This is a genomic window from Cellulomonas humilata, from assembly GCF_030814415.1.
GTDB lineage: Bacteria > Actinomycetota > Actinomycetes > Actinomycetales > Cellulomonadaceae > Cellulomonas > Cellulomonas humilata_A.
The window spans coordinates 169,950-227,024 of record NZ_JAUSVB010000004.1; the positions used below are offsets into that span (position 1 = coordinate 169,950).

Sequence of the window (57,075 nt, forward strand, 5' to 3'; positions counted from 1 at the left end):
CCGCGGTAGCCGCCGGCGTCGCGAGAACTCACGCCGCTGCCGCCGCGCGAGTCGCCGCCGCTGCTGCTCCCCCGGTAGCCGCCACCGCCGCTGCTGCGGTACCCGTCGCCTCCGCCCGTGCTGCCGCGGTAGCCCTCGCCGCCGCCGGCACCGCGGTACCCGCCGCCACTGCCCCCACGAGACTCACCGGAGCCGCCGCTGCCACCGCGGTACCCGCCCGCGCTGCCGCCACGGCTGGCACCGGACCCGCTGCTGCCCCGAGGCGCGCCGCCCCTGCCGCCGGACTGACCACCGGACTGCCCGGCGCCCCCTGACCGTCGTTCCTGCGGGCTCATCTGTTGTCTCCGATCGCCTGGTCGACGCCGTCGAAGGCATCGATGTCCGGCAGGTAGGGCGCGAGCGGGGGCATCTCGTCCAGGCTGGACAGCCCCATCCGCTCCAAGAAGTATCCCGTGGTCTGGTACAGCACCGCACCGCTGGACGGATCCGTCCCCACCTCGGCGACCAGTCCGCGGGTGGTGAGCGTGCGGACGACACCGTCGACGTTCACGCCACGGACCGCCGAGACCTGTCCGCGCGTCACCGGCTGCCGGTAGGCGATGACGGCGAGCGTCTCGAGCGCCGCCTGGGTGAGCCGGGCGGTCTGCCCCTCGAGCACGAAGCGTCCGACGACGTCCGCGTAGACCGGCGCGGAGTAGATCCGCCAACCGTCCCCCACGCGCCGCACCTCGAAGCCGCGCGGCCGGCCGCCGTTCTCCCCGCGGTACTCGGCGGCGAGCTCGTCGAGGAGCGCCTCCACCCGCGCGGTCGGCAGCGCGAGGACGGTTGCCAGACGCACGGCGGCGATGGGCTCGTCGGCGACCATGAGCACCGCCTCGAGCGCGGCCAGAGCGCCGCCGGGCAGGTCGTCGACGTCGAACGCGAGCTCGTCGGCTGTCGCCGTCTCCTCGACCACCGCGTCGTCAGGCGTCTGCTCGGTCATGCGTCCTCCTCGGCTGCCCCGTCACGGGCCAGCCCTGCGTCGAGTGTGGTGTCCAGCGTGTCGAAGTCGTCGGACACCTCGATCTCGCCCTCCTCGGATCCCGTCCAGCGCACGGTCAGCTCGCCCAGCGGCGTGACCTGGTCGAACGCGACCGCGCCCTCCCGGAACAGCTCCAGCAGCGCGAGGAAACGGGCCACGACGACGACCGTCGCGCCGGCGTCGGCCGTGAGCGCGCGGAACGACATCGCGCCCCCGTGCCGCAGGCGGTCCACCAGCACGGCCGCCTGCTCCCGGACGCTGACGGCCGGGGCGTGCAGGTGGCTGATGTCGACACCGGGCGGAGTCGCCTTCGGCTGCTCGGCCTTCGCCGCCAGCGCCGCCAGCTGCTCCGGGCCGATCTGCCAGACCAGCTCCGGCAGCAGGGCCGCCAGGTGGGGCTCGAGGGTGACCAGGCGCGGGAAGCGTCGGCCCTCCGTCGCGAACCGCTCCGCCAGGTCGGCGGCGACGAGCTTGTAGGCGCGGTACTGCAGCAGGCGCGCGAAGAGGAGGTCCCGGGCCTCGAGCAGCTCCAGGTCCTCGGCGTCCTCGACGTCCGCGGACGGCAGCAGCCGGGCGGCCTTGAGGTCGAGCAGGGTGGCGGCGATGACCAGGAACTCGCTGGCCTGCCCCAGGTCCCACTGCTTCTCGGCGCCCCGGATGTGCGCGATGAACTCGTCGGTGACCTGCGCGAGCGCGACCTCGGTGATGTCGAGCTTGTGCTTGGCGATCAGCCCGAGCAGGAGGTCGAACGGGCCGCTGAAGTTGGTGAGGTGGACCTCGAACGCCTGGGTACCGACCGGGGACGGTGCAGGCGCGTTCGCACCCGCCGGCTCCTTGGCCGGCTTCTCGGGCGGGACCGCGCGCTCGTCAGGCGGCGTCGCCACGGGCGACGAGCTCACGTGCCAGCTGACGGTAGGCCGCCGCACCCGAGTGCGTCGGGGCGTAGGTGGTGATCGGCTCTGCGGCCACGGTGGCGTCGGGGAACTTCACGGTCCGGCTGATGACGGTGTGCAGGAGGGTGTCCCCGAACGCCTCGCTGACGCGCGCGACGACCTCGCGGGCGTGCAGCGTGCGCGGGTCGTACATGGTGGCGAGGATGCCGTCGACCTCGAGCCGCGGGTTCAGCCGGTCGCGCACCTTCTCGATGGTCTCCACCAGCAGCGCGACCCCGCGGAGCGCGAAGAACTCGCACTCCAGCGGGATGAGGACGCCGTGCGCGGCGGTCAGGGCGTTGACCGTGAGCAGACCCAGCGACGGCTGGCAGTCGATCATCACGACGTCGTAGTCGTCGAGGACGGGACGCAGCGTGCGGGCCAGCACCGACTCACGGGCCACCTCGCCGACCAGCTGCACCTCGGCGGCGGACAGGTCGATGTTGGCGGGCAGCAGGTCCAGGCCGGGCGTCGCGGTGTGCTGGATGAGCGAGTGGATGTCGGCGTCCCGCTCCATGAGCAGGTTGTAGACGGTCCGGTCCAGCTCGTGCGGGCTGATGCCCAGACCCACCGACGCAGCGCCCTGCGGGTCGAAGTCGACGATGAGCACCTTGCGGCCGTACTCCGCCAGCGCGGCGGCCAGGTTGATGGTCGTCGTCGTCTTGCCGACGCCACCCTTCTGGTTGCACAGCGCGATCACGCGCGCCGGGCCGTGCGACGCCAGGGGTGGGGGCTCGGGGAACACGGGCATGGGCCGCCCGACGGCATCGAGCTGCGGGTCGGTCGTCTGCTGGCTCACCACGCGGGACAACCTACCGGAGCAGGGCGCCGCATGGCCCCGCGACAGACCGAAGCACGACTGATGCTCACTGTGCTCGCGGATGGGAGGCCGCGAAGACCTCGCGGAGGGTGTCCGGGGTCACCATCGTGTAGATCTGCGTCGTGCTCACCGAGGCGTGCCCGAGCAACTCCTGGACCACCCGGACGTCGGCTCCCCCGGCGAGCAAGTGCGTGGCGAACGAGTGCCGCAGGGTGTGCGGGGAGATGTGCTCGGCCTCCGCCAGCCCGGCCCGTTCCGCGGCCACCCGCAGGACCGCCCACGCGCTCTGCCGGCTGAGCCGCGCGCCACGCGTGTTGAGGAACACCCCGGGCGACCCACCCGTCCCGCCGACGGCCAGCGCTGGCCGCGCCTGGACGAGGTAGGACTCCACGGCCTCGAGAGCGAACGCACCCAGCGGCACCACGCGCTCCTTGGTCCCCTTGCCGAACAGCCGGACGGTCGCCCGCCCCGGCGTGCGGTCCACGTCGTCGATGTCGAGACCCACCGCCTCCGAGATGCGCGCGCCCGTGCCGTAGACGAGCTCGAGGAGCGCCCGGTCGCGCAGCGGCACCGGACCGGCACCCACGCCGGCCGCGTCCAGCAGCCGTTCGACGTCCGCCACGGAGATCGCCTTCGGCAGCCGCTTCGGCTGGGCCGGGGGCTTCACCGCACGCGCGGGGTCGAGACCGGTCGCACCGTCCAGGAGCAGGAACTTGTGCCACCCGCGCACCGCCACGACGGTCCGGGCGGCCGACGAGGCGGACAGCGCCGTACGACCGTCGGATCCCGAGCGCACCGCGACGACGAAGTCCTCGACGTCCGGCTCCGCGACATCCGCCGGCGCGGCACAGCCGCGGGACTCGAGGAAGGCCGTGTACCGGGTCAGGTCACGGCGGTAGGCCAGCAGGGTGTTCGCGGACAGACCCCGCTCGACCGTGAGGTGCGCGAGATACAGCTCGAGCGCCGTCTGGAGCGCGGTCGGGTTCACGCGTCCGCCGCTCAGAACGGGAGGAACACGTCCACCGCGATCGCGACGGACAGCAGCGTGAGGTACGTGATCGACGCGTGGAACACGCTCATCGCGCGCAGCTTGCCGGCCTCGGGGTGCTCGGCGCGGCGCAGCAGCCCGATGCACGCCCAGAGGAACCAGAGCCCCAGGCCCAGGGCGACGACGCCGTACACCCAGGTCATGCCCTGGACGGGGACCAGCAGCAGCGAGCAGGCGATCATCGCGATCGTGTACGCGATCATCTCGCGGGCGACCTTGGTGTCCTTGGCCACGACCGGCAGCATCGGGACGCCCGCGGCGGCGTAGTCCCGGCGGAACTTCATCGACAGCGGCCAGTAGTGCGGCGGCGTCCAGAAGAAGATGACCCCGAAGAGCAGCACGGCGGTCCACGAGACGCCGCCCGTGACCGCGGACCAGCCGATGAGCACCGGCATGCAGCCGGCCGCGCCACCCCAGACGATGTTCTGCGGCGTGCGGCGCTTGAGGATCATCGTGTAGCCGACGACGTAGATGAGGATCGCTGCCGCGGTCAGCCACGCCGACGCCGGGTTCACCATCACGGCGAGCCAGGCCAGCGACAGCACGCCCAGCGCGAGACCGAAGATCAGCGCCGCGCGCGGGCTGACCTCGCCCGTGACGATCGGTCGCCGCTTGGTGCGGTTCATGATCTTGTCGATGTCGCGGTCGAGGTAGCAGTTCAGGACGTTGGCCGAGCCGGCCGCGGCCGCACCGCCGACGAGCGTCGCGACGACCAGACCGAAGCTGGGGAAGCCGCCCTGCGCCAGGATCATCGTCGGGAGCGTGGTGACCAGCAGCAGCTCGATCACGCGCGGCTTGGTCAGCGCGATGTACGGGCCGACCGTCCGGCGCAGCCGGGACAGCGGACCGCTCGGCGCGACGGTCACCGTCGTGTCAGGAGCACCCGGGGTCGACGCGGAAGACGCTCCGGCGTCGTCGACTGACAGGGGGCTGCTGAGGCGCACGCGCTGCGATTCCGTTCGTGTTCCGGCGGGGATGGTTCGCGCAGCCATGCTACGGCCTGCGCCTGCACGACGGCGCGACGCGGGCGCCGGATCGCCGGGCGTCCCGTGTGAGATCGGTCGCTCCGCCGGGTGCTGGTCACGCCCGGCATCCCTACCCGGGTGCGCTATAAGGTCGGTTCGCACGGTCCGACGACCGCCGTGACGGCGTGACGTCCCACCTGCCCGGCATCCGACGCGGATGTCGCGTCATGTCGAAGATCATTCCGAAGATCTCGTCCGACACGACACCCGGACCCCTGCCCGGGTGGAAATGAGGTTCGGTGAACGCGAAGGCTCCCCTGGCTGAGACGGTCGGCTGGACAGACCTCGACCTGCGGGCGGTGGACACGGTGCGTGTCCTGGCCGCCGACGCGGTCGAGAAGGTGGGCAACGGCCACCCCGGGACGGCGATCAGCCTCGCCCCCGCGGCCTACCTGCTCTACCAGAACGTGCTCCGGCACGACCCGGCGGACCCGCACTGGCTGGGCCGGGACCGGTTCGTGCTGTCTGCGGGCCACTCCAGCCTCACGCAGTACATCCAGCTCTACCTCGCCGGCTTCGGCCTGGAGCTCGAGGACCTGGAGGCTCTGCGGACCTGGGGCTCGAAGACGCCGGGCCACCCGGAGTACCGGCACACGACCGGGGTGGAGATCACCACCGGGCCGCTCGGCCAGGGCCTCGCCTCGGCCGTCGGCTTCGCGATGGCGGCGCGGCGCGAGCGGGGTCTCTTCGACCCCGAGGCCGCGCCCGGCACCAGCCCGTTCGACCACCACGTCTACGTCATCGCCTCCGACGGTGACCTGCAGGAGGGCGTGACCAGCGAGGCGTCGTCCATCGCGGGCACGCAGGAGCTGGGCAACCTCATCGTGCTGTGGGACGACAACCACATCTCGATCGAGGGCGACACCGAGATCGCGTTCACCGAGGACGTCGTCGCGCGCTACGAGGCGTACGGCTGGCACGTGCAGTTCGTCGACTGGACCGGCGGCCCGGACGGGTACCGCGAGGACGTCGACGCCCTGCACGCCGCGATCGAGGCGGCCAAGGCCGTCACCGACCGACCGTCGTTCATCGGCCTGCGCACGCTCATCGCGTGGCCCACGCCGAGCAAGACCAACGACCACTCCTCGCACGGCTCGAAGCTGGGCGGCGAGGCGATCCGCGGCCTGAAGGAGCTCCTCGGCTTCGACCCCGAGAAGACGTTCGAGGTCGCCCCCGAGGTCCTGGCCCACACGCGCGGCCTCTCGGAGCGCACCGCCGCCGCGAAGGCCGAGTGGCAGAGCGCGTTCGACGCGTGGCACACCGCGAACCCTGAGAACGCCGCGCTGCTCGACCGGCTGGTCGCCGGCGAGCTGCCCGACGCCTGGACCGAGTCGCTGCCCGTGTTCACGGCGGGCAAGTCGGTCGCGACCCGTGCAGCCTCGGGCGAGGTGCTCAGCGCGCTCGCGCCGGTGCTTCCCGAGCTGTGGGGCGGCTCGGCCGACCTCGCCGGCTCCAACAACACGACGATGAAGGGCGAGCCGTCCTTCATCCCCGCCAAGCGCTCGACGCACGAGTTCGCCGGCGACCAGTTCGGCCGCACGCTGCACTTCGGCATCCGCGAGCACGCCATGGGCGCGATCCTGTCGGGCATCCGGCTGCACGGCCTGACCCGGCCCTACGGCGGGACGTTCTTCACGTTCAGCGACTACATGCGCGGCTCGGTCCGCCTCGCCTCGCTCATGGGGGTGCCGGCCATCTACGTGTGGACGCACGACTCCATCGGCCTCGGCGAGGACGGCCCGACGCACCAGCCGATCGAGCACCTCGCCGCCGTCCGGGCGATCCCGGGCCTGACCATCGTGCGCCCGGCCGACGCCAACGAGACCGCCGCTGCGTGGGGCGCGATCCTCGAGCACACCGACGGTCCGGTCGGCCTCATCCTCACGCGCCAGAACGTCCCGACGTTCCCGCGCGGCGAGGACGGGTACGCCACGACCGACGGTGTGGCACGGGGCGCGTACGTCCTGCTCGAGGCGAGCAGCGGCACGCCCGACGTCATCCTCATCGGCACCGGGTCCGAGGTGCAGATCGCGGTGGCGGCCCGCGAGACGCTCGAGGCAGCGGGCGTCGCGACGCGCGTCGTCTCGGCGCCGTCGCTGGAGTGGTTCGCGGAGCAGGACGAGGAGTACCGCCAGTCGGTCCTTCCGTCGTCGGTGCGCGCGCGGGTGTCCGTCGAGGCGGGCATCGCCCTGTCGTGGCACAAGCTGGTCGGCGACGCCGGACGGTCGGTCTCGATCGAGCACTACGGGGCATCGGCCGACGCCGAGACGCTCTTCCGCGAGTTCGGCTTCACGCCGGAGGCCGTGGTCGCGGCCGCGCACGAGTCGATCGCGGCGGCGCGCGGCGACGCGGGTCCCGCCAGCACGCCCGCCGTACCCACCGAGAGCGGGACGGGCGACCAGCAGGTCTGAGTCTGAACGGGCGAGCCGGCCCCGGTCGTCCCGGGGCCGGCTCGCGGGAGAAGGGGATCGATCGACATGGCACCGAGCAGCACCCCTCTGGCACGGCTGGCTGACGCCGGCGTCGCGATCTGGCTCGACGACCTCTCGCGCGAACGCCTGCGCACGGGGAACCTCGCCGAGCTCGTCGAGGCGTCGGGCGTGGTCGGCGTGACGACGAACCCGTCCATCTTCGCGAGCGCGCTGGCGAAGGGCGACGCCTACGACGAGCAGCTCCGTGAGCTCGCCGCCGACGGCGCCGACGTGGACGCGGCGGTCTTCCGCATCACCACGGACGACGTCCGGCAGGCGGCCGACGTCCTGCGACCGGTCTACGACGCCACCGACGGCGTCGACGGCCGCGTGTCGATCGAGGTCGATCCCCGGCTGGCGAAGGACACCGACGGCACGATCGCGTCCGCGAAGTCGCTGTGGTCGACGGTCGACCGACCGAACGTCTTCATCAAGATCCCCGCCACCCGTGAGGGGCTCCCGGCGATCACCGCCGTCCTCGCCGAGGGCATCAGCGTCAACGTCACGCTGATCTTCTCGCTCGAACGGTACGGCGAGGTCCTCGACGCGTTCCAGAGCGGGCTCGAGCAGGCCCAGGCCAACGGGCACGACCTGGCGCCGATCGCGTCGGTCGCCTCCTTCTTCGTGTCCCGCGTCGACACCGCGATCGACCCCCGCCTCGACGCGATCGGCACGCCCGAGGCCGCGGCCCTGCGCGGAAAGGCCGCGATCGCCAACGCGCGCCTCGCCTACGGGCTCTACCAGGACGTCGTCGCCGACGACCGCTGGAAGGCGCTGTCCGCCGCGGGGGCGCACCCGCAGCGACCTCTGTGGGCGTCCACGGGCGTCAAGGACAAGGCGTACCCGGACACGCTGTACGTCGACGACCTGGTCGTGTCCGGCGTCGTCAACACCATGCCCGAGGCCACGCTGAAGGCGGTCGCAGACCACGGCGGCGACGGCAGCGACACGGTCAGCGGGACGCGGCAGGAGTCGGAGGCCGTCATCGAGGGCCTGCGGGCCGTGGGCATCGACATCGACGAGGTCACCGAGCAGCTGGAGGTCGAGGGCGTGGACAAGTTCACGGCGAGCTGGGGAGACCTCCTCGGCACGGTCTCCGACGGTCTGTCCGCTGCCGCCGAGCAGAACGCAGCGGAGGCCGTCAGATGAGCCCGAGCAAGGTGTCCGCCGGGAACAACCCCCTGCGCGACCCCCGCGACCGTCGCCTGCCGCGGATCGCCGGCCCCTGCGGTCTGGTCATCTTCGGTGTCACGGGCGACCTCGCCCGCAAGAAGCTGATGCCCGCGGTGTACGACCTCACCAACCGCGGGCTGCTCCCGCCCGGCTTCGCGCTCACCGGGTTCGCCCGGCGCGACTGGGCCCGGCAGGACTTCGAGCAGATCGTGCACGACTCGGTCAAGGAGCACGCCCGCACGCCGTTCCGCGAGGCGACGTGGCGCCAGCTCTCGGAGGGCATCCGGTTCGTGCAGGGCACGTTCGACGACGACGACGCGTTCGACCGGCTCCGCGACACCGTCGAGGAGCTGGACACCTCGCGCGGGACCGGCGGCAACCACGCGTTCTACCTCTCGGTACCGCCGAGCGCGTTCCCCGTCGTCTGCAAGCAGCTGGCGCGCTCGGGGCTGTCGCAGCCCCAGGACGGCACGTGGCGCCGGGTGGTCATCGAGAAACCGTTCGGTCACGACCTCCAGAGCGCGCGAGAGCTCAACGAGATCGTCTCGAGCGTCTTCCGGCCGGACGACATCTTCCGGATCGACCACTACCTCGGCAAGGAGACGGTCCAGAACCTCCTGGCGCTGCGCTTCGCCAACCAGCTCTACGAGCCCATCTGGAACGCCAACTACGTCGACCACGTGCAGATCACGATGGCCGAGGACATCGGCATCGGCGGACGTGCGGGGTACTACGACGGCATCGGCGCGGCCCGTGACGTCATCCAGAACCACCTGCTCCAGCTCCTCGCCCTCACGGCGATGGAGGAGCCGGCGTCGTTCGAGGCGTCCAGCCTGACGGCTGAGAAGATCAAGGTCCTGTCCGCCGTCCGCCTGCCCCGCGAGATCGGCAAGCACACCGCCCGCGGCCAGTACGCGGCCGGATGGCAGGGTGGCGAGAAGGTCGTCGGGTACCTCGAGGAGGAGGGCTTCAACCCGGAGTCCACCACCGAGACGTTCGCCGCGATCCGGGTCGACATCGACAACCGCCGCTGGGCCGGGGTGCCGTTCTACCTGCGGACGGGCAAGCGTCTCGGGCGTCGCGTCACCGAGATCGCCGTGGTGTTCAAGCGTGCGCCCCACCTGCCGTTCGAGTCGACCGCCACGGAGGAGCTGGGCAAGAACGCCCTGGTCATCCGCGTGCAGCCCGACGAGGGTGTGACGCTGCGGTTCGGCGCCAAGGTGCCGGGCACGGCCATGGAGGTCCGGGACGTGACGATGGACTTCGGCTACGGCCACGCGTTCACCGAGTCGTCGCCCGAGGCCTACGAGCGCCTCATCCTCGACGTGCTGCTCGGAGACCCGCCGCTCTTCCCCCGGCACGAGGAGGTCGAGCTGTCCTGGAAGGTGCTCGACCCGATCACGGAGTACTGGGCCGGCAAGGGCAAGCCTGAGGAGTACCGCTCCGGCACCTGGGGTCCGGAGTCCGCGGACAAGATGATGGCCCGCGACGGGCGAGTCTGGAGACGGCCATGATCATCGAGATGCCCGACACGACGACGCGGGACATCAACAAGCGCCTGCTCAAGGAGCGTGACGAGGGCGGCGCGATCGCCCTCGGACGCGTCCTCACCCTCATCATCTCGGTCGGCGACCGAGACCCCGACGAGGCGATCGACGCGGCGAACGACGCCAGCCGCGAGCACCCGTGCCGCGTCATCGTGATCGCGAACGACACCAAGGACCGCGCCTCCAACCTGGACGCGCAGATCCGGCTCGGCGGCGACGCCGGCGCCAGCGAGGTGCTGGTGCTGCGGCCGTCCGGCCAGCTCGAGCGCCACCTCGACACGCTCGTCATCCCGCTGCTGCTCCCGGACGCACCCATCGTCACGTGGTGGCCCTACGAGATCCCGGAGAACCCGGCCGAGCACCCCCTCGGGCGGATGGCCACGCGCCGGATCACCGACACGACGCAGTGCGCGCACCCGAACACGGCGCTCCGCGCCCTCGCGGCGGCGCACACCGACGGTGACACCGACCTGGCGTGGACGCGCGCGACCCTGTGGCGCGGACTCATCGCGGCGACGCTCGACCAGCCGCCGTACGAGCAGGTGCACAAGGCCGTCGTCGTCGGCGAGAGCACGCACCCGTCCGTCGACCTCATGGCCGCGTGGCTCGCGTACGCCCTGCGGTGCCCGGTCGAGATCGAGCGCATCAAGGACGCGCCCGCCATCACGCAGGTCCGGCTCGAGCGGTCGTCGGGTGACATCGTGCTCGACCGGCCCGACGGCAAGACCGCGGCCCTCCGGCAGCCCGACCAGCCCGAGCACCGGATCGCGCTGCCCATCCGTCAGCTGCGCGAGTGCCTGGCGGAAGAGCTCCGGCGACTGGACGCCGACGAGGTCTACGGCGAGGTGCTGGCGAAGGGTCTGCCGAGGATCGACGCATGACCCGCGACGTCGTCGTCCACCCCGACGCCCGGGTCCTGGCCGAGTCCGTCGCGGCACGGCTGCTCACGCACCTGGTGGACGTCCAGTCGCACCGCTCCCCCGTCCACGTCGTGCTCACCGGCGGCACCGTGGGCATCGCGTCCCTCGCGGCCGTCGCGGCGAGCCCCGTGCGGGATGCCGTCGACTGGTCCGGGGTGCACCTGTGGTGGGGGGACGAGCGGTTCCTGCCCGAGGGGGACCCGGACCGCAACGAGACCCAGGCCCGCGACGCCCTGATCGACGCGCTCGGTGACGCGCTGCCGGTCGAGAACGTGCACGCGATGCCCGCGCTGAGCGACGACGTCCCGACGCCCGAGGCGGCCGCCGACGCCTACGCTCAGACCTTCGCGGCGGCAGGCTCCCCCGCCTTCGACGTGCTGCTGCTCGGCATGGGCCCCGACGGGCACGTCGCCTCGCTCTTCCCGGGCCACGAGGCGCTGGCGGTCACCGGCCGTCCGACGGTTGGGGTGCACGGCTCCCCCAAGCCGCCGCCCGAGCGCGTCTCGCTGACCTACGACGCGATCCGCGGCGCCCGCGAGGTCTGGGTGGTCGCCGCGGGTGCGGAGAAGGCGCAGGCGGTCGCCTCCGCGCTCCGCGGCGCTCCCGTCGACACGACCCCGGCCGCCGGTGCGCTCGGCACCGAGAGGACGCTCTGGCTGGTCGACATCGCCGCGACAGAGACGCTGGGCACCCCCGCCGCGCTCTCGACCACGACTGCGGCCTTCCCGGCGGCGCCCGAGACCGCGTCCGAGCTCTGGACCCACGTCGACCACTACTTCTCGGTCCTCACGCCCGAGGACGCCGCCCTGGTAGACACCCGGCACGCGGCGACCGCCGGCGGGTTGCCGGACATCGCCGTCGCCCCCAACCAGGGCAAGCTGCTCCAGCTGCTGGCGCAGGCGACCGGTGCGCGGCGGATCCTGGAGATCGGCACGCTCGGCGGGTACAGCACGCTCTGGCTCGCCCGCGCCCTGCCCGAGGGTGGCCACCTGACGACGCTCGAGCTCGAGCCGGAGCACGCCCGTATCGCCACCGAGTCGCTCGCCCAGGCCGGTGTCGGCTCGTTCGTGGACGTGCTCGTCGGCCCGGCTGCGGACACGCTCGACAGCCTCATCGCCGAGGAGACCGAGCCGTACGACCTGGTCTTCATCGACGCCGACAAGCAGTCGATCCCCCGCTACCTCGAGCAGACGCTCGCGCTCACCCACCCGGGCGCGGTCGTCGTCGTCGACAACGTGGTCCGCGGTGGCGCCGTGATCGAGCCGGACCACGCCGACGAGCGCGTTCAGGGCGTCCGCGCCATGGTCGAGCTGCTCACGCGCCACCCCCGGTACGACGCCACGGTGGTGCAGACGGTCGGTACCAAGGGGTACGACGGCTTCGCCCTGCTGCGGGTCCTCGGCTAGAGCCCCTCGGGGTGCGCCGCGAGGGGTGACCGGTCGCCGACCAGCCACAGGTGCCCGAACGGGTCGACGAAGCCGCCCTGCCGGTGCACGCCCCACGGCATCTGGTGGTCGCGGAGCGGGTCGACGCTGCCGTCCGCGCCGGCGGTGACCGCGCGGGCGACGAAAGCGTCCGGGTCGTCGACGAAGACCTCCACGCGCACGGTCCGGCCGCCCAGCCCTGCGGGCGTGTCCCAGTTGTTGCCCTCGGGCTGACCGAGGAAGAACGGTGCTCCGGCGATGCTGAGGCCGACGACGCTCCCCAGGTCCCACAGCGTCGTGGCGCCCATCGCGTCGGCGTACCACTGGGCGGCCGCCCCGGCATCGGGCACCGCGAGCATCACCGAGAGCACCGGCGTCTCCGCCGGCGGGTCGTGCCGAGGGCTCTCGCCGCTCATGGCACGGTGTGGTCAGCCGCCGCGCTTGGCGCGCAGTGCTGCCAGTGCCTCGTCGAGGATCGCGGCGCCGTCCTCATCGGACCGCCGCTCCTTCACGTAGGCCAGGTGCGTCTTGTACGGCTCGTTCTTCGACGGCGACGGAGGGTTCTCCTGGTCCTGCCCGGCGGGGAACCCGCAGCGGGGGCAGTCCCACGTCACCGGGGCCTCGAGAGCGGCCTCCTCGGCGAAGCTCGGGCGGGTCTCGTGGCCGTTGGCGCACCAGTACGACACCCAGATCCGCGGGGCCGTGTCGCCGCGCTCGGCCTCGCCCATCGGGCCTGCGCCGACTCGCGACCCCCTGATCGCGCTCCCGCTCGCCATCGCCTACCGCCTCAGACCGTGCGCTCGATGAGACCGAGCAGGATGATGATCGCCGTCCAGACGAGGGCGGTGCCGATCGTGATGCGGTTGAGGTTCCGCTCCGCGACGCCGGAGCTTCCCGCGCTGCTCGTGATGCCACCGCCGAACATGTCCGACAGGCCACCGCCCTTGCCCTTGTGCAGCAGGACGAGCGGAACGAGCAGGAGGCTGGTCAGCACCAGCAGCACCTGGAGGGTGATCTTCAGGCCAGTCACGTCGGTGTCAGTTCCTTACTCGGCGGGCACGTCGACGGCGGTAGAGCCAGCGACGTTGCGGTGGACCGCGGTACAGGGTAGGCGACGAGTGGGGCGATAAGCCACCACCGTGCTCAGGCAGGTTCCGGCGGTGTCACCGAAACCTGCCTGAGCGCACGTCGGTGTCAGGTCAGAGACCGACTGCGTGCGACTTGTACCGCGCGATCGCGGCGAACTCCTCGGGGTCCAGGCTCGCGCCGCCGACGAGCGCACCGTCGACGTCCGGCTTGGCCATGATCGAGGCGACGTTCGACGACTTCACCGAACCGCCGTACAGCACGCGGACCGCGTCGGCCGTCTCGGCGTCGTACAGCTCGGCGATGCGGGCACGGATGGCCGCGGCCAGCTCCTGAGCGTCCTCGGGGGTCGCCGTCTCGCCGGTGCCGATGGCCCAGACGGGCTCGTACGCGACGACGATCGTGGCGACCTGCGCGGCCGTCAGACCGGCCAGCGCGCCGTCGAGCTGCGCCAGCGTGTGCGGGACGTGCTCGCCGGCCTTGCGGACGTCGAGCACCTCGCCGACGCAGAGGATCGGGGTGATACCCGCGCCGAGCGCCGACTTCACCTTGGCGTTGATCAGCTCGTCGGACTCGTTGTGGTACTCACGGCGCTCCGAGTGGCCGATCGCGACGTACGTGACGCCGAGCTTGGCCAGGAACAGCGGCGAGATCTCGCCGGTGTACGCGCCCGACGCGTGCGCCGAGACGTCCTGCGCGCCGTAGACCAGCTCGAGCTTGTCGGCGTCGACCAGCGTCTGCACGCTGCGCAGGTCCGTGAACGGGGGCAGCACGCAGACCTCGACGGCCGCGAAGTCGTGCCGCGCGTCCTTGAGCGTCCACGCGAGCTTCTGCACGGTGTGCGTGGCCTGGTGGTGGTCCAGGTTCATCTTCCAGTTGCCCGCCATCAGCGGGGTACGAGTGGTCAACGCTCAGTCCTCCAGAACCGCGATGCCGGGGAGCGTCTTGCCCTCGAGGAACTCGAGGCTCGCGCCACCACCGGTCGAGATGTGTCCGAACCCGGCCTCGTCGAAGCCGAGCGTGCGCACGGCCGCGGCGGAGTCGCCACCGCCGACGATCGTGAAGCCACCGTTCGCGCCCGCGTCGACGAGCGCCTGCGCGACGGCACGCGTGCCACCGGAGAACGCCTCGAACTCGAACACGCCCGCCGGGCCGTTCCAGACGACCGTCTTGGCGTCGACGATCTTGGACGCGAAGAGCGCGCTCGAGTCGGGACCGATGTCGAGCCCGATCGTGCCGTCGGGGATGGCGTCGGCCGGGACGACCTGCGCCGGGGAGTCGGCCTTGAACTCGGCCGCCACGACGATGTCCGTCGGCAGCACGATCTCGACGCCGGCCGCCTCGGCCTGCGCGAGGTAACCCTTCACGGTCTCGATCTGGTCCTCCTCGAGGAGCGAGTTGCCCACCGAGTAGCCCTTCGCCGCGAGGAACGTGAACAGCATGCCGCCACCGATGAGCAGGCGGTCCGCCTTGGTCAGGAGGTTGGCGATGACGCCGAGCTTGTCCGACACCTTGGAACCGCCGAGGACGACCACGTACGGCCGCGCCGGGTCGTCGGTCGCCCTGCGCAGCGACGCGACCTCCTTGAGGACGAGCTTGCCGACCGCGTGCGGGAGCACCAGCGCGACGTCGTAGACCGACGCCTGCTTGCGGTGCACGACGCCGAAGCCGTCGGACACGAACACGTCGGCCAGCTCGGCGAGCTCACCGGCCAGCTCGGCACGCTCGGCGTCGACCTTGGACGTCTCGCGGGGGTCGAACCGGATGTTCTCCAGCAGGGCGATCTCGCCGTCCTGCAGCGCGGCGACGGTGGCCTTGGCCGAGTCGCCGACGACGTCGGTCGCCAGCGCGACGGGCTGGCCCAGCACCTCGGCGAGCCGGTCGGCGACAGGCTTGAGCGAGTACTTGTCCTCCGGGGCGCCCTTGGGGCGGCCGAGGTGGGCCGTCACGACCACGCGCGCACCGGCGGCGAGCAGCGCCTGGAGCGTCGGGAGGGCCGCGCGTACGCGGCCGTCGTCCGTGATGGTGGTGCCGTCGAGCGGCACGTTGAAGTCGGAGCGGACGAGCACGCGCTTGCCGCGCAGGTCGCCGAGGTCCTCGATGGTCTTCATGCGTCTTCTTCCCGTGACTCGAGCAGGGGCTGACACGGCAGCGTCCGCGTGCGCCCGGGCCACAGGGGCCGGGGCGCACGCGGACGCATGACCGTCACTACAGGTGCAACGAGACCGTCAGAGACGCTCGCCGACGTACGTGGTGAGGGCGACGAGGCTGTTCGAGTAGCCCCACTCGTTGTCGTACCAGGCGATGATCTTGACCAGGTCGCCGCTCACCTTGGTGAGCTTCGAGTCGAAGATGCTCTGGTGCGGGTTGGTAACGATGTCGCTCGACACGATCTCGTCCTCGACGTACTCGAGAACACCCTTGAGCGGGCCGTCGGCGGCGGCCTTGACCGCAGCGTTGACCTCCTCGACGGTGACCTCGCGCGAGGCCGTGAACGTCAGGTCCGTGGCCGAGCCGGTGATCGTCGGCACGCGGAGCGCGAAGCCGTCGAGCTTGCCCTTGAGCTCCGGGAGCACGAGCGCCACGGCCTTGGCCGCACCGGTCGAGGTGGGGACGATGTTCTGCGCGGCGGCACGAGCGCGACGGAGGTCCTTGTGGGGGCCGTCCTGCAGGTTCTGGTCACCCGTGTAGGCGTGGATCGTGGTCATGAGGCCACGCTCGATGCCGATGGAGTCGTTGAGCGCCTTGGCGACCGGGGCGAGGCAGTTCGTGGTGCACGACGCGTTCGAGATGATGTGCTGCGTCGCGGCGTCGTAGTCGGTGTGGTTGACACCCATGACGAACGTGCCGTCCTCGTTCTTCGCCGGGGCGGAGATGATGACCTTCTTGGCACCGGCGTCGATGTGCGCCTTGGCCTTGGTCGCGTCCGTGAAGAAGCCGGTGGACTCGATGACGATGTCCGCACCCAGCTCGGCCCACGGGAGGTTCGCGGGGTCCCGCTCCTCGAGCGCACGGATCTTCTTGCCGTCGACGATGATGTTCTCGTCGTCGAAGTCGACGCTCAGCGGGAACCGGCCCAGCACGGTGTCGTACTTGAGCAGGTGCGCGAGCGTCTTGTTGTCCGTGAGGTCGTTCACACCGACGATCTCGATGTCGGCGCCGGACGCGATGATCGCCCGGTAGTAATTACGCCCGATACGGCCGAAGCCATTGATACCGACGCGGATGGTCACTTGCCCTCCTCGGCAGCGCCGACGGGGGGCCGGCGCACACATTTTGGTGATGGGGTCACGCACGCCGCTGTGCGTTCCGACCGTCTCACCGGGCTCCCGCGCACAGCACGGACGCACGTCAGGCGGTCGGATGACCCGAGCCTATACCCGTGACGACGGTCACGCGGACAGCGTCCGCGGAGTCAGGACGAAGGTCCCGGTGCGGGCACGCGACGAGTCGGACGCCGGCTCAGAGGTCGAGCAGGTCAGGGCTCAGGCCCGCCTCGGTGTCCGGGATGCCCAGCTCCACCGCGCGCTTGTCCGCGGTCGCCAGCAGCCGCCGGATCCGTCCCGCGACCGCGTCCTTGGTCAGCGTGGGTACCGCGAGCTTGCCCAGCTCCTCCAGCGACGCCTCCTTGTGCGCAAGCCGCAGCTCGCCCGCCTCGCGCAGGTGCTCGGGGAGCTCGTCGCCCAGGATCTCGAACGCACGCTCGACCCGGGCACCGGCCGCGACGGCCGCACGTGCGGACCGGCGCAGGTTGGCGTCGTCGAAGTTCGCGAGGCGGTTGGCGGTGCCGCGGACCTCGCGCCGCACGCGGCGCTCCTCCCAGACCAGCATCGTCTCGTGGGCACCGAGCCGGGCAAGCATCGCGCTGATGGCGTCGCCGTCACGGATGACGACACGGTCGATGCCGCGGACCTCGCGCGCCTTCGCGGCGATCCCGAGCCGCCGTGCGGCCCCGACCAGCGCCAGTGCCGCCTCCGGGCCGGGGCAGGTGACCTCGAGGGCCGACGAGCGACCGGGCTCGGTCAGCGAGCCGTGCGCGAGGAACGCGCCGCGCCACGCCGCCTCGGCCTCGGCCACCCCGGCGGACACGACCTGCGGCGGAAGTCCGCGTACGGGACGCCCGCGGTTGTCGAGGAGACCGGTCTGGCGCGCGAGCGACTCGCCGTCCTTGACGACCCGGACGACGTACCGGCTGCCGCGACGCAGGCCACCGCCGGACACGACGATGATCTCGCTCTCGTGCCCGTAGACCTCCGCGATCGCCTGTCGGAGCCGACGGGCTGCGATGCCCGTGTCCAGCTCTGCCTCGATGACGATCCGACCCGAGATGATGTGCAGCCCCCCGGCGAACCTCAGGGTGGCCGAGACCTCGGCCTTCCGTGAGGACGTCTTGTCCACCTTCAGACGGGCGAGCTCGTCCTTCACCTGTGCCGTCAACGCCATGGGGTGCATCCTGCCATTGCGGGACACGTGTCCGGGACCGGTCGGGTCACCTACTCGGGTGGCTTCTCCCGTGTGCCGACGTCCCCGAGAAAGCCGTCGAGCACGTCCGAGTAGGCGCCGGCGAGCCGCAGCGGGTCGTGTCGCGGGGTGCCGTCGCCGCGGCTGACCTGGCGCAGCAGGAGACGGGCTCCCAGGTCCGCGCTCCGTGCGGCGAGCGCGGCGACGTCCTCGACGGCTGTCGGGTCCGCGACGACGGCGTCGACCCGGAGCTCCGGCGCGTGCGCGTGCAGCACGTCGAGATACTGGTCCGCACGCATCCCTGCGGTCTCCCCTGATTCACCCGACGCGAGGTTGAGCGTCACGATCGTGCGTGCGCTCGTCCGGTGGAGCGCCTCCCGCAACCCGGGGACGAGCAGGTGCGGGAGCACCGACGTGTACCAGGACCCCGGTCCGAGCACGATCCAGTCGGCGGCCTCGATCGCCTCGACCGCCTCCGGGCAGGCCGGCGGGTCGGACGGCTCGAGGCGGACCTGGGAGATCGTCCCGGTGGTCACGGCGACGGCGCTCTGCCCGAGGACGAGCCGGGTCGCCCCCGTCGCGTCGACCACGTCGGCCTCGATGAGCAGCGGGACCGCCGCCATCGGCAGCACACGCCCGCGTGCGCCGAGCAGCTTGCCCACCCAGTCGAGACCCTCGACGGTGTCCCCGAGCAGCTCCCACAGCGCCACGATGAGCAGGTTGCCCACCGCGTGCTGGTCCAGGTCCCCCGAGGAGCTGAACCGGTGCTGGAGCAGGTCCCGCCACGTCCGGCCCCAGTCGGAGTCGTCGCAGAGGGCCGACAACGCCATGCGCAGGTCCCCCGGCGGCAGGACGCCGAGCTCGTCGCGGAGGCGACCGGACGAGCCCCCGTCGTCGGCGACCGTGACGACAGCGGTGATCCGGTCGGTCATCAGGCGCAGCGCGGACAGTGACGCCGACAGGCCGTGGCCGCCCCCGAGCGCGACGACGGCCGGCGAGGCCGCCCTCATTCCTTGCCGAGGTCGCGGGCCGACACGGCCACGAGGTGACCTCGCTCCCGCAGCCTCGCGGCGATCGCCTCGCTGACCGCGACCGAGCGGTGCTTGCCGCCGGTGCACCCGACGGCGATCGTCACGTAGCGCTTCTCCTCGTTGAGGTATCCCGCGAGGACGGGCTCGAGCGTGTCGACGTAGCGGTCGATGAAGGTGATCGCGCCCGGCAGCCCGAGCACGTAGTCCCGCACGGGAGCGTCGCGGCCCGTCAGGTGCCGGAGCTCGGTGATCCAGTAGGGGTTGGACAGGAACCGCATGTCGACCACGTGGTCGGCGTCGAGCGGGATCCCGTACTTGAACCCGAACGAGACGATCGAGATCCGCAGCGCGTCCTCGGCGCCGCTGGCGACGACGGCCCGGACCTCGCGCGCGAGGTCGTGCACGTTGAGCTCGGACGTGTCGATGAGGGTGTCGGCGCGTTCCCGCAGGTCAGCGAGGATCGCGCGCTCCTCCGCGATGCCGTCGAGGATGCGGCCCTGACCCTGCAGCGGGTGCGGCCGGCGGACCTGCTCGAACCGGCGGACCAGCACCTCGTCGGAGGCGTCGAGGAACAGGATGCGGTACTCGACCCCGGACTCCCGCAGCCCCGCCAGCACCGGCGCCAGGTCCCGGAAGAACTCGCGCCCTCGGACGTCGATCACGGCGGCGAGCCGCTGTGCTCGCGCACCTGCCGGACCGCTGGTCAGCATCCCGACCAGGTGCGTGAGCATCTGGGCCGGGAGGTTGTCGATGACGTACCAGTCGAGGTCCTCGAGGACCGCGGCCGCTCGGGTCCGACCCGCACCGGACATGCCGGTGATGATCAGGACCTGCGGCTGGCTCAGGTGGGGCGCCTCGGTGGCCGCCTCGAGGGCGGGGATCCCGGAGGGCACCGTGATCGGCGAAGGCTCGTCGCTCATGCGTCCAGCATGCCAGCCGACTCGGGCACCGGGTCCGTCGCCACTCCCGGGGAGGCGAGCGCAGCGACGACCGCCGCTGCCGTCCGGTCCCCCATGCCCTGCACCGACGCGATCTCCTCGACCGAGGCAGCTCGCAGGCGCTTCACGGACCCGAAGTGCCGCAGCAACGCGGCCTGACGCGCCGGGCCGAGCCCCGGCACGCCGTCGAGCACCGACGTCGTCATGCCCTTGCTCCGCCGCTTGCGGTGCGCGGTGATCGCGAACCGGTGGGCCTCGTCGCGCAGGCGCTGCAGCAGGTACAGGCCCTCCGAGCTGCGCTGCAGGATCACCGGGTACTCCTCCCCCGGCAGCCATACCTCCTCGAGACGCTTGGCCAGACCCACCAGCGCCACGTCGTCGATCCCGAGCTCCGCCATCGCGGCGGCCGCGGCGGCGACCTGCGGCGGCCCGCCGTCGACCACGATCAGGTTGGGCGGATACGCGAAGCGCGCGGGCTTGCCGGTGACCTCGTCGATGGGCCCCGATCGCAGCGGCACCCCGTCCTCGTCCTCACCGCCGCCGAGCTCGAGATCCCGCGCGTCCGCGCGGTCCGCGAGGTAGCGCCGGAACCGTCGGGTGATGACCTCGTGCATCGCCGCGGTGTCGTCGCGCGCGCCCTGCCCCTCGGGGCCGCGGATGGTGAAGAGCCGGTACTCGCTCTTGCGGGCGAGACCGTCCTCGAACACCACCATCGACGCCGACTGGTACGTGCCCTGGTTGTGCGAGACGTCGTAGCACTCGATCCGCAGTGGCGCCGACGGCAGGTCCAGCGCCTCCTGGATCTCCTGCAGCGCCTGGCTGCGCGTGGTCAGGTCGCCCGCGCGTCGGGTGCGGTGCAGCACCAGCGAGTGCTCGGCGTTGCGGTGCACGGTCGCGGCCAGCTCGCGCTTGTCCCCGCGCTGCGGGATCCGCACCGAGACCTTGCTGCCCCGCAGCCCGGTCAGCCACGCCTGCACCTGCTCGACGTCGGGCGGCAGCACGGGGACCAGAACCTCACGAGGCACCGCCGACGAGCCCGCGCCTGCTCCTTCAGCACGGCCACCGGTTTCCGCTTCACTTCCGTAGATCTGCTGGAGCAGGTGCTCGACCAGCTCCGCGTCCGTGACGTCCTCGACCTTCTCCACGACCCACCCGCGCTGCCCGCGGATGCGTCCGTCGCGCACGTGGAACACCTGGACGGCGGCCTCGAGCTCGTCCCCCGAGAGCGCGAAGATGTCCGCGTCCGTCCCGTCCGCGAGCACGACGGCGTTCTTCTCCGTGGCCCGCTCGAGCGTCGCGATGTCGTCCCGCAGCCGCGCCGCACGCTCGTAGTCCAGCTCCGCGGCCGCTTCCTTCATGCGCGCGGTGAGACGGCGCGTGAACTTCGCGGTGTCGCCCGCCATGAAGTCGCAGAAGTCCTGGGCCAGCTGCTGGTGGTCGTCCGGGGAGATCCGCCCGACGCACGGCGCAGAGCACTTGTCGATGTACCCGAGCAGGCACGGACGGCCCTGCTGGTGGGCCCGCTTGAACACGCCCGCCGAGCAGGTCCGCACCGGGAACACGCGCAGGAGCAGGTCGACGGTCTCCCGGATGGCCCAGGCGTGCGCGTACGGACCGAAGTAGCGCGTGCCCTTGCGCTTGGCGCCCCGCATCACCTGGATGCGGGGGAACTCGTCGGCCAGGGTCACCGCGAGGTACGGGTACGACTTGTCGTCGCGGTACTTCACGTTGAACCGCGGGTCGAACTCCTTGATCCACGAGTACTCGAGCGCTAGCGCCTCGACCTCGGTCCCAACCACCGTCCACTGCACCGACGCCGCCGTCGTGACCATCTGCTGGGTCCGCTGGTGCAGCCCGGACAGGTCCTGGAAGTAGCTGGACAGGCGCGAGCGCAGGCTCTTGGCCTTGCCGACGTAGATGACGCGGCCGTGCTCGTCGCGGAAGCGGTAGACCCCCGGCGAGTCGGGGATCTCTCCCGGGGCGGGCCGGTACGTGGCGGGATCAGCCATGTTCTCGAGCGTAGTTCGCACCGCCGATGCCGCGGACCGCCCGGAGCCCGACGGACGCGGCTACCGTGGGCTGATGGGCCCCCTCCACACGTACTCCGTCGACGTCACCTGGACCGGCGCCGGCCGGACCGGCACCTCGAGCTACACCGCGTACAGCCGCGACCACGAGGTGCGGATCGGCTCGAAGCCGCCCTTGCTGGGCTCGTCCGATCCGGCGTTCCGAGGCGACCCGACGCGGTACAACCCGGAGGAGCTGCTGGTCAGCGCGCTGGCGCAGTGCCACATGCTCTGGTTCCTGCACCTCGCCTCCGCCGCGGGCATCGTCGTGGTGGGCTACGAGGACCAGGCTGTGGGCACGATGCGGATCGAGGCCGCTGGGCAAGGGCAGTTCCGCGAGGTCGTGCTGCGCCCCCGCGTGACCGTCGCCGCCGGGGCGCACCTGCCGACCGGCGCCGCCGTCACCGACGGCGTGCTCGCCGGCATCCACCACCAGGCTCACGAGCACTGCTTCATCTCGCGGTCCGTGAACTTCCCCGTCCGGCACGAGCCCGTGCCGGTGCGCACGGCGCAGTCCGTCTCGCACTAGCCGCGTCACCCCGTTCGTCCGACGCTCCCCACGACCCGCTAGGCAGGGATGGGCTGCTTGACCGTGCGCTTGCGCTTCACGGGCTGCGGTTCCGGCTCCAGCACCTCGGCGAGGAAGCGGCCGGTGTGGCTGGCCTCCACGGAGGCGATGTGCTCCGGGGTGCCCTCGGCGATGACGAGCCCGCCTCCGCTGCCACCCTCGGGTCCCATGTCGATCACCCAGTCGGCGTTCTTGATGACGTCGAGGTTGTGCTCGATCACGATGACGGAGTTCCCCTTGTCCACCAGCGACTGGAGCACCCCGAGCAGCTTGCGGATGTCCTCGAAGTGCAGACCCGTGGTCGGCTCGTCCAGGACGTAGATGGTCCGGCCCGTCGAGCGACGCTGGAGCTCCGCCGCGAGCTTCACGCGCTGCGCCTCGCCACCGGAGAGCGTCGGGGCCGGCTGACCGAGGCGGACGTAGCCGAGGCCGACGTCGACCAGCGTGCGCAGGTGCCGCGAGATCGCGGGGACAGCGGCGAAGAACTCCGCGGCCTCCTCAATCGGCATGTTCAGCACGTCGGCGACCGTCTTGCCCTTGAAGTGCACCTCGAGCGTCTCGCGGTTGTAGCGCGCGCCGTGGCAGACCTCGCACGGGACGTAGACGTCCGGCAGGAAGTTCATCTCGATCTTCAGGGTGCCGTCACCGGAGCACGCCTCGCAGCGGCCGCCCTTGACGTTGAACGAGAACCGGCCCGGCGTGTAGCCGCGGACCTTCGCCTCGGTGGTCTCCGCGAACAGACGGCGCACGTGGTCCCAGACGCCGGTGTACGTGGCGGGGTTGGAGCGAGGGGTGCGGCCGATGGGTCCCTGGTCGACGTGCACGACCTTGTCCAGGTGCTCCAGGCCGGTCACGCGCTTGTGCCGGCCGGCGACCTGCCGCGCACCGTTGAGCTCGTTGGCGAGCACCGTGTAGAGGATCGCGTTGACCAGCGTCGACTTCCCGGACCCGGAGACGCCGGTCACGGCCGTGAGCACCCCCAGCGGGAACGTCACGTCGATGCCCTGCAGGTTGTGCTCGCGCGCGCCGACGACCGTGAGCTGACGGCTCGTGTCGATCGGACGACGGATCTGCGGCATCGGGATGGAGCGGCGGCCGGACAGGTACGCGCCCGTCACCGACTCGGCGGACGACAGGAGCCCCGCCAGGTCGCCTGAGTGGACCACGCGCCCGCCGTGCTCACCGGCGCCGGGGCCGATGTCGACGATCCAGTCCGCCGTGCGGATGGTGTCCTCGTCGTGCTCGACGACGATGAGCGTGTTGCCCAGGTCCCGCAGACGCGTGAGCGTGTCGATCAGGCGTCGGTTGTCCCGCTGGTGCAGACCGATGCTCGGCTCGTCGAGGACGTAGAGCACGCCCACCAGCCCGGAGCCGATCTGCGTCGCGAGCCGGATGCGCTGCGCCTCGCCGCCGGACAGCGTCGCGGCCTGTCGGGTCAGCGAGAGGTAGTCGAGGCCGACGTCGAGCAGGAAGCCCAGACGCGCCTGGATCTCCTTGAGAACCTGCGCGGCGATCGCGCGCTCCCGCTCGCCCAGCTCCAGGCCGTCGAGGAACGCACGCGCCTCACGGATGGGCAGCGTGCAGACCTCGGCGATGGACTTGCCGCCGACGCGCACCGCCAGCACCTCCGGCTTGAGCCGCGCACCCTCGCACACCGGGCACGGGACCTCACGCATGAAGGCCTCGTACTTCTCCTTGCTCCAGTCCGAGTCCGTCTCCGTGTGCCGGCGCTCGAGGAACGTGATGACGCCCTCGAAGCCCGTCGAGTACTGCCGCTCGCGACCCCAGCGGTTCTTGTAGCGGACCTTCACCTCGTGGTTCTGGCCGTGCAGCACGGCGTCCTTCGCCCGCTGCGGCAGGGCCCGCCAGGGGACGGACGTCGAGAAGCCCATGTCCGAGGCCAGCGCGCTGAGCACGCGGGCGAAGTACTCGCTGGAGATCTGCGACCACGGCGCGATCGCGCCCTCGTCGAGCGACAGGTCCTCGTCCGGGACCACCAGGTCCGGGTCGACCTCGAGACGGGAGCCGATGCCCGTGCACTCGGGGCAGGCACCGTACGGCGCGTTGAACGAGAACGTGCGGGGCTCGATCTCGTCGAGCGTGAGCACGTGGTCGTTCGGGCACGCGCGGTGCTCGGAGAACCGTCGCTCGCGGTTGAGGTCGTCGATGTCGGCGTCCACGAGCTCGACGACGAGCAGGCCGCCGGCCAGCCCGAGGGCGGTCTCCACGGAGTCGGTGAGCCGTCGCTTCACGCCCTCGCGGGAGACCAGCCGGTCGATGACCACCTCGATGTCGTGCTTGAGCTTCTTCTCGAGCGTGGGCGGATCGGTGAGCTGCACGACCTCGCCGTCGACCCGGGCACGCGCGAAGCCCTTGCTCTGCAGCTCCTTGAACAGGTCGGCGTACTCGCCCTTGCGACCGCGGACGACCGGCGCGAGCACCTGGTACCGGGTGCCCTCCGGCAGCTCGAGCAGCCGGTCCACGATCTGCTGGGGCGTCTGCGCGGTGACGCGCTCGCCGCAGATCGGGCAGTACTGCGTCCCCGCTCGGGCATACAGGAGGCGGAGGTAGTCGTAGACCTCGGTGATGGTGCCGACGGTCGACCGCGGGTTGCGGTTGGTCGACTTCTGGTCGATGGACACCGCGGGCGACAGGCCCTCGATGAAGTCGACGTCGGGCTTGTCCATCTGCCCGAGGAACTGGCGCGCGTACGCGGACAGCGACTCGACGTACCGCCGCTGGCCCTCCGCGAAGATGGTGTCGAACGCCAACGAGGACTTTCCGGACCCGGACAGACCGGTGAACACGATGAGCTTGTCACGCGGGAGATCGAGGTCGACGTTGCGGAGGTTGTGCTCGCGGGCGCCCTGCACCACCAGTCGTTCGTTCACGGCGGGGAGTCTACGTGCCCCCACTGACAATCGCACATCTGTTCGACGTGATCGTCCACACAACGCGTCGGGGTGCCGCACCCCCGTGACCGCGTCATGCTCACCTCGTGGAGAGACCTGACGCCGTCGTCGACCCCCCGCTGGTACCGGTCGAGGACTATGCCGTCCTCGGGGACGGGAAGACGGCTGCGCTGGTCTCCCTGCGCGGCTCGATGGACTGGCTGTGCCTGCCCACGTTCGACTCGTCGGCCTGCTTCGCCCGGCTGCTCGGCACGCCGGACAACGGTCGCTGGCTGCTGACGGTCCGGGACGCGACGACCGTGACCCGGCGATACCTCGACGCCTCGTTCGTGCTCGAGACGACCTACGAGACGCCCGACGGGACCGCCGTCGCCCAGGAGACCATGCCGCTGAACGACGGCCGTGCGGACCTGGTGCGCCGGCTCGTCTGCACCCGCGGCAGGGTCGAGGTCGAGCACGAGTGGGTGGTGAGGTTCGGGTACGGAGCCGTCCTGCCGTGGGTGCGGCACATCACCGACGACGAGGGGAACGACGCGATCCAGGCGATCGCCGGCCCCGACTCGCTGCTGCTGCGTGGCGACCGGCTGCCCAAGCCGGACGACCACCGGCACGCCGACCGGTTCACGCTGCGCGAGGGCGAGTCGGTCGAGCTGGCACTCACCTGGTCGCGGTCCTGGGACGCCGTGCCACCCCGGCTGACCATCGCGGACCGGATCGACTCCACCCGGATCTCCTGGGGGCTGTGGGCCGCCAGCTGTGCGTACCACGGCTCGTACCGGGAGGCCGTCGTGCGCTCGCTGCTGGTCCTGCGCCTGCTCACCGACTCCGAGACCGGCGGGATCGTCGCGGCCGCCACGACGTCCCTGCCCGAGGACTTCGGCGGCGAGCGCAACTGGGACTACCGGTACTGCTGGCTGCGCGACGCGGCGATGACGCTGGAGGCCCTGCTCGAGCACGGGTACCGCGAGGAGGCGACCGAGTGGCGGGACTGGCTGCTGCGCGCCGTGGCCGGCCGGTCGTCGGACCTGCAGATCATGTACCGGGTCGACGGCGGGAGGGACCTCCCGGAGCGGGAGCTGGACCACCTGGCGGGCTACGCCGGCTCGCGTCCGGTCCGCATCGGGAACGCCGCGGTGGGCCAGGTGCAGAACGACGTGCTCGGCGAGGTGATGTGCGCCCTGGAGCTCGCGCGCGACGCGGGCCTGCCCGAGACGGACGACTCCTGGTCGCTCCAGCGGCACCTCGTCGATGACCTCCTCGAGCGATGGCGGCACCCGGACCGCGGCATCTGGGAGGTCCGGGGCGAGCCGCGGCACTTCACGCACTCGAAGGTGATGGCCTGGGCCGCGGTCGACCGTGCCGTCCGGGCGGCCGAGAAGCACGGGCTCGACGCGCCGGTCGACCGCTGGCGCGCGGAGCGCGACGCCATCCACGCGGACGTGCTGGCGCACGGCTGGAACGCGGAACGGCGGACGTTCGTGCAGTCGTACGGCGCCGAGCACACCGATGCGTCGCTGCTCCAGCTCGCCCAGGTCGGCTTCCTGCCGGCGGACGACCCGCGCCTCCTGTCCACCCTCGCGGCGATCCGCACCGACCTCGAGATCGCCCCTGGGCTGCTGCGCCGCTACCCCACCGAGCGCACGGACGACGGCGTCCCCGGCGACGAGCACGCGTTTCTCGCCTGCTCGTTCTGGCTCGCGGACGCCCTCGCCCGCACCGACGACGTCGAGGGATCGACCAAGGTCCTCGACATCCTGGTCGGCCTGGCCAACGACGTCGGCCTGCTGGCGGAGCAGTACGACCCGCTCGGTGGCCGGATGGCGGGCAACACGCCGCAGGCGCTGTCCCACCTGGCCCTGGTCCGCGCGGTGCACAGCCACGACCTGGCCCTTGCGCGGCGGACCCGATGACGTACACGGGCGACGTGCAGGTGGGCGGGCCCACGCAGGTCCGGGTGCTCGACCTGCTCGAGATCCGCAAGGCCGCGGTCGGGCCGATGCAGAACAACGCCTACCTGCTCACCTGCCGGGCTGTCGGCGCCCAGCTGCTCATCGACGCGGCCGACGATCCCGACCGCCTCCTCGCGCTCCTGCAGGAGGGGACGACCCAGCTCGACCTGGTGGTGACCACCCACCGGCACCGTGACCACCACCGCGCCCTGGCGTCGATCGTCGCCGTGACCGGCGCGACCGTCGCGGCCGGTGCCGACGACGCCGACGCCATCGCCGAGGCCACGGACATCGCCGTGACCCAGCGCCTCCACGACGGCGACACCGTGCGGGTCGGGAACGTCGCTCTGACCGTCGTGGCGCTACGGGGGCACACCCGGGGCTCGGTCGCCCTCGCCTACCGCGAGCCGGGCGGACGCGCGCACCTGTTCACCGGCGACTCGCTGTTCCCCGGCGGTGTGGGCGCCACGCAGGGCCCGGAGGCCTTCGACCAGCTCTACGCCGACGTGGTGGAGCGGGTCTTCGACCGGTTCGACGACGACACCTGGGTCTACCCCGGCCACGGCCGCGACACGACGCTCGGGGCCGAGCGCGAGCACCTGACGGAGTGGCGAGCCCGCGGCTGGTGAGCTCTCAGCCCGCCAGCACCGACTCACGGACCACGCGCCGCAGGACCTTGCCCACCTGCGACCGCGGCAGCTCGTCCAGGACGACCAGCCGGCGCGGCAGGGCATAGCGCGCCAGGTGCCTCTCGCCCCACGCGCGCACGGCGTCGAGGTCGACCCCACCGGCGCCCTGCTCGAGCACGACCGCGGCGACGACGGTCTCCCCGAGGTCGCCGCCGGGGATCCCGACGACGGCGACGTCCGCGACCCCGGGCATCGTCCGGAGGTGCTCCTCGACCTGCGACGGGTAGACCTTGAACCCTCCGGTGACGATGACCTCCTTGATGCGGTCGACGAGGACGACCCACCCGGTCTCGTCGACGGTGACGATGTCTCCGGTCCGCAGCCAGCCGTCGTCGAGCAGCTGCTCCGCGGTCTCGTCGGGCCTCCCCCAGTACCCGGCGAAGACCTGCGGACCCTGGATCAGCAGCTCGCCGCGCTCGCCGGGCTCGACGGCCCGCGTGACGTCCGCGGGGTCGACCACGCGGATGCTGGTGCTCGGGAACGGCAGGCCGAGCGTGCCCGGGCGTCGCGCGTCGGTCAGCGGGTTGCCCAGTGCGACCGGCGACGTCTCGGTCATGCCGTACCCCTCGATCACCAGACCGCGGGTCACCTGCTCCCACTTCTGCGCGGTGGACGCCGGCAGCGCCATCGCCCCGGAGATGGCGTACCGGAACGACGTGAGGTCCGCGCCCGACGTCTCGGCGGCGGCCGCGAGGCGGTCGAGCATCGGCGGGACCGCCGGCAGGAACGTCCCGGGAAGGCGTCGCTGCGCGTCGAGCACGCGCTCGGGGTCGAAGGACGGGAAGGCGACGAGCGTGGCGCCGACGCGGATCGCGTAGCTCAGGCACAAGGTCAGACCGAAGGCGTGGAAAAAGGGCAGCACGCCGTAGACGACGTCGGTGCCGGGCTGGGTACCCGTCCACGCGTGTCCCTGGACGGCGTTCGCGACGAGGTTGCGGTGCGTGAGCATCGCACCCTTGGGCGTGCCGGTCGTCCCGCCGGTGTACTGCAGGAGCGCGACGTCGGATGCCGACGGCACCGGGTGCGCCGGGTCGAGCGGTGCGGCCTTGGCGACCAGCCGGTGCCACATCGGGAAGGCGGGCGGCACCTTTCCGCACATCGCCTCGCGCACGCGGCGTGCGCTCGGGACCGGGAGGCGCAGCGCGAGCCGCTTGCCGCGGGACAGGTCCGCCGAGAGGTCGACGGCGACGACCGCCTTGAGGGCCGTCCGAGGCAGCGACTCCAGCACCCGCGGCACGGCCTTCTCCCAGACGAGCGCGACGACGGCGCCCGAGTCGGCGAGCTGGTGCGCGAGCTCGCCGGCCGTGTACGTGGGGTTGTGCTCGACGACGACGGCGCCGATGCGCAGTGCGGCGTAGAAGGCGATGACGTGCCCCGTGCAGTTCGGCATCACGAGCGCGACGCGGTCACCGGGCCGGACGCCCAGGTCGAGCAGCACCTGTGCCCCGCGTGCGACCGAGTCGGCCAGCTCGCGGTAGGTCGTCGTCGCGCCGAGGAAGTCGACGGCCGCCCGCTCGGGCCAGCGCTGGGCCGCCCGGTCGAGCGCCGCGGTGAGCGCTTCGTCGGGGATCGCCACCTCCTGCGGGGTGCCGGTCGAGGGGGCGGAAGGTCGGCCTGATCCCACGGTGGTCATCTCCCGATCCTAACCTACGGTCGCGTAAGTTACTGGGGAGTAGGTTGTGAGCTCGACGCGCAGGACCACCGGATCACCGACACGCCGTCGGGCTCCACCTCGAGTGGACCGCGGCGGAACGACGCCCGCTCGAGGACGCGTTCGCTCGCCGTGTTCCCGACCATCGTCTTGGCGTTCACCACGTCCGCGCCGTGCTCCAGGGCCCAGCGCGTCAGGGCACGGACTGCCTCGGTGGCCAGCCCGAGTCCGCGGCCCGCCGGGAGGAACGCGTAGTAGAGGTGCGGGCCGTCGTTGCGCAGTCCCAGCCCGATGGTGCCGAGCGCGTCCCCCGACCGCTCGACGACGAACCGCCCGCCCCGGCCCTCGGCGCGCTGGGCCAGGTTCCGCCCCACCCGCTCGCGCGCCCCCTGCTCGTCGACGTCCGCGGGGTAGTACGTCCACTGCGGCACGTCCACGACGCGGGACAGCGCGTGGTCGAGCAGCCAGTCATCCTCCCGCAGCGCGCGCAGCCGCGCCCCGGGCAGGACCAGCTCGTCGGGCAGCTCCACGTCAGGCCTCGGGCGGGCCCAGCACCGACGTGGCCAGCGTGGCGTGCGCGGACTCGTCGTCGGACGGGTGGAACATCCCGGCGAGCACGTCCCGGTAGAGCCGTCCGAGCTCGCTCCCGGAGAAGTACGACCCTCCGCCGGAGACGCGGATCGCGTTGTCGACGACCACCCGGGCCGACTCCGTCGCGCGGACCTTGAGACCGACCAGCTGCGCGAACCAGCGCGCGCCGTGGTCCACCTGCTCGTCGACGTCCCGCGCCAGCGCGAACACCTGCAGCTCCGCACCGTCCTGCGCCAGCACCGCGTCGGCGATCCGCCAGCGGATGTCGGGGTCCTGGGCGTAGGCGCGGCCGTCGAACTTCATCGACGTCCGGCGCCGGGCGGCCTCGACCCCGAGCTCGATCGCTCGCCGACCGATGCCGGTGTACACCGCACCGAGCAGGATCTCGAAGACCGCGAACAGCGCGAAGACGAACGAGTCCGCGCTCGGACCCGGGGGAAGCGACCGGTACACCCGGTCAGCCGGCGCGAGCGCGCCGGCGAGCACGGTGGTGGCGGACTGCGTGGCGCGCATCCCGAGCGTGTCCCAGTCGTCGCGCGCCTCGACGCCTCCGTCTGCGCGCGCGACGACCCCGTGCACCAGGCGCGGCTCGTCCGGGTCGGCGTCGTCGAGGCCGAACGTGGCCAGCCGGGTCCACACGGGCGACAGGGACGTGAAGATCTTCGTGCCGAAGTACCGGTAGGAGCCGTCGGGCTGCTTCTCCGCCCGGGTCCGCGAGCCGAACATCACGAGGTCGTTGCCGGGCTCGGAGTTGCCGAACGCGAAGATCTCCCCCGCGGCGGCGTCGCGCAGGACGAACTCGACGGAGTCGTCACCCCGACCCACCAGGAGCGCCGCGAGACCGGTGACCACCAGGTGCATGTTCACCGCCAGCGCGGTGGCAGGGGCCGCCGCCGCGAGCCGGACCTGCTCGCGCGCGACCTCCTCGAGCGTGAGTCCCGCACCGCCCAGACGCTCCGGCACGAACGCCGTCAGGTACCCGATGCCGACCAGGTCCGCGAGGTCGTCGTGCGGGAAGGTGTTCTCCCGGTCGTGCACCGGCGCGCGTTCGTGGATGCGGGCCAGGACGTCGTCGGTGAGCAGCGTGCGCAGGATCCGAGCCATGTCAGCACTCTGCCACCGGCTCGGGCAGGATGACGCCATGCCCACCTACGCCGTCCGCTACACCTACGACGAGCGCACCGACGTGCGTGACCACTTCCGCCCCGAGCACCGCTCGTACCTGTCCGCGCTGGCCGAGCACGGCACGCTGCTCGGGTCCGGCCCGTTCACGGACGGCGCGCCCGGTGCCCTGCTGGTGTTCCGCGCCGCCTCGCCGGAGGTCGTCGGCGCGATCCTCGCCGACGACCCCTTCGTGCGCGAGGGCCTCGTCGCGGAGAGCGACGTCCGCGCGTGGGACGTCGTGCTGGGGCCCTGGAGCGCCTGAGGCTCAGTCGGTCGGCTCGCCCGTCGTGACGGCCGCCCGCGCGTCGCGCCGCACCTTGATGACGCTCGCGATCGCGGTCGTGCCGAGGATCACGACGATCGCACCCAGGGACACCCCGATCGGGATCTCCGGCACCGCCGCAACAGGCTCGCCACCGTTGATGAACGGCACCTCGTTCTCGTGCAGCGCGTGCAGCACCAGCTTGACGCCGATGAAGCCCAGCAGCACCGCGAGCCCGATGTTCAGGTAGACCAGGCGCTTGAGCAGGTCACCCAGCAGGAAGTACAGCTGGCGCAGCCCCATGAGCGCGAACAGGTTGGCCATGAGCACCAGGTACGGCTCGCTGGTGAGCCCGAAGATCGCCGGGATCGAGTCGAACGCGAACAGCAGGTCAGTGGCACCCAGAGCGACCAGGACCACGAACATCGGCGTGATCAGCCGGCGACCGCCCTCGACGACGGTGAGCTTGACCCCGTGGTACTCCTGCGTGGCCGGGAACCACCGCTGCACCAGGCGCAGGATCAGCGGCGGGTGGAACTCGTCGTCCTCGCCGGCCTCCCCCTCGCGGCCGACCTTCCAGGCCGTGTACACGAGGAACGCGCCGAACAGGTAGAACACCCAGCTGAACGCGTCGATGACCGCGGCGCCCGCCCAGATGAACAGTCCGCGGAAGATCAGCGCCAGGATGATCCCGATGAGCAGCGCCGTCTGCTGGTACGCCTTGGGCACCGCGAACTTGCTCATGATCAGCAGGAACACGAACAGGTTGTCCACCGACAGCGAGTACTCCGTCAGCCAGCCGGCGTAGAACTGGCCCGCGTACTCGGCACCCGACGTCGCCCACACTCCGATCCCGAAGAGGACCGCGAGGCCGATGTAGAAGGCCAGGTACCGCACGCACTCGGCGGTGGAGGGCACGTGCGGCCGACGGGCGACCACCGCGACGTCGACGACGAGCAGTGCCCCCGCCAGCCCGAGGGAGACGATCCAGACCAGAGGGTCGACATTCACCGGGCAGTCCTCAGCTCTCAGTCTTCGACGCGATGCTCGCGTCGCTTCGGGTCTTCAGCAGGCTCAGCACCGTGGCCACGACGAGCGTGCCGAGGATGACGGTGAGGGACAGCCAGATGGGGATCTCGGGCGCCCACTCGACGGGTTCGCCGTTGTTGATGAAGGGCAGCTCGTTCACGTGCAGCGCGTGGAGCACGAGCTTGACCCCGATGAAGCCGAGGATCACGGCAAGACCCTGGGACAGGTAGATGAGCCGCTCGAGCAGCCCGCCGATGAGGAAGTAGAGCTGGCGCAGGCCGAGCAGCGCGAACGCGTTCGCCGTGAAGACGATGTAGGGCTCCTCCGTCAGTCCGTAGATCGCGGGGATCGAGTCCAGCGCGAAGAGGACGTCCGTGGAGCCGATGGCGACCATGACGACGAGCATCGGTGTGAAGAACCGCTTGCCGTCGATCCGCACTGTGAGGCGGTCGCCGTGGTACTCCTCCACCGTCGGCACCAGCCGCTTGAAGAGGCGAACGGCGATGCCGTCGCGCTCCTCGCGCGGGTCCGGGTGCTCGGCGTCGTGGTGCTCGCGCGCGAGCTTGACAGCCGTGTACACGAGGAACCCGCCGAAGATGTAGAACACCCACGAGAACTGCTCGATGGCGGCCGCGCCGGCCAGGATGAAGACCGTCCGAAGGATCAGCGCGATGACGACCCCGACGAGGAGCACCTTCTGCTGGTACTCACGCGGCACCGCGAACTTGGTCATGATGATGAGGAAGACGAACAGGTTGTCGACCGAGAGGCTCTTCTCGGTGATGTACCCGGCGAAGTATTCGGTGCCCGGGCCCCAGCCCCAGGCCATCCCCACCACCACGCCGAACATCAGGGCGAGCGCGATGTAGAAGATCGACCAACGCGCGGACTCCTGGAAGCTCGGGGCGTGCGGCGTCCGCACGTGCGCGAAGAAGTCGAAGAAGATCAGGCCGACGACGAAGACCGCCGTTGCTGCCCAGACCCAGCCGGACACGTCCATGCAGAAACCTCCGGTACGAGATGTGCTTCGGTACCGAAGGTCTCCCCCGCCCACGCGGCCTGCCGCTGCGGACCGATCCCACCGGGCCCCGCGCTAGCGGGTCCGTGATGACGACGGGATCGTGACTGGGGTACTCCCCTTCAACGCGGGCAAGCATAAGCCACGTGTGTGTCGGGCTCGTGTCGTGTCCGTCCCGGCAGGCTCAGGCCGTGGCGGCCTGCATCTGCCGGAGCTCCTTCTTCATCCCCGAGATCTCGTCGCGCAGCCGTGCTGCGAGCTCGAACTGGAGCTCGCCGGCCGCAGCGTGCATCTGGTCCGACAGCTGCTGGATGAGGTCCGCCAGCTCGCCCGCGGCAGCACCCGTGAGCCGGGTCCGCTCGTCGCGCGGTGCACCCTTCGAGCCGAACCCCGGCACCGGTGCCTTCCCACGGCTGGACTGCCGCCCGGCACCCCCGAGCAGCTCGGCGGTGTCCGCGTCCTCGCGGTTCAGCAGGTCCGTGATGTCGCCGATCTTCTTGCGCAGCGGCGTCGGATCGATGCCGTTCTCGAGGTTGTAGGCGACCTGCTTCGCGCGGCGCCGCGACGTCTCGTCGATCGCCTGCGCCATGCCGTCCGTGATCCGGTCCGCGTACATGTGCACCTGCCCGGAGACGTTGCGGGCCGCGCGTCCGATCGTCTGGATGAGCGACCGCCCGGAGCGCAGGAAGCCCTCCTTGTCGGCGTCGAGGATGGCGACCAGCGACACCTCCGGCAGGTCGAGACCCTCGCGCAGCAGGTTGATGCCGACCAGGACGTCGTACTCGCCCATCCGCAGCTCGCGGAGCAGCTCGACGCGGCGCAGCGTGTCGACCTCGGAGTGCAGGTACCGGACGCGGACCCCCTTCTCCAGGAAGTAGTCCGTCAGGTCCTCGGCCATCTTCTTGGTCAGCGTGGTGACGAGCACGCGCTCGTCCTTCGCCACCCGGTCGTGGATCTCCCCGAGCAGGTCGTCGATCTGGCCGGTGGTCGGCTTGACGACGACCTCGGGGTCCACCAGGCCCGTCGGACGAATGATCTGCTCGACCACCCCGTCCGAGATCGACAGCTCGTAGTTGCCGGGCGTGGCCGACAGGTAGACCGTCTGGCCGATCCGCTCGACGAACTCCTCCCATCGCAGCGGACGGTTGTCGGTCGCGCTCGGCAGGCGGAAGCCGTGGTCCACGAGCGCCCTCTTGCGCGACATGTCGCCCTCGAACATCGCGCCGATCTGCGGGACCGTCACGTGCGACTCGTCGATGACCAGCAGGAAGTCCTCGGGGAAGTAGTCGATGAGCGTGTTCGGCGCGGAGCCGGGGCTGCGCCCGTCGATGTGCCGCGAGTAGTTCTCGATGCCGGAGCACGAGCCGATCTGGCGCATCATCTCGATGTCGTACGTGGTGCGCATGCGCAGGCGCTGGGCCTCGAGCAGCTTGTTCTGGCGCTCCAGCTCCGCCAGCCGGTCCTCCAGCTCCAGCTCGATCCCCATGATCGCCCGCTCCATGCGCTCCGGGCCGGCGACGTAGTGCGTGGCGGGGAAGATGTGCATCTGCTGCTCGGAGTGGATGACGTCGCCCGTCAGCGGGTGCAACGTGGCGATCGCCTCGATCTCGTCGCCGAAGAACTCGATCCGGATCGCCAGCTCCTCGTACACCGGGATGATCTCGACGGTGTCCCCGCGCACGCGGAACGTGCCGCGCGTGAACGCCATGTCGTTGCGGGTGTACTGCATGGTGACGAACTTGCGCAGCAGCTGGTCGCGGTCCACCTGGTCGCCCACCGAGAGCGTCACCATCCGGTCGACGTACTCCTGCGGCGTGCCGAGGCCGTAGATGCAGCTGACCGAGGCGACGACGATGACGTCGCGACGGGTGAGCAGCGAGCTGGTGGCCGAGTGCCGCAGCCGCTCGACCTCGTCGTTGATCGACGAGTCCTTCTCGATGTAGGTGTCCGTCTGCGCGATGTACGCCTCGGGCTGGTAGTAGTCGTAGTACGAGACGAAGTACTCGACCGCGTTGTTGGGCAGCAGCTCCCGGAACTCCGTGGCCAGCTGCGCCGCGAGGGTCTTGTTGGGCGCCATGACGAGCGTGGGCCGCTGCACCTGCTCGATGAGCCAGGCCGTGGTCGCCGACTTGCCCGTACCGGTGGCACCGAGCAGGACGACGTCCTTCTCCCCCGCCTGGATCCGCGCCGTCAGCTCCTTGATCGCCTTCGGCTGGTCACCCGACGGCGTGTACTCGGAGATCACCTCGAAGGGCGCGACGGTCCGCTGGAGATCGGTGACAGGACGCATGACACAACCGTACGTGGCACCACTGACATGCACATCGGGCGAGAGGTCAGGCGAGGGTCCCCGCGGACTCCCGCAGGTCGGTGGTGGTCGACAGCGCGGCGCGCAGGAGGGCGTGCAGGGCCGTGGCGGCGTCGTCGACCTCCATCGCCGGTGCGCCGGGGTCGACCTGGGCCGGCGTCCGTGGCACGTGGACGAACCCGCTGCGTACCCCCGGACGGGCGGCGAGCAGGTGCTGCAGCGCGTAGAAGGTGGCGTTGCAGACGTAGAGGCCGGCGGTGTTCGAGACCTCGACCGGGACGCCCGCGTCGCGCACCGCCGCGGCGCACGCCTTGACGGGGAGCGTCGAGAAGAACGCGGCGGGCGCACCGGCGATCACCGGGACGTCGACGGGCGCCGACCCGTCGACGTCGGGGATCCGGGCGTCGATCACGTTGACGGCCACGCGCTCGACACCGACGGCGGAGGTCGAGCCCGCCTCACCGACGCACACGACGAGGTCCGGCTCGGTCTCCGCGATCGCGACCCGGAGCTGCTGGCGCGCGCCCCGGAACGACACCGGCAGCTCGCGCACCACGAGCTCCTCCGGACCGGTCCACCGCGCGGCGAGCTGCTCGACAGCGAGCGAGGACGCGTTGACGGTCTGTCCGTCGAACGGGCCGAAGCCCGTGACCAGGATGCGCGTCACGGCGTCTCGGCCGCGAGCTCGTCGGCCCGCTCGACGGCCAGGCGGTCCCAGAGGTCGTCCACCTGGGTGCGCAGGTCGTCGTCGCTGCCCGCGCCGTCGAGCACGACGTCCGCCACCGCGAGCCGCTCGTCGTCGCTCGCCTGCGCGGACACGCGTGCCTCCGCCTCGGCGCGGTCCATGCCCCGCAGCCGCACCAGCCGTTCGACGCGCAGCACCGCAGGGGTGTGCACGACGACGAGCACGTGGAACGCGTCGGCCTGGCCGGTCTCGACCAGCAGCGGGATGTCGTGCACGACCACGGCGCCGTGGTCGGTGGTCGCCGAGGCGGCCTCGCGCTCGGCGGAGAGCCGACGCACGATCGGGTGCACGATGCCGTCGAGCCGGGCACGGGCGGCATCGTCGGCGAACACGATCGAGGCGAGCGCCGCCCGGTCCAGGGACCCGTCCCCGGCGAGCACCCCACGACCGAACTCGTCCACGACCGCGTCCAGCCCGGCCGAGCCGGGGGCCACCGCCTCACGCGCCAGGACGTCGGAGTCGATCACCACCGCCCCGAGCTCCGCCAGTCGCCGTGCCGCGACGGACTTGCCGGCCGCGATCCCGCCTGTCAGACCGATGCGTTGCATCTGCCCATCCTGCCCTGCTGCGCGCTGAGGTGCAGGGGCCGGGAACGCCGAAGGCCGGCCACCGCGAGGGTGACCGGCCTTCGAGCGTCAGGCGTGGATCAGTTGCCCGTGAGCTTCTCGCGCAGAGCGGCGAGCGCCTCGTCGGACGCGAGCGTGCCCGCGGCCTCCTCGGTGGACGACGAGTACGACGACGGCACGGGGCCGGCAGACGAGCTCGACGACGAGGACGTGGCGGTCGCACCCTCGGCGGCGCCGCTGGCGGCCTCCGCGTCGGCCTTCGCGGCGTCGGCGACCTGCTTGCGGTGCGCCTCCCAGCGCTCGTGGGCCTGCGCGTACTGCGCCTCCCACACCTCGCGCTGAGCCTCGAAGCCCTCGAGCCACTCGTTCGTGGCCGGGTCGAAGCCCTCGGGGTACTTGTAGTTGCCGGCCTCGTCGTACTCCGCCGCCATGCCGTACAGCGCGGGGTCGAAGTCCTCGCTGGCCGGGTCGAAGCCCTCGTTCGCCTGCTTGAGCGACAGCGAGATGCGGCGGCGCTCCAGGTCGATGTCGATGACCTTGACGAAGACGTCGTCGCCGACCTGGACGACCTGCTCCGGGATCTCGACGTGGCGCACGGCCAGCTCCGAGATGTGGACCAGGCCCTCGATGCCGTCCTCGACGCGCACGAACGCACCGAACGGAACCAGCTTGGTGACCTTGCCCGGGACGACCTGGCCGATGGCGTGCGTGCGGGCGAAGGCCTGCCACGGGTCCTCCTGCGTCGCCTTCAGCGACAGGGAGACACGCTCGCGGTCGAAGTCGACGTCGAGAACCTCGACGGTGACCTCCTGGCCGACCTCGACGACCTCGGACGGGTGGTCGATGTGCTTCCAGGAGAGCTCGGAGACGTGCACGAGCCCGTCCACGCCACCCAGGTCCACGAAGGCACCGAAGTTGACGATCGAGGACACGACACCGGGGCGGACCTGGCCCTTCTGCAGCGTCTGCAGGAAGGTGGAGCGCACCTCGGACTGCGTCTGCTCGAGCCAGGCACGGCGCGACAGGACCACGTTGTTGCGGTTCTTGTCGAGCTCGATGATCTTGGCCTCGATCTCCTTGCCGACGTACGGCTGGAGGTCGCGGACGCGACGCATCTCCACCAGCGACGCGGGCAGGAAGCCGCGCAGCCCGATGTCGAGGATGAGGCCGCCCTTGACGACCTCGATGACGGTGCCGGTGACGACGCCGTCCTCCTCCTTGATCTTCTCGATCGTGCCCCAGGCGCGCTCGTACTGTGCGCGCTTCTTGGACAGGATCAGCCGGCCTTCCTTGTCCTCCTTCTGGAGGACAAGGGCCTCGACTGCGTCGCCGACCTTGACAACCTCACCGGGGTCCACGTCGTGCTTGATGGACAGCTCACGGGAGGGGATGACGCCCTCGGTCTTGTAACCGATGTCGAGAAGGACCTCGTCGCGGTCGACCTTGACGATGGTGCCCTCGACGATGTCGCCATCGTTGAAGTACTTGATGGTGGCGTCGATCGCGGCGAGGAAGTCCTCGGCCGAGCCGATGTCGTTGATCGCGACCTGCGGGGTGGCGGGCTTCGCGGGGGTGGTGATGCTCATGTAGGGATGGGCTCCGATGCGGACAGGGAAGTTGTGAGGACTGAACGTGTGTGCCGGCGGCACGGTGACATGCATGGCGGTGACCACGAACCGTTGGGACGCCCCCGCCGGCACGAGAGTGCCGACCACGTACGAGCAGTACGCGTGGGTATCGCCGACGCAACAAGGCGCGCGGCACCGCCGTCCACCCTATCGGGGTGACGATGGGCAGGTCAAAGCAGGTCAGGCAAGAGCCCGCGCCACCGAGAGCAGCTCGTCCGGCACGTACTTGACCTTGCCGGCCACCTCGCTGAGCGGCACCATCTCCACGCGCTCGCCGCGCAGCGCCGTCATGACGTTCGACTGACCGCCGCTGGCGGCGTCGATCGCCGCGACCCCGAACCGCGAGCCGAGGATCCGGTCGACGTGCGTCGGGATGCCGCCGCGCTGCACGTGCCCGAGCACGACCACCCGCGTGTCGAAGCCCGTCCGCCTCTCCACCTCGGCCTTGAGCCGCTCGCCGATGGCCCCGGCGACGATGTCCCCGAACTTCCCCATCGGCGTCTCGTAGTGCATCGACGTCCCCTCGGCGGGGATCGCACCCTCGGCCACCACGATGATCGAGAAGCTGGCGTGCGCGCGGTGCCGGTGCTTGAGGAAGCGCTCGATCTTGTCGATGTCGAACGGCGCCTCGGGGACGAGCACGAGCTCCGCTCCCCCGGCGATGCCGGACGTCGCGGCGATCCAGCCCGCGTGCCGGCCCATGACCTCGACGATCATCACGCGGTTGTGGCTCTCCGCAGTGGTGTGGATGCGGTCGATGGCCTCCGTCGCGATGGCCACCGCGGTGTCGAAGCCGATCGACTGGTCCGTGCCCCAGACGTCGTTGTCGATCGTCTTGGGGATGGCCACGATCCGGACGCCCGCCTCGGCGACCTTGCTGGCGGCGTGCAGCGTGCCGTCGCCGCCGATGCAGATGAGCGCCTCGATCCGCTCGGACTCCAGCGTCGACAGGACGGCGTCGAGGCCGCCGTCGTCGGCGTGCGGGTGGTAGCGGGCGGTGCCGAGGAGCGTGCCGCCGACCGCGAGCTGGTTGCGGATGTGCTGGCGGGTGAGCGGGAGGCTGAACCCGTCGACCACCCCGCGCCACCCGTTCCGGAAGCCGATGATCGTGTGCCCGTACTCGCCCTCGCCGCGCTTGACGACGGCACGGATGGCGGCGTTCAGACCGGGGACGTCCCCGCCGCCCGTGAGCAGACCGACTCGCACGCTGGCACTCCTTGGTCGCTGGACATGGATCGGAGCACTTCGTCGGGCCGCCGGAGGCCCAGCGTATCGGCGTGCACCGGCCGTGGGAGGGGACACTGGTCCTGTGTCTGACGATCCCCTGGCCGAGGCCGGCTACCTCGACGTCCCGCCGTCGGCCGGCGGAGCGGCCAGCCGCTCGTGGTGGGACGCCAACGCGGACGAGTACCTGGACGAGCACGGCACGTTCCTCGGCCCGGCGGACTTCTGCTGGTGCCCCGAGGGTCTGCGGGAGAAGGACGCCCGGCTGCTCGGCGACCTGAACGGCCGACGCGTGCTCGAGGTGGGTGCCGGTGCGGCGCAGTGCTCGCGCTGGCTCGTGGGCGAGGGCGTCGACGTCGTCGCGACGGACGTGTCCGGCGGGATGCTCGAGGCAGGCGCCCGCTACGACACCGACACGGGACGCGTGACACCCCTGGTCCAGGCGGACGCCCGCGTGCTGCCGTTCGCCGACGGCTCCTTCGACGTCGCCTTCACGTCGTTCGGGGCGCTCCCGTTCGTCCCGGACGCGGACCGCGTGCACGCGGAGGTGGCGCGGGTCCTGCGGACGGGCGGGCGGTGGGTGTTCGCGGTGACGCACCCCGTGCGCTGGGCGTTCCCCGACGACCCCGGCGAGGCGGGGCTCACCGCGACGCGCTCGTACTTCGACCGGACCCCCTACGCCGAGCTCGGCGAGTCGGGCAGCGTCCTGTACGCCGAGTACCACCGGACCCTCGGCGACCACGTCGGCGAGCTCGTCGCCGCCGGGTTCGTCCTCGACCGGCTCGTCGAGCCCGAGTGGCCCGCCGGCCACGACCGCACCTGGGGCGGGTGGGGACCCGTGCGCGGTGCCCGGCTGCCGGGGACGGCGATCTTCGTGACGCACCTCGGGCGGCCGCCTGGCTGAGCGCGGCCGCCCGAGACCTGCACGTCAGTGCGTCAGTGCACGCTCGCCTTCTCGGAGCCGGCACCCGTGAGGGACCGGACCTCCATCTCGGCGTACTTCTCGGGGCTGCTCCCGTCCTTGCTGATGTACGTGCCGAGGATCCCGAGCAGGAACGCGAGCGGGATCGAGATCAGGCCCGGGTTCTCGAGCGGGATCAGGTGGAAGTCGATGTCCGTGTTCTTGATCATCGACAGGCTCGCACCCGTGACCGGGTCGACCTTGCCCGACACCACCGGGGAGAACGCGATGAGCACCAGGCAGGAGATCAGCCCGCCGTACATGCTCCACAGCGCGCCCGAGGTGTTGAACCTCTTCCAGAACAGCGAGTAGAGGATCGTCGGCAGGTTGGCGCTGGCGGCCACCGCGAAGGCCAGCGCCACGAGGAACGCCACGTTCTGGCCGTTGGCGAAGATGCCGCCGATGATCGCCAGGATCCCGATGACCACCACCGTGATCCGCGCGACCCGCACCTCGCCGTCGGGCTTGACCTCGCCGTGCTTGATCACGGAGGCGTAGATGTCGTGCGCGAACGACGCCGCCGCCGTGATGGTCAGACCTGCGACCACCGCGAGGATCGTCGCGAACGCGACCGCCGAGATGAGTCCCAGCAGGATCGTGCCGCCCAGCTCGTACGCGAGCAGCGGGGCCGCCGAGTTCACGCCGCCGGGTGCGGCCTTGATGGCCTCCGGTCCGACGAGCGCCGCCGCGCCGTACCCGAGCACCAGCGTGAACAGGTAGAAGATCCCGATCAGCCAGATCGCCCAGACCACGGAGCGACGCGCTTCCTTCGCCGTCGGCACCGTGTAGAAGCGCATGAGGACGTGCGGCAGGCCGGCGGTGCCCAGGACGAGCGCGAGGGCGAGCGACAGGAAGTTCAGCTGGCTCATCGCGCTGACGCCGTACTGCTTGCCCGGCTCGATGACCGCCTCGCCGCCCTCGCCCGCCATGTCGATGGCGCCCTGCAGGAGGTCGGAGAAGTTGAAGCCGAACTGCGCGAGCACCCAGAGCGTCATCACGGCGGCTCCGGCGATCAGGAGCACCGCCTTGATGATCTGCACCCACGTGGTGCCCTTCATGCCGCCCACCAGGACGTACAGGATCATGAGCGCGCCCACGACGGCGATGACGAGGCCCTGGGCCGCGGTGCCGTCGACGCCGAGCAGGAGGGCGACCAGGCCGCCGGCGCCGGCCATCTGCGCCAGCAGGTAGAAGAAGACGACCGTCAGGGTCGCCAGCGCCGCGGCCATGCGCACGGGGCGCTGCTTGAGCCGGAACGAGAGCACGTCGGCCATGGTGAAGCGGCCGGTGTTGCGCAGCAGCTCCGCGACGAGCAGGAGGGCGACCAGCCACGCGACCAGGAAGCCGATGGAGTACAGGAAGCCGTCGTACCCGTTGATCGCGATCGCGCCGCAGATGCCGAGGAACGAGGCGGCCGACAGGTAGTCGCCCGCGATCGCGGTGCCGTTCTGGGGGCCGGTGAACGAGCGCCCGGCCGCGTAGTAGTCCGCCGCCGTCTTGTTGTTCCGGGAGGCGCGGAACACGATCACGAGCGTGATGGCGACGAACGCGCCGAAGATCGCGATGTTCACCCACGGGTTGCCGATGTCCTCGGTCTCGGCAGTGCGGAGCAGCGCAGGCACGGTGCTGGTCAGGGAGGCGATCATGCGCGACCACCGTCCAGCGGGTCACCGTTCTCGATGTGCAGGCGGAGCTGCTCCGCCACCCGGTCCTGCCGGTTGTTGGCCCAGCGTGCGTAGATCATCGTGATCGCGAAGGTGCTCACGAACTGGCCCAGCCCGAGCAGGAGGCCGACGTTGATGTTGCCCCACACCTTGGTGGACATGAAGTCGTGGGCGTAGGCGGCGAGCAGGACGTACAGGAAGTACCAGGCCAGGAAGAAGGCCGTCATGGGGAACACGAAGCGACGGAACCGGCGCTTGAGCGCCTGGAACTCCTCGCTGTTCTGTACTCGTTGGTAGTCGGTCTCAGATTCTCCGAAGGTGTCGGTCATCAGCGCCTCCCGGGTGGGATGTCAGCGGCTCCGTCGCCACTGTGTGCCCGACACTGTGGCGTAGATCACCCCACAGCGCACCCGATACTTACGACGAACCTGCCGATACCCACGCAATTCCCGCGATCGGGCGACATCCGTCAGTGCCCGGCGTCGTGCCAGGAGCCTCCGGCGCCGACCGTGACGTCGAGCGGAACGTCCAGCGGACCGTCGGTGGCCGCGTCCCCCGCAGCACCCATCTGCTCGCGGACGAGCGCCTCGACCTCGGCCCGCTCCCCCGGCGCCACCTCGAGCACGAGCTCGTCGTGCACCTGCAGGAGCATGCGCGAGCTGAGCTCGCGGCGCGTCAGCTCGCGGTCGACGCCCAGCATCGCCACCTTGATCAGGTCGGCGGCGCTCCCCTGGATCGGCGCGTTCAGGGCCATCCGCTCCGCCATCTCACGCCGCTGGCGGTTGTCGCTGGTGAGGTCGGGCAGGTACCGGCGGCGCCCCAGGATCGTGGCGGTGTACCCGGTCTGCCGGGCGACGTCGACGACGCCGGTCAGGTAGTCGCGCACCCCACCGAACCGCGAGAAGTAGTCCTTCATGAGCGCCGCGGCCTCGGACACCTCGATCGAGAGCTGCTGCGAGAGCCCGAACGACGACAGCCCGTACGCGAGGCCGTAGCTCATGGCCTTGATCTTGGACCGCATGGCGGGCGTGACCTCGTCGGTGGGCACGCCGAACACCCGCGAACCGACGTAGCTGTGCAGGTCCTCGCCGGAGCGGAAGGCGTCGATCAGGCCCTCGTCACCCGACAGGTGCGCCATGATCCGCATCTCGATCTGCGAGTAGTCCGCCGTCAGCAGCGTCTCGTAGCCGTCGCCGACCACGAACGCGCGCCGGATCTGGCGGCCGGCCTCCGTACGGATCGGGATGTTCTGCAGGTTCGGGTCTGCCGACGACAGCCGGCCCGTCGCGGCGATCGTCTGCTGGAACGTCGTGTGGATGCGCCCGTCCGGCGCGACCGACCGCAGCAGCCCCTCGACCGTCTGGCGCAGGCGGATGGCGTCGCGGTGCGCGAGCAGGTGCTCGAGGAAGGGGTGCTGGGTGCGTGCGAACAGGTCCGTGAGCGCCGCCGCGTCGGTGGTGTAGCCCGTCTTGATCTTCTTCGTCTTCGGCATGCCCAGCTGGTCGAACAGCACCTCCTGGAGCTGCTTGGGCGAGCCGAGGTTCACCTCACGACCGATCACCGCGTACGCCTCGGCGGCCGCGTTCTGCACCTGCCCGTCGAACGACTTCTCCAGTCCCGACAGGTAGCCCGAGTCGATCGCGATCCCGGTGCGCTCCATGCGCGCCAGCACGTCGACCAGCGGCAGCTCGAGGTTCTCCAGCAGGCCCGTGGCGCCGCGGTCGGACAGCTCACCGCTCAGCACGTCGGCGAGGTCGCGGACCGCGGCTGCCCGGACGGCGGCCCGTCGGCCCTCGTCGGTGCCGTCCAGCTCGAGGTCCAGGGCACCCTGACCGCTGCTCGACACCTCGTCGGCGCCGAGCTCGCGGTGCAGGTAGCCGATGGCGAGGTCCGTCAGGTCGTACGCCCGGCGGTCCGGCTGGCACAGGTACGCGGCGAGCTCGGTGTCCAGGACGACGCCGGCGATGGGCAGCCCGCGCCCGGTCAGCGCGTGCCACGCCTCCTTGGACGCGTGCACGATCTTGGGGGCGGCCGGATCCGCGAGCCACGCCGCGAGCGCGGTCTCGTCGGCCGGCTGGATCTCCTGCAGGTCGAACGACGCCGCCTGACCGTCGGGGTCCGCCAGCGCGATCCCCCACGCGTCACCGCTGGCGGGCGACCCCGACCCGCGGACGTCGACACCCAGCGGGCGTCCCGCCCGGGCGTCGAGCCACCCGGCGAGCTCGCCCGCGCCCAGGACCGTGTGGTCGATCTGGGCCGCCGCGACCGTCCCGGGCCCCTCGCCCTTCTCGTCCGGCAGCATGGCGAACAGACGGTCCCGGATCGCGCGGAACTCGAGCTCCTCCAGGATCGCGTGCAGCGCCGGGCGGTCCCATGGCCGCGCCGCGAGGTCCTCGGGGCCCAGCGGCAGCTCCAGGTCCGTGAGCAGCGCGTTGAGCTGGCGGTTGAGGCGAACCTGGTCGAGGTTGTCCCGCAGCGACTCCCCCGCCTTGCCCGGCACCTGGTCCGCGGCGTCGAGGATGCCCTGGAGCCCGTCGTACTGCCCGATCCACTTGGCGGCCGTCTTCGGGCCGACGCCGGGGATGCCAGGCAGGTTGTCGCTGGACTCCCCGACGAGCGCTGCGAGATCCGGGTAGCGGTGCGGCGGCACCCCGTACTTCGCCTCGACGGCGGCCGGGGTCATGCGCGCGAGCTCGGAGACGCCCTTGACGGGGTACAGCACCGTCACGTCGTCGTTGACCAGCTGGAGCGCGTCGCGGTCGCCGGTGCAGATGAGGACCTGCATCCCCTGGGCACGCGCCTGCACGGAGAGGGTGGCCAGGATGTCGTCGGCCTCGAACTGCGGCTTGCTCAGCGACGGGATGTGCATGGTCTCCAGGACCCGCTCGATCACCGCCACCTGCCCCTTGAACGGCGCGGGCGTCGCGTCACGGTTGCCCTTGTAGGCCTCGTAGACCTCGGTCCGGAACGTGGTCCGGCCGGCGTCGAAGGCGACGGCGACGTGCGTCGGCTCCTCGTCGCGGAGCAGGTTCGCGATCATCGAGAAGAACCCGAACACCGCGTTGGTGGGCTCCCCGGCCGACGTCGCGAACTTGTCCACCGGGAGCGCGAAGAACGCCCGGTAGGCCATCGAGTGACCGTCGATCAGGAGAAGTCGGGCAGGCGTTCCGGGGGTGGCCGGCGGAACCGCTGGCAGTGCGTCGCTCACGGGTGCCAACCTATCTGCCATGTCCGACACCACGACGCCGTCCCCCGCTGCCTACCCGTACAGCGGCACCCTCATCGAGCGCATGGGCATCGAGGTGCTCGAGGCGTCCGCGCAGCGCGTCGTCGGCACCATGCCCGTCGCCGGCAACACCCAGCCCTACGGCCTGCTGCACGGCGGCGCGTCCGCCGTGCTGGCGGAGACGCTCGGGTCGATCGCGGCGATGGCGCACGCCGGCGAGGGCCGGGCCGCGGTCGGGATCGAGCTCAACGCGACGCACCACCGCTCGGCCCGCTCGGGCGTCGTCACGGGAACCGCGACGGCCCTCCACCTCGGAGGGCGCCTGGCGACCTACCAGGTGGTGGTCGAGGACGAGGACGGCCGACCGCTCTGCACCGCACGGTTGACCTGCATGGTGATCGAGGCGCGCCCCTGATCCGCTCCGGACGACCGCGCGGGCGCCACCGGCTCCTCGACGACGGGCTGGCGCGCGGCGCGGGCCTGCCGACGCCGGGCGATGAGGTCCTCCAGGCCGCGAGGGCCTGAGCGGCGGACCGATCCCGGGGCACCGACGTGGCCGCTCTCGTGGGTGAGCTTGCGCTGCAGTGCTGCCGTGGTCACGACGCGGTGGGACGCGGCCGGCGCGAAGCCCAGCCGGGCCAGGAACCGCTGCATCCCCCGGGCGCCGGGCAGGGGCGACGAGTACATCTCGGTCGCGCCGGCCTCGTCGGCCACCGTCGTCGCGCCGACCAGCAGCGCGTGCCCGAGACCGCGGCGGCGGGCCGTCGGCAGGACGTAGATGGCCTCGATGTCGAGGCTGACGAGGTCGGTGAAGGGACCGGGTCCGACCACGCGGGCCAGCAACAGGCCGGCGGGCTCGTCGTCGAGGAACGCCACGAGCACCCGTCCGCCACGGGCCGCCAGGAGCGCTCCGAGCTGGTCGCGCAGCCGGTCGGCGTCATCGGTGCAGAGCTGGGCTCCCACGGCGGCCTCACGCCGCGCAGCGAGGCAGAGCGCGACGAGGCTCTCCATGTCGCCCGGCAGGGCTTCGCGGACCTGCACTCCGAGTCGCACGGCAGCTGTACCTCCAGACGGGACGAGGGGGATCCGGTCAGGATGACGTCATCTGTCCTCGATCGAGGATGGCGCCGTCCTCGATCATGGACCAGCCTGGTCCGCAGGGCCAGTCCTGGGCCATCGCTCATCCGAATGACAGGCGTGCAATCTGGACGAACGACCAAAAAAGTCCGACACGCGGTCGATCTCCGGGCCCGAGGTCTCGCGTTCACGAAATGAACGCGACACAATCCCTCCCTATCGTCCTGCCACCCGGCAGCGTCGAACGTGTGCGGCAACGACGCCGCTGCGCACGACACCGCCACACCCGAACAGACGGACGGAGGTCCCAGGTGCGATCAGCCGTCCTGGACCCCGGCGGCACCACCATGCCGCCACTTGCCCGACGCATCGCTGCCCTGCTCCTGCTCGCACTCACGTCTGCGACCCTGCTCCTCGTCGCCTCCCCTGCGCGCGCGCAGGGGCCCGTGGCGTCGGCGACGGCGGCGTGCGTCGCCGACGCGGCGACCGGATGCATCGTCGGCACCCTGCGCACCGCGGCCGGAGAACCCGTCGTCGGCGCAGTCGTGAACGTGGTCGGCCCGCAGGGCGACCTCACGGCCACCAGCGACGCGACCGGCCGCTGGTCGGTCGCCGTCACCGAGCCCGGCGAGTACGAGGTCACCCTCGACGTCGCGACGGTCCCCGCCGGCGAGACGCTGCGGGACCCCGCCAACAACCCCCGCACGGTCGTGGTCGGTCTGGGTGCCTCGGCAGCCGCGCTGTTCCCGCTCGGGGCTCCCGCCGACGGCGGAGGCGGCGACACGGGCGACGAGCCCAGCGACTCGCCCACGACCGGCACCGAGGGCGATGCTGCCGTCCCCACGACCCCCGGCTCCACCGGTTCGGGTGTGACCGCGGCGCGCGTCGCCCAGCTCACCGTCAACGGTCTGGTGTTCGGCACGCTCCTCGCGCTCGCGAGCGTCGGGCTCTCCCTGATCTACGGCACGACCGGCCTGAGCAACTTCGCGCACGGCGAGCAGGTGTCACTCGGCGGCATCCTCGCGTACGTCGGGACGCAGCTGGTCGGGCTGCCGCTGATCCCGTCGGCGATCATCGCTGTCGCGCTCGGCGCCGCCACCGGGTGGTTGCAGGACGCGGGGCTGTGGAAGCCCTTGCGCCGGCGCGGCGTCGGGATGATCCAGCAGATGATCGTGACGATCGGTCTGTCGATGGCGATCTCGTACGTGTTCCAGTTCTTCTTCGGTGCCGGCCCGCTGCGCATCGTCACGGACACCCCGACATCGGTGGCCATCGGCCCGGTCCGGATCACGACGACGACGCTGTGGTCGATGGCGATCGCGGCCATCGTGCTCGGCGGGGTCGCGTACTTCCTGCTCGGCACCCGGGCGGGACGTGCCACCCGCGCGGTCGCTGACAACCCCGCACTGGCCGCCGCGTCGGGCATCTCGGTGAACGGCATGATCCGGATCGTCTGGACGCTCGGGGCCGGCCTGGCCGCGCTCGGCGGCGTCCTGATCGGCCTCTACTTCGGCGCGACGTCCTGGTACTCGGGCGGCGCGCTCCTGCTGCTGATGTTCGCCGCCGTGACCCTCGGTGGTCTCGGCGCCGCCTTCGGGGCGCTCGCCGGCTCGATCGTCATCGGCCTCGTGGTCGAGCTGTCGAGCCTCTGGATCCCGACGGACATGCGGTACGCGTCCGCGCTCGTGATCCTCATCCTCGTCCTGCTGGTACGACCGCAGGGCATCCTCGGTCGAGCGACGCGCGTCGGATAACGGAGACCCCTCATGGACTGGACACGCATCCTCACCAACGTCGCCGGCGAGTTCTTCGCCCCGACGACCGCCGCCTACGCGCTCGCCGCGATCGGGCTCAACATCCACTTCGGTCTCACGGGACTGCTCAACATGGGCCAGGCCGGCTTCATGCTGCTCGGCGCGTACGGCTTCGCCATCGCGACGATCGCCGGCTGGCCCCTGTGGGCGGCCGTGCTCATCGCCATCGCGGCAGCGACGATCTTCGCGCTCATCCTGGGCATCCCGACCCTGAAGCTGCGCGGGGACTACCTGGCGATCGTCACGATCGCCGCCGCGGAGATCGTCCGCCTCGTCGGCCGGTCGACCGCCCTCACGGAGCTCACCGGCGCCTCGAGCGGTCTGCGCGGCAACCAGTACAAGGACACGTTCCAGGACGCGTCACCGTTCGACGACGGCAACTGGGCCCTCGGCCCGTTCGAGTACGCCGTGAACGCGTCGAACAGCTGGTGGATCCGGATCGTCGGCTGGGTCGTCGTCGGCCTCGCCTGCTGGCTCGTCTGGCTCCTCATCCGCAGCCCCTGGGGCCGCGTCCTCAAGGGCATCCGCGAGGACGAGGACGCCGTGCGCTCGCTCGGCAAGAACGTCTACAGCTACAAGATGCAGGCGCTCGTGCTCGGCGGCGTGATCGGGTCCCTGGCCGGGATCCTCTACGTGCTGCCACGAGCCGTCCAACCGGACTCCATGGGCAGATCCATGACGTTCTTCATCTGGACGATCCTGCTGCTCGGCGGGGCGGCGACCGTGTTCGGGCCGGTGCTCGGCTCGATCATCTTCTGGGCGGTCCTCGCCCTGGTGAAGCTCACCCTGCGCGACGTGGTCCCCACCACCTTCCTGCGCAGCGAGCAGATCGAGCAGTTCGGCTGGATCATCGTGGGAGTCGCCCTGATGCTGCTGATCATCTTCCGACCACAAGGCATCCTCGGCGACAAGAAGGAGCTGGCGATCAATGCCCACTGAGCCCACTCCCGCAGCCGTCGACGCCCGCGCGGCGGTCGCCGCCGCGCTCAAGGACGTCCCGCACGTCCCGGGCGCCCCCAAGCCCGACCCGGTCCTCATCGCCGACGACGTCCGCCGGATGTTCGGTGGCGTCAACGCCGTCGACGTCGACCACGTCGAGGTGCAGCGCGGTGCCATCACGGCCCTGATCGGGCCCAACGGCGCCGGCAAGACGACGTTCTTCAACCTGCTGACCGGGTTCGACAAGCCCAACAGCGGGAAGTGGACCTTCGACGGCCGGTCGCTCGGCGGTGTCGCTGCCGCCCGGGTGGCGCGCGCCGGGATGGTCCGCACGTTCCAGCTCACCAAGGCGCTCAACCGCATGACCGTCATGGAGAACATGCGGCTCGGCGCCACCGCCCAGCCCGGCGAGAACCTGTTCGCGGCGCTCGTGCCCGCGGTCTGGCGCCCGCGGGAGAAGGCGATCTCGGCGCAGGCCGAGGAGCTCCTGGCACGCTTCAAGCTCGACACCAAGCGCGACGACTTCGCGGGCAGCCTGTCCGGTGGTCAGCGCAAGCTGCTCGAGATGGCCCGTGCGCTCATGGCCAAGCCGCAGATGATCATGCTCGACGAGCCGATGGCCGGCGTGAACCCCGCGCTGACCCAGTCGCTCCTCGGGCACATCCAGGCGCTGCGCGACGACGGCATGACCGTGCTGTTCGTCGAGCACGACATGCACATGGTCCGGCACATCTCGGACTGGGTGATCGTCATGACGGAGGGCCGCATCGTGGCCGAAGGCCCGCCCGACTCGGTGATGAACAACCCCGCGGTGATCGACGCGTACCTCGGTGCGCACCACGACACCGACCTCGGCGACGACGCCCTGCTGGACGACGCCGTGCTCGAGCAGCTGCGCACCGAGGAGGAGGCACGATGAGCGACGAGACGATGGGTGCGGTCACCCGCGACGACCACAGCACCCCTCCGACGGCTTCTGGGTCGACCTCGGTGGCCCTCGGTGACCGGTCCGGCCTGCACCGTGGCGCACCGGAGGGGGAACCGCTCCTGGCGGCGACCGACCTGGTGGCCGGGTACCTGCCCGGGGTGAACATCCTCAACGGGTGCGACCTCGTGCTCCACCCCGGCGAGCTCATCGGGATCATCGGGCCGAACGGCGCCGGCAAGTCGACGCTGCTCAAGGCCCTGTTCGGGCTGGTCAACGTCCGCTCCGGCTCGGTGACGCTCGCGGGCGAGGAGATCACCAACCTGCGAGCGGACCACCTGGTCCAGCGCGGGGTCGGGTTCGTCCCGCAGAACAACAACGTGTTCCCCTCGCTCACCATCGAGGAGAACCTGCAGATGGGCGCGTTCCAGGCGCCGCGGAAGTTCGCCGAGCGGTTCGCGTTCGTCGCCGACCTGTTCCCGACGCTCGCGGAACGGCGTCGTCAGCGCGCCGGCTCGCTGTCGGGTGGTGAGCGGCAGATGGTCGCGATGGCTCGCGCCCTGATGATGGAGCCGTCCGTCCTGCTGCTGGACGAGCCCTCCGCCGGCCTGTCGCCGGTGAAGCAGGACGAGACGTTCCTGCGGACGCGCAAGATCAACAAGGCCGGCGTCTCCGTCGTGATCGTCGAGCAGAACGCCCGCCGCGCCCTGCAGATCTGCGACCGCGGCTACGTGCTCGACCAGGGCCGCAACGCCTACTCCGGCCCGGGGCGGCAGCTCATGCACGACCCCAAGGTGATCGAGCTCTACCTGGGCACGCTCGCTACGGACGTCGAGGCAGCGAGCCACGGCCCGCTGCTCCCGCCCACCGAGAAGGCCTAGTCCCCGTCGGACCCGGTCGGCGCTGCGGCCCGGCCGGGTTCGACGTCGACGTCGGCCGGGCGTGGTGCGTCGGTGATGCCCAGCTCGTCCGCGAGGTACAGGAACGCCTTGCCGTACGGGTGGTCCCGCACGTCGTGGCGGATGACGTCCCAGTCGATCTGCTCGCGCAGCGCGCGCACGATCGCCAGCAGCCGGCCGAAGTCGCACGCGTGCTCCCCCAGCACCCGCAGCTTCGCGGACACGATGTCCGTGGCCGCCAGGACCGGCATGCGGACGGCGAGCACCTCGAGGACGTCCGCGCGGTCCAGCAGCTCCTCGGTGACCGGCTCCCCCACCATCCGGTACAGCACGTCGACGAGCTGCCCGTGGTGGAACGCCTTGAACAGCCAGTTCTCCGCAGGCTGCTCGACGACCAGGCCCGCCGCGGCGATGGCCTCCTTGGCCCGGTCGACGTCCTTCTCGGTCACGGCGAAGTCGGCGTCGTGGCTCGGCTCGGGCGCCCCACGGGCCCAGGACGCGTAGCCGCCGACGAGCGCGAACGGGATCTCGGCGTCCATCAGCGCGACCGCGGTCAGCCGGAGCCCGTCCTGGAGCGCGGTGCGGTCGTCGGGGGGATCGGCGAGGGCGCCCTGCTGCGTCATGGCTCCAGTGTCTACACGTCGACGGGCGGGCTCGCAGGTCGGCAGCCACAATCGACGGGATGCGCCTCGCCACCTTCAACATCCTGCATGCGCGGTCACTCGTCGACGGGCACGTCGACCTCGACCGGTTCGCCGCCGCCGTCCGCGACCTCGACGCGGACGTGCTCGCGCTGCAGGAGGTGGACCGCGACCAGCCCCGGTCGCACGGCGCCGACCTGACCGTCCTGGCCGCCGAGGCGATGGGCGCTCCCGAGCACCGGTTCGCGGCCGTCCTGCACGGCGAGCCGGGCCTCTGGACGGCCGCGACCGGAGACCACCAACCGGCGACGGCGTCGTACGGCATCGCGCTCCTGAGCCGTCATCCCGTGCGCGAGTGGCGTGTCCTCAACCTGCCGGTGCTGCGACGCCGTGCCCCGGTGCGGTGGCCAGGGAACCGCTGGCCGACCCTCGTCAGCGACGAGCCGCGCGCGGCGCTCGCAGCGGTGATCCAGGGGCCGCAGGGCGACGTGACGGTCGTGGCGACGCACCTGACGTTCATCCCGGGGTGGAGCACCCGGCAGCTGCGCACGCTCGTCTCGCGCGTCTCAGGGCTGCCACGGCCGCTGGTGCTCATGGGCGACCTCAACATCGGGGGTGACCGCCCGGCGCGCGTCACGGGCATGCGTCCGCTCGCGACGGCGGCCACCTTTCCCGTGGCGCACCCGATGCGGCAGCTGGACCACATCCTCGCGGACGGCCGCGTGGAGCCTCTGGGGGCCGCTCGCGCCCTCGACACGGGCCTGTCTGACCACCGGGCGCTCGTGGTCGACGTCTCGTACTGAACGGGCTCAGAGGCCCGGACACGCCGGAGGCCGGCGCGGATTCGTCCGCACCGGCCTCCGGTCCATCGTTCAGGCGGGGTCAGCCGACCTCGCCGAACTCCGACTTGGTGAACGTGTACTTGTTGTCGGCACCGAAGGTGTAGACGCCGATGTACGCGTTCGACGGGTCGTTGTCCGCGTTGAACGGACCCGCACCCGACTGCGCCTCGTAGTCGATGTCCTCGCCGGCGTCGAGCAGCTCGAGGCAGTCGGCGTACGACGAGCACTTCTCGCCACCGTCTGCACCGGAGACCGCAGCCATGTTGGCCTGGATGGTCTCGCCGTCCGTCGCGCCACCCTTCACGGCCGCGAGGGCCGCGAGGATCGTCGCGTCGTAGGACTCCGCCGCGTACGAGAAGTCCGTCAGCCCGTCGTTCACCTCGAGGAGGCGGGCCTGGAACTCGTCGCTCGGGAAGGCGCCGGGCAGCGTGCCCTGCGCACCCTCGAGGAGGCCGGCCTGGAACTCCTCACCGAACTGCGTGAGGTTGCCGTCGACGAAGTAGACCTTCGACATGTCGTAGCCCTGCGCGGCGAGCTCCGAGACGATCAGCGGCGTCTGCGTGGTGAACGCGATGATCGCGATCGCGTCCGGGTTGGTCGCGAGCGCACCGCTGACGATCGTGTTGAAGTTCGTCTCGTTCGGGTCGAACTCCTGGCCGGTCGTGCCGTAGGCGAGCGTCGCGCCCTGGTCGGTGACGATCTCCTCGACGACGTTGCGGAGCGAGGTGCCGTAGTCGTCGTTGAAGACGATGACGCCGGGGTTCACCGCACCGTCACCCAGGATCAGGTTGGCGAGCGCCGCGCCCTGGACCGTGTCCGGCGGGGCCGTCCGGAAGTAGAAGTCGCTGTAGCCGGACAGGTCCGTGGCCGTGTTGGCCGGCGAGATCTGGACGATCTTCGCGCCCGTGATGTCGTCGATCACGTTGCGGGTCACCGAGGACGACGCCGCACCGACGATGACCGAGACGTCCTGGCTGATGAGGTCCTGGACCGACTGGGTGGCCACCTCGGCGTGCTCGGCGTCCGAGGAGTCCGTGTGGACGACCTCGACGTCTGAACCGAGGACCCCGCCTGCGGCGTTGATGTCCTCGACAGCAAGGTCCACGCCCGCGATCTCGGGCGGGCCGAGCTGGGCGAGCGAACCGGTCTGCGGAAGCAGGGTGCCGACGATCAACGGGCTGCCTGACTCGGCGCTGGCGCCGTCTGTCGCGTCGTCGCCGCTGTCGCCGGAGCTGCAGGCGGCGAGAACCAGCGCGGCTGCGCCGGCCAGGGCCGCGGCCCGAACTGCGTGTGTCGAACGAATCATGCGTGGTACCCCTCTGTGAAGTACTGCGATCCGCGGAGCCCGGTAGGGCCCCTGCAGGTATGGCGCGAAAGTACTCATTGTTTGTGTCCGCGATGTGAATCGACATGTCTCAGAGCGGGTTGTTGCCGAGTTGTGACCAACCAGTAACTTGCTGACCTGGACGCGTGACCGACAAAAGCGAGGGTCCGGACACGACGAAGGCCGGCCCGGAGCACTCCGGACCGGCCCTGTCATGCATGCGTCAGGACGACGCGCCGCCCACCTGCTCGATGACCGCGTCGGCCACCTCGCGCATGGTCAGGCGGCGGTCCATCGACGTCTTCTGGATCCAGCGGAACGACTCCGGCTCCGTCAGACCCATCTTGGTCATGAGCAGGCCCTTCGCCCGGTCAACGCGCTTGCGCGTCTCGAACCGCTCCGCCAGGTCCGCGACCTCGGACTCCAGCGCGCTGATCTGCGCGTACCGCGAGATCGCGATCTCCACCGCGGGCAGCAGGTCCGCCGGGCTGAACGGCTTGATCACGTACGCCATCGCGCCGGCGTCCCGCGCGCGCTCGACGAGCTCCTTCTGGGAGAACGCCGTCAGCAGGACCACCGGAGCCAGGTGCAGCTTGCCGATGCGCTCGGCCGCCGAGATGCCGTCGAGGACGGGCATCTTCACGTCCATCACGACGACATCGGGCTTCAGGTCGGTGACCAGCTGCACGGCCGCCTCCCCGTCGCCGGCCTCGCCGACCACGTCGAAGCCCGCATCACGGAGCGTCTCGACGACGTCCATGCGGATCAACGCCTCGTCCTCCGCCACGACCGCTCGCCGCGCAGCACGCGCCGGGGCCGGGGTCGTCGGCTCGCCCGTCGGAGCCGGAGTGCTCAGGTCGAGGGGGTCGGGGGCCGCCTCGGTGGGTTCGGGGGTCGCGTCGGTGCTCACGTGCACAGAGTAGTCGGAGCGGTTGCTCGCTTCGCAGTGGTTGCGCCTGTGAGGCAGCCCACGCGATGCCGTGCTCCGCGGCCGGACGTAGCCTCGACGGGTTCGGACACGTCCGAGGAGGCCTGATGATGCGCAGCCACCGATCCGTCCGCGCGGCCCTCGCCGCTCTGTTCCTGCTGGGAGTAACCGCCCCCGCGGCGAGCGCCCACGACAGACCCACGGAGTACCTTCTCGACCCGGCGGGCACCGCGGCCGCCGCCATCTACCCCGAGGGCATCGCCGCGCGCGGGGACACGTTCTACGTCGGCAGCACGACCGACGGGACCGTCTACCGCGGCGACCTGCGCTCCCCCACCGCGACGCCGTTCCTCGCCGGGGGCGTCGACGGCCGCACGTCCGCCGTCGGGATGAAGGTCGACGGCCGCACCCTGTTCGTCGCGGGCGGAGGCACCGGCCGCGTATTCGCCTACGACGTGCGCACCCGCGAGCTCACCGGATCGTGGCAGGTCGAGCAGACCGGCGCCCCGACCTTCCTCAACGACATCGCGATCTCCCCGCGCGGCGACGTGTACGTGACCGACTCGTTGCGCCCCGCGCTGTACCGGATCGCTGCGGACGAGCGGCGCACGACCGCGGTCGAGACCCTGCCGACGTTCCTCGACTTCACCGGCACCGCCCTCACCTACACCACCGGGTTCAACGTCAACGGCATCGTGATCTCGCCCGACGGCCGGTACGCCATCGTGGCGCAGTCGAACACGGCCACCCTGTTCCGGGTCGGACTGCGCGACCGGAGCGTCACACCCGTCGTGGGCGTGACCGTCGCCGGCGACGGCCTCGTCCTGGCCGGGCGGACGCTCTATGCCGTCGAGCGCCAGGGCGACGTCGGGTACATCGTCACGATCGCCATCGACCGCCACCTCACCGCCGGCACCGTCGTCTCGCGCACCACCGACCCCGGGTTCGACGACCCGACCACCGCCGCGCTCGTCGGACGGTCGCTGCTCGTCGTGAACAGCCAGTTCGGCGAGCGGGCTGCCGGTGAGGCGCCTGGACCGTTCACCGTGAGCCGGGTCCGCGCGCCGAAGTGACCTCCACGCCGGGCTATCCTGCTGCACGGCCCCGATAGCCCAACCGGCAGAGGCGTTCGGCTCAAACCCGATCCAGTGTGGGTTCGAATCCCACTCGGGGCACCTCGTCGTGCCGTAATCCGCAGGTCAAGACCGCAAGCTCGCCTGTGCGCCAGGGCGCCTTGTGGGGATGGCGGCGAGTCCCTTGGGGGCGGCCACAGGCGAACCTGCAGGTCACAGGCCCTACCCGAGTGGGATCCGGTCCCACACCGGTCCGCTGGCCCATACTGCGCGGCACGGGTCTCCCGCAGCCACGCGCGAGCTGGGAGCCCCTCGAGCGGTGAAGTTCCTCCACCGGGACCCCACCGACATGTGCGGTGTCAGTTGCCGGACGCGTCGAAGCCTGTGGTTCGGATCAGTCGGGCAGGGACGCCGGCCACGATGGCATTGGCCGGCACGTCCTTCGTGACGACCGCGCCGGCGCCGACAATCGCGCCGTCGCCGATCGTCACGCCC

Annotated in this window: 52 protein-coding genes and 1 tRNA gene (2 of these 53 running past the window's edge); 18 read left to right on the top strand and 35 right to left on the bottom strand. The window is 71.2% G+C overall.

What is annotated here, in order from left to right; all coding sequences use genetic code 11:
• The 6 genes from J2X26_RS14830 to J2X26_RS14855 form a co-directional block, all read right to left on the bottom strand.
• Nucleotides 1–335, bottom strand: partial view of a pseudouridine synthase gene (locus J2X26_RS14830; RefSeq protein WP_307493463.1) — the start only. 1,123 nt of this gene lie to the left of the window's left edge; only the first 335 of its 1,458 coding nucleotides appear in the window; its start codon is at nt 333–335; its stop codon lies beyond the left edge, outside the window.
• Entirely contained in the window at nt 332–982 is a 651-nt protein-coding gene (gene scpB / locus J2X26_RS14835) for an SMC-Scp complex subunit ScpB (RefSeq protein WP_307493465.1), read from the bottom strand. The genes J2X26_RS14830 and scpB overlap by 4 nt, the downstream gene beginning before the upstream one ends.
• Nucleotides 979–1,920 (bottom strand): segregation and condensation protein A, encoded by a 942-nt coding sequence (locus tag J2X26_RS14840; protein WP_307493467.1) that lies wholly within the window; start codon nt 1,918–1,920, stop codon nt 979–981. Before J2X26_RS14840 ends, scpB begins: the two co-directional genes overlap by 4 nt.
• Nucleotides 1,889–2,704, bottom strand: a complete 816-nt coding sequence (locus J2X26_RS14845) for a ParA family protein (RefSeq protein WP_307493755.1) — start codon at nt 2,702–2,704, stop codon at nt 1,889–1,891. The genes J2X26_RS14840 and J2X26_RS14845 overlap by 32 nt, the downstream gene beginning before the upstream one ends.
• 115 nt (nt 2,705–2,819) lie before the next feature.
• Entirely contained in the window at nt 2,820–3,761 is a 942-nt protein-coding gene (locus J2X26_RS14850) for a site-specific tyrosine recombinase XerD (protein WP_307493469.1), read from the bottom strand.
• An 11-nt stretch (nt 3,762–3,772) separates the two neighbouring features.
• A complete protein-coding gene (locus J2X26_RS14855) occupies nt 3,773–4,765 on the bottom strand; it encodes a heme o synthase (protein WP_439897861.1) in 993 nt (330 codons plus the stop codon).
• Nucleotides 4,766–5,085: 320 nt separating this feature from the next.
• Between J2X26_RS14855 and tkt the strand changes: the two genes are divergently transcribed.
• From tkt to pgl, 5 genes are all read left to right on the top strand, one after another.
• Entirely contained in the window at nt 5,086–7,257 is a 2,172-nt protein-coding gene (gene tkt / locus J2X26_RS14860; RefSeq protein WP_307493471.1) for a transketolase, read from the top strand.
• 66 nt (nt 7,258–7,323) lie between these two features.
• On the top strand, nt 7,324–8,466 hold the full coding sequence (gene tal, locus J2X26_RS14865) for a transaldolase (protein WP_307493473.1): 1,143 nt from the start codon (nt 7,324–7,326) through the stop codon (nt 8,464–8,466).
• A complete protein-coding gene (zwf, locus tag J2X26_RS14870) occupies nt 8,463–10,004 on the top strand; it encodes a glucose-6-phosphate dehydrogenase (RefSeq protein ID WP_307493475.1) in 1,542 nt (513 codons plus the stop codon). Before tal ends, zwf begins: the two co-directional genes overlap by 4 nt.
• Nucleotides 10,001–10,918: a glucose-6-phosphate dehydrogenase assembly protein OpcA gene (locus tag J2X26_RS14875; protein ID WP_307493476.1), complete on the top strand. Its 918-nt coding sequence runs from the start codon at nt 10,001–10,003 to the stop codon at nt 10,916–10,918. Before zwf ends, J2X26_RS14875 begins: the two co-directional genes overlap by 4 nt.
• A complete protein-coding gene (gene pgl, locus J2X26_RS14880) occupies nt 10,915–12,363 on the top strand; it encodes a 6-phosphogluconolactonase (protein WP_307493478.1) in 1,449 nt (482 codons plus the stop codon). Before J2X26_RS14875 ends, pgl begins: the two co-directional genes overlap by 4 nt.
• On the opposite strand, the gene J2X26_RS14885 is transcribed toward pgl, so the two are convergent.
• The 10 genes from J2X26_RS14885 to uvrC all read right to left on the bottom strand — a co-directional run bounded on the left by J2X26_RS14885 (nt 12,360) and on the right by uvrC (nt 21,906).
• A complete protein-coding gene (locus J2X26_RS14885; protein WP_307493480.1) occupies nt 12,360–12,797 on the bottom strand; it encodes a VOC family protein in 438 nt (145 codons plus the stop codon). The genes pgl and J2X26_RS14885 overlap by 4 nt on opposite strands.
• 12 nt (nt 12,798–12,809) lie before the next feature.
• Complete coding sequence (locus tag J2X26_RS14890) at nt 12,810–13,157, bottom strand: RNA polymerase-binding protein RbpA (protein ID WP_055914815.1); 348 nt, start codon at nt 13,155–13,157, stop codon at nt 12,810–12,812.
• Between the two features lie 11 nt (nt 13,158–13,168).
• The gene (secG, locus tag J2X26_RS14895) at nt 13,169–13,411 is read right to left on the bottom strand and encodes a preprotein translocase subunit SecG (RefSeq protein ID WP_307493484.1); all 243 of its coding nucleotides are present in this window, start codon (nt 13,409–13,411) and stop codon (nt 13,169–13,171) included.
• A 169-nt stretch (nt 13,412–13,580) separates the two neighbouring features.
• A complete protein-coding gene (gene tpiA / locus J2X26_RS14900; protein ID WP_307493486.1) occupies nt 13,581–14,375 on the bottom strand; it encodes a triose-phosphate isomerase in 795 nt (264 codons plus the stop codon).
• Nucleotides 14,376–14,378: 3 nt separating this feature from the next.
• Nucleotides 14,379–15,578, bottom strand: coding sequence for a phosphoglycerate kinase (locus J2X26_RS14905; protein WP_307493487.1), 1,200 nt, complete (start codon nt 15,576–15,578; stop codon nt 14,379–14,381).
• Nucleotides 15,579–15,695: 117 nt separating this feature from the next.
• On the bottom strand, nt 15,696–16,700 hold the full coding sequence (gap, locus tag J2X26_RS14910) for a type I glyceraldehyde-3-phosphate dehydrogenase (RefSeq protein WP_307493490.1): 1,005 nt from the start codon (nt 16,698–16,700) through the stop codon (nt 15,696–15,698).
• Nucleotides 16,701–16,929: 229 nt separating this feature from the next.
• A complete protein-coding gene (gene whiA / locus J2X26_RS14915; protein ID WP_055914830.1) occupies nt 16,930–17,910 on the bottom strand; it encodes a DNA-binding protein WhiA in 981 nt (326 codons plus the stop codon).
• Between the two features lie 50 nt (nt 17,911–17,960).
• Nucleotides 17,961–18,938 carry a gluconeogenesis factor YvcK family protein gene (locus J2X26_RS14920; RefSeq protein ID WP_307493492.1) on the bottom strand — a complete coding sequence of 326 codons (978 nt, stop codon included), beginning with the start codon at nt 18,936–18,938 and terminating at the stop codon, nt 17,961–17,963.
• Nucleotides 18,935–19,879, bottom strand: a complete 945-nt coding sequence (gene rapZ / locus J2X26_RS14925; protein WP_307493493.1) for an RNase adapter RapZ — start codon at nt 19,877–19,879, stop codon at nt 18,935–18,937. The genes J2X26_RS14920 and rapZ overlap by 4 nt, the downstream gene beginning before the upstream one ends.
• Nucleotides 19,876–21,906 (bottom strand): excinuclease ABC subunit UvrC, encoded by a 2,031-nt coding sequence (uvrC, locus tag J2X26_RS14930; protein WP_307493494.1) that lies wholly within the window; start codon nt 21,904–21,906, stop codon nt 19,876–19,878. Before uvrC ends, rapZ begins: the two co-directional genes overlap by 4 nt.
• Before the next feature lie 73 nt (nt 21,907–21,979).
• On the opposite strand from uvrC, the gene J2X26_RS14935 reads away from it, so the two are divergent.
• Entirely contained in the window at nt 21,980–22,492 is a 513-nt protein-coding gene (locus J2X26_RS14935; RefSeq protein WP_307493495.1) for an OsmC family protein, read from the top strand.
• A gap of 38 nt (nt 22,493–22,530) precedes the next feature.
• On the opposite strand, the gene uvrA is transcribed toward J2X26_RS14935, so the two are convergent.
• On the bottom strand, nt 22,531–25,422 hold the full coding sequence (uvrA, locus tag J2X26_RS14940) for an excinuclease ABC subunit UvrA (protein WP_307493496.1): 2,892 nt from the start codon (nt 25,420–25,422) through the stop codon (nt 22,531–22,533).
• A gap of 107 nt (nt 25,423–25,529) precedes the next feature.
• Here uvrA and J2X26_RS14945 point away from each other — a divergent pair, with 107 nt between their 5' ends.
• Together J2X26_RS14945 and J2X26_RS14950 are read left to right on the top strand one after the other, a co-directional pair.
• Nucleotides 25,530–27,353 (top strand): glycoside hydrolase family 15 protein, encoded by a 1,824-nt coding sequence (locus J2X26_RS14945; protein ID WP_307493497.1) that lies wholly within the window; start codon nt 25,530–25,532, stop codon nt 27,351–27,353.
• Nucleotides 27,350–28,021, top strand: coding sequence for an MBL fold metallo-hydrolase (locus J2X26_RS14950; protein WP_307493498.1), 672 nt, complete (start codon nt 27,350–27,352; stop codon nt 28,019–28,021). Before J2X26_RS14945 ends, J2X26_RS14950 begins: the two co-directional genes overlap by 4 nt.
• Nucleotides 28,022–28,025: 4 nt before the next feature.
• Here the strand turns inward: J2X26_RS14950 and J2X26_RS14955 are convergent, their stop codons facing one another.
• From J2X26_RS14955 to J2X26_RS14965, 3 genes are read right to left on the bottom strand one after another with little or no spacing between them, the layout of a single operon-like run.
• Nucleotides 28,026–29,714, bottom strand: coding sequence for an AMP-binding protein (locus J2X26_RS14955; protein ID WP_307493499.1), 1,689 nt, complete (start codon nt 29,712–29,714; stop codon nt 28,026–28,028).
• Nucleotides 29,715–29,743: 29 nt separating this feature from the next.
• On the bottom strand, nt 29,744–30,262 hold the full coding sequence (locus tag J2X26_RS14960; protein ID WP_307493500.1) for a GNAT family N-acetyltransferase: 519 nt from the start codon (nt 30,260–30,262) through the stop codon (nt 29,744–29,746).
• Between the two features lies 1 nt (nt 30,263).
• Complete coding sequence (locus tag J2X26_RS14965) at nt 30,264–31,427, bottom strand: acyl-CoA dehydrogenase family protein (protein ID WP_307493501.1); 1,164 nt, start codon at nt 31,425–31,427, stop codon at nt 30,264–30,266.
• Nucleotides 31,428–31,464: 37 nt separating this feature from the next.
• Here J2X26_RS14965 and J2X26_RS14970 point away from each other — a divergent pair, with 37 nt between their 5' ends.
• Nucleotides 31,465–31,749, top strand: a complete 285-nt coding sequence (locus tag J2X26_RS14970) for a YciI family protein (protein ID WP_307493502.1) — start codon at nt 31,465–31,467, stop codon at nt 31,747–31,749.
• A gap of 3 nt (nt 31,750–31,752) precedes the next feature.
• Here J2X26_RS14970 and J2X26_RS14975 read toward each other — a convergent pair whose 3' ends face one another.
• From J2X26_RS14975 to J2X26_RS15005, 7 genes are all read right to left on the bottom strand, one after another.
• A complete protein-coding gene (locus J2X26_RS14975; RefSeq protein ID WP_307493503.1) occupies nt 31,753–32,760 on the bottom strand; it encodes a TerC/Alx family metal homeostasis membrane protein in 1,008 nt (335 codons plus the stop codon).
• Nucleotides 32,761–32,770: 10 nt separating this feature from the next.
• Entirely contained in the window at nt 32,771–33,778 is a 1,008-nt protein-coding gene (locus J2X26_RS14980) for a TerC family protein (protein ID WP_307493504.1), read from the bottom strand.
• A gap of 202 nt (nt 33,779–33,980) precedes the next feature.
• On the bottom strand, nt 33,981–36,086 hold the full coding sequence (uvrB, locus tag J2X26_RS14985) for an excinuclease ABC subunit UvrB (RefSeq protein WP_307493505.1): 2,106 nt from the start codon (nt 36,084–36,086) through the stop codon (nt 33,981–33,983).
• A 46-nt stretch (nt 36,087–36,132) separates the two neighbouring features.
• Nucleotides 36,133–36,771: a pyroglutamyl-peptidase I gene (pcp, locus tag J2X26_RS14990; protein WP_307493506.1), complete on the bottom strand. Its 639-nt coding sequence runs from the start codon at nt 36,769–36,771 to the stop codon at nt 36,133–36,135.
• Nucleotides 36,768–37,397, bottom strand: a complete 630-nt coding sequence (gene coaE / locus J2X26_RS14995) for a dephospho-CoA kinase (protein WP_307493507.1) — start codon at nt 37,395–37,397, stop codon at nt 36,768–36,770. Before coaE ends, pcp begins: the two co-directional genes overlap by 4 nt.
• Nucleotides 37,398–37,495: 98 nt before the next feature.
• Entirely contained in the window at nt 37,496–39,001 is a 1,506-nt protein-coding gene (rpsA, locus tag J2X26_RS15000; RefSeq protein ID WP_055914880.1) for a 30S ribosomal protein S1, read from the bottom strand.
• Between the two features lie 222 nt (nt 39,002–39,223).
• Nucleotides 39,224–40,249: a 6-phosphofructokinase gene (locus J2X26_RS15005; protein ID WP_307493508.1), complete on the bottom strand. Its 1,026-nt coding sequence runs from the start codon at nt 40,247–40,249 to the stop codon at nt 39,224–39,226.
• Between the two features lie 103 nt (nt 40,250–40,352).
• Between J2X26_RS15005 and J2X26_RS15010 the strand changes: the two genes are divergently transcribed.
• Nucleotides 40,353–41,171 carry a class I SAM-dependent methyltransferase gene (locus J2X26_RS15010; protein WP_307493509.1) on the top strand — a complete coding sequence of 273 codons (819 nt, stop codon included), beginning with the start codon at nt 40,353–40,355 and terminating at the stop codon, nt 41,169–41,171.
• A 32-nt stretch (nt 41,172–41,203) separates the two neighbouring features.
• Here the strand turns inward: J2X26_RS15010 and J2X26_RS15015 are convergent, their stop codons facing one another.
• The 3 genes from J2X26_RS15015 to polA all read right to left on the bottom strand — a co-directional run bounded on the left by J2X26_RS15015 (nt 41,204) and on the right by polA (nt 46,121).
• Complete coding sequence (locus tag J2X26_RS15015; RefSeq protein ID WP_307493510.1) at nt 41,204–42,874, bottom strand: solute symporter family protein; 1,671 nt, start codon at nt 42,872–42,874, stop codon at nt 41,204–41,206.
• Nucleotides 42,871–43,221: a DUF485 domain-containing protein gene (locus tag J2X26_RS15020; protein ID WP_307493511.1), complete on the bottom strand. Its 351-nt coding sequence runs from the start codon at nt 43,219–43,221 to the stop codon at nt 42,871–42,873. The genes J2X26_RS15015 and J2X26_RS15020 overlap by 4 nt, the downstream gene beginning before the upstream one ends.
• A 140-nt stretch (nt 43,222–43,361) precedes the next feature.
• Complete coding sequence (polA, locus tag J2X26_RS15025) at nt 43,362–46,121, bottom strand: DNA polymerase I (protein ID WP_307493512.1); 2,760 nt, start codon at nt 46,119–46,121, stop codon at nt 43,362–43,364.
• Between polA and J2X26_RS15030 the strand changes: the two genes are divergently transcribed.
• Nucleotides 46,120–46,533: a PaaI family thioesterase gene (locus J2X26_RS15030; RefSeq protein ID WP_307493513.1), complete on the top strand. Its 414-nt coding sequence runs from the start codon at nt 46,120–46,122 to the stop codon at nt 46,531–46,533. The two genes, polA and J2X26_RS15030, sit on opposite strands and share 2 nt — an antisense overlap.
• Here J2X26_RS15030 and J2X26_RS15035 read toward each other — a convergent pair.
• Nucleotides 46,449–47,171 (bottom strand): GNAT family N-acetyltransferase, encoded by a 723-nt coding sequence (locus J2X26_RS15035; protein ID WP_307493514.1) that lies wholly within the window; start codon nt 47,169–47,171, stop codon nt 46,449–46,451. The genes J2X26_RS15030 and J2X26_RS15035 overlap by 85 nt on opposite strands.
• Nucleotides 47,172–47,506: 335 nt before the next feature.
• Here J2X26_RS15035 and J2X26_RS15040 point away from each other — a divergent pair, with 335 nt between their 5' ends.
• Genes J2X26_RS15040 through J2X26_RS15055 form a run of 4 tightly spaced genes read left to right on the top strand, consistent with a single transcriptional unit; the run spans nt 47,507 to nt 51,754 of the window.
• Nucleotides 47,507–48,949 (top strand): branched-chain amino acid ABC transporter permease, encoded by a 1,443-nt coding sequence (locus tag J2X26_RS15040; protein ID WP_307493515.1) that lies wholly within the window; start codon nt 47,507–47,509, stop codon nt 48,947–48,949.
• A 12-nt stretch (nt 48,950–48,961) separates the two neighbouring features.
• A complete protein-coding gene (locus J2X26_RS15045) occupies nt 48,962–49,948 on the top strand; it encodes a branched-chain amino acid ABC transporter permease (protein WP_307493516.1) in 987 nt (328 codons plus the stop codon).
• Nucleotides 49,938–50,867, top strand: a complete 930-nt coding sequence (locus tag J2X26_RS15050; RefSeq protein WP_307493517.1) for an ABC transporter ATP-binding protein — start codon at nt 49,938–49,940, stop codon at nt 50,865–50,867. The genes J2X26_RS15045 and J2X26_RS15050 overlap by 11 nt, the downstream gene beginning before the upstream one ends.
• Nucleotides 50,864–51,754 (top strand): ABC transporter ATP-binding protein, encoded by an 891-nt coding sequence (locus J2X26_RS15055; RefSeq protein WP_307493518.1) that lies wholly within the window; start codon nt 50,864–50,866, stop codon nt 51,752–51,754. Before J2X26_RS15050 ends, J2X26_RS15055 begins: the two co-directional genes overlap by 4 nt.
• Here the strand turns inward: J2X26_RS15055 and J2X26_RS15060 are convergent.
• Nucleotides 51,751–52,395: a hypothetical protein gene (locus tag J2X26_RS15060; protein ID WP_307493519.1), complete on the bottom strand. Its 645-nt coding sequence runs from the start codon at nt 52,393–52,395 to the stop codon at nt 51,751–51,753. The genes J2X26_RS15055 and J2X26_RS15060 overlap by 4 nt on opposite strands.
• Before the next feature lie 59 nt (nt 52,396–52,454).
• Here J2X26_RS15060 and J2X26_RS15065 point away from each other — a divergent pair, with 59 nt between their 5' ends.
• A complete protein-coding gene (locus tag J2X26_RS15065) occupies nt 52,455–53,216 on the top strand; it encodes an endonuclease/exonuclease/phosphatase family protein (protein WP_307493520.1) in 762 nt (253 codons plus the stop codon).
• A gap of 79 nt (nt 53,217–53,295) precedes the next feature.
• On the opposite strand, the gene J2X26_RS15070 is transcribed toward J2X26_RS15065, so the two are convergent.
• Together J2X26_RS15070 and J2X26_RS15075 are read right to left on the bottom strand one after the other, a co-directional pair.
• Complete coding sequence (locus tag J2X26_RS15070) at nt 53,296–54,561, bottom strand: ABC transporter substrate-binding protein (protein ID WP_307493521.1); 1,266 nt, start codon at nt 54,559–54,561, stop codon at nt 53,296–53,298.
• A 241-nt stretch (nt 54,562–54,802) separates the two neighbouring features.
• Nucleotides 54,803–55,489 carry an ANTAR domain-containing response regulator gene (locus tag J2X26_RS15075; protein WP_307493522.1) on the bottom strand — a complete coding sequence of 229 codons (687 nt, stop codon included), beginning with the start codon at nt 55,487–55,489 and terminating at the stop codon, nt 54,803–54,805.
• 125 nt (nt 55,490–55,614) lie between these two features.
• Between J2X26_RS15075 and J2X26_RS15080 the strand changes: the two genes are divergently transcribed.
• Nucleotides 55,615–56,580 carry an SMP-30/gluconolactonase/LRE family protein gene (locus J2X26_RS15080; protein ID WP_307493523.1) on the top strand — a complete coding sequence of 322 codons (966 nt, stop codon included), beginning with the start codon at nt 55,615–55,617 and terminating at the stop codon, nt 56,578–56,580.
• A 28-nt stretch (nt 56,581–56,608) separates the two neighbouring features.
• Nucleotides 56,609–56,682, top strand: a tRNA-Leu gene (locus J2X26_RS15085).
• A 257-nt stretch (nt 56,683–56,939) separates the two neighbouring features.
• Here J2X26_RS15085 and J2X26_RS15090 read toward each other — a convergent pair.
• Nucleotides 56,940–57,075: the 3' end of a sugar O-acetyltransferase gene (locus tag J2X26_RS15090; protein WP_307493524.1), read on the bottom strand. Its footprint extends 449 nt past the window's final position; only the last 136 of its 585 coding nucleotides appear in the window; its start codon lies beyond the right edge, outside the window; it ends in the stop codon at nt 56,940–56,942.

Bases quoted from the DNA above. Each gene is read 5' to 3' on its own strand.
- J2X26_RS15030 (WP_307493513.1), top strand. From the start codon at position 46,120: ATGTCCGACACCACGACGCCGTCCCCCGCTGCCTACCCGTACAGCGGC.
- J2X26_RS15080 (WP_307493523.1), top strand. From the start codon at position 55,615: ATGATGCGCAGCCACCGATCCGTCCGCGCGGCCCTCGCCGCTCTGTTC.
- coaE (WP_307493507.1), bottom strand. From the start codon at position 37,397: ATGCAACGCATCGGTCTGACAGGCGGGATCGCGGCCGGCAAGTCCGTC.
- J2X26_RS15020 (WP_307493511.1), bottom strand. From the start codon at position 43,221: ATGACCGACACCTTCGGAGAATCTGAGACCGACTACCAACGAGTACAG.
- pgl (WP_307493478.1), top strand. From the start codon at position 10,915: ATGACCCGCGACGTCGTCGTCCACCCCGACGCCCGGGTCCTGGCCGAG.
- zwf (WP_307493475.1), top strand. From the start codon at position 8,463: ATGAGCCCGAGCAAGGTGTCCGCCGGGAACAACCCCCTGCGCGACCCC.
- J2X26_RS15070 (WP_307493521.1), bottom strand. From the start codon at position 54,561: ATGATTCGTTCGACACACGCAGTTCGGGCCGCGGCCCTGGCCGGCGCA.
- J2X26_RS15050 (WP_307493517.1), top strand. From the start codon at position 49,938: ATGCCCACTGAGCCCACTCCCGCAGCCGTCGACGCCCGCGCGGCGGTC.
- J2X26_RS14980 (WP_307493504.1), bottom strand. From the start codon at position 33,778: ATGGACGTGTCCGGCTGGGTCTGGGCAGCAACGGCGGTCTTCGTCGTC.
- J2X26_RS14875 (WP_307493476.1), top strand. From the start codon at position 10,001: ATGATCATCGAGATGCCCGACACGACGACGCGGGACATCAACAAGCGC.
- whiA (WP_055914830.1), bottom strand. From the start codon at position 17,910: ATGGCGTTGACGGCACAGGTGAAGGACGAGCTCGCCCGTCTGAAGGTG.
- rpsA (WP_055914880.1), bottom strand. From the start codon at position 39,001: ATGAGCATCACCACCCCCGCGAAGCCCGCCACCCCGCAGGTCGCGATC.
- J2X26_RS15065 (WP_307493520.1), top strand. From the start codon at position 52,455: ATGCGCCTCGCCACCTTCAACATCCTGCATGCGCGGTCACTCGTCGAC.
- J2X26_RS15060 (WP_307493519.1), bottom strand. From the start codon at position 52,395: ATGACGCAGCAGGGCGCCCTCGCCGATCCCCCCGACGACCGCACCGCG.
- J2X26_RS15045 (WP_307493516.1), top strand. From the start codon at position 48,962: ATGGACTGGACACGCATCCTCACCAACGTCGCCGGCGAGTTCTTCGCC.
- J2X26_RS15055 (WP_307493518.1), top strand. From the start codon at position 50,864: ATGAGCGACGAGACGATGGGTGCGGTCACCCGCGACGACCACAGCACC.
- J2X26_RS14965 (WP_307493501.1), bottom strand. From the start codon at position 31,427: ATGGCTCGGATCCTGCGCACGCTGCTCACCGACGACGTCCTGGCCCGC.
- J2X26_RS14970 (WP_307493502.1), top strand. From the start codon at position 31,465: ATGCCCACCTACGCCGTCCGCTACACCTACGACGAGCGCACCGACGTG.
- uvrC (WP_307493494.1), bottom strand. From the start codon at position 21,906: ATGGCTGATCCCGCCACGTACCGGCCCGCCCCGGGAGAGATCCCCGAC.
- tal (WP_307493473.1), top strand. From the start codon at position 7,324: ATGGCACCGAGCAGCACCCCTCTGGCACGGCTGGCTGACGCCGGCGTC.
- J2X26_RS14920 (WP_307493492.1), bottom strand. From the start codon at position 18,938: ATGAGGGCGGCCTCGCCGGCCGTCGTCGCGCTCGGGGGCGGCCACGGC.
- J2X26_RS14950 (WP_307493498.1), top strand. From the start codon at position 27,350: ATGACGTACACGGGCGACGTGCAGGTGGGCGGGCCCACGCAGGTCCGG.
- polA (WP_307493512.1), bottom strand. From the start codon at position 46,121: ATGGCAGATAGGTTGGCACCCGTGAGCGACGCACTGCCAGCGGTTCCG.
- uvrB (WP_307493505.1), bottom strand. From the start codon at position 36,086: ATGCGTCCTGTCACCGATCTCCAGCGGACCGTCGCGCCCTTCGAGGTG.
- J2X26_RS15015 (WP_307493510.1), bottom strand. From the start codon at position 42,874: ATGATCGCCTCCCTGACCAGCACCGTGCCTGCGCTGCTCCGCACTGCC.
- J2X26_RS14955 (WP_307493499.1), bottom strand. From the start codon at position 29,714: ATGACCACCGTGGGATCAGGCCGACCTTCCGCCCCCTCGACCGGCACC.
- J2X26_RS14905 (WP_307493487.1), bottom strand. From the start codon at position 15,578: ATGAAGACCATCGAGGACCTCGGCGACCTGCGCGGCAAGCGCGTGCTC.
- scpB (WP_307493465.1), bottom strand. From the start codon at position 982: ATGACCGAGCAGACGCCTGACGACGCGGTGGTCGAGGAGACGGCGACA.
- J2X26_RS14845 (WP_307493755.1), bottom strand. From the start codon at position 2,704: ATGCCCGTGTTCCCCGAGCCCCCACCCCTGGCGTCGCACGGCCCGGCG.
- rapZ (WP_307493493.1), bottom strand. From the start codon at position 19,879: ATGAGCGACGAGCCTTCGCCGATCACGGTGCCCTCCGGGATCCCCGCC.
- J2X26_RS14885 (WP_307493480.1), bottom strand. From the start codon at position 12,797: ATGAGCGGCGAGAGCCCTCGGCACGACCCGCCGGCGGAGACGCCGGTG.
- J2X26_RS14935 (WP_307493495.1), top strand. From the start codon at position 21,980: ATGGGCCCCCTCCACACGTACTCCGTCGACGTCACCTGGACCGGCGCC.
- J2X26_RS14890 (WP_055914815.1), bottom strand. From the start codon at position 13,157: ATGGCGAGCGGGAGCGCGATCAGGGGGTCGCGAGTCGGCGCAGGCCCG.